General features: G+C 71.1%; 62 protein-coding genes (1 of these 62 running past the window's edge). 26 read left to right on the forward strand and 36 right to left on the reverse strand.

Going from position 1 to position 54665, the window contains the following annotated elements; all coding sequences use genetic code 11:
• Window positions 1-1172 (forward strand): HNH endonuclease signature motif containing protein (locus tag ABD256_RS12730; RefSeq protein ID WP_344417149.1); only part of this gene is annotated, 1172 nt, incomplete at its 5' end.
• A gap of 356 nt (window positions 1173-1528) precedes the next feature.
• Here the strand turns inward: ABD256_RS12730 and ABD256_RS12735 are convergent.
• The 10 genes from ABD256_RS12735 to ABD256_RS12780 form a co-directional block, all read right to left on the reverse strand.
• A complete protein-coding gene (locus ABD256_RS12735; RefSeq protein WP_344417151.1) occupies window positions 1529-2401 on the reverse strand; it encodes an AAA family ATPase in 873 nt (290 codons plus the stop codon).
• 34 nt (window positions 2402-2435) lie between these two features.
• On the reverse strand, window positions 2436-3008 hold the full coding sequence (locus tag ABD256_RS12740; RefSeq protein ID WP_344417153.1) for a nucleotidyltransferase family protein: 573 nt from the start codon (window positions 3006-3008) through the stop codon (window positions 2436-2438).
• Window positions 3001-3804 carry an IclR family transcriptional regulator gene (locus ABD256_RS12745; protein ID WP_344417155.1) on the reverse strand — a complete coding sequence of 268 codons (804 nt, stop codon included), beginning with the start codon at window positions 3802-3804 and terminating at the stop codon, window positions 3001-3003. The genes ABD256_RS12740 and ABD256_RS12745 overlap by 8 nt, the downstream gene beginning before the upstream one ends.
• Before the next feature lie 9 nt (window positions 3805-3813).
• Window positions 3814-4200 (reverse strand): 4-carboxymuconolactone decarboxylase, encoded by a 387-nt coding sequence (gene pcaC / locus ABD256_RS12750; protein ID WP_344417157.1) that lies wholly within the window; start codon window positions 4198-4200, stop codon window positions 3814-3816.
• Complete coding sequence (gene pcaD, locus ABD256_RS12755) at window positions 4200-4961, reverse strand: 3-oxoadipate enol-lactonase (protein WP_344417158.1); 762 nt, start codon at window positions 4959-4961, stop codon at window positions 4200-4202. The genes pcaC and pcaD overlap by 1 nt, the downstream gene beginning before the upstream one ends.
• A gap of 13 nt (window positions 4962-4974) precedes the next feature.
• Window positions 4975-5502, reverse strand: coding sequence for a protocatechuate 3,4-dioxygenase subunit alpha (gene pcaG / locus ABD256_RS12760; protein WP_344417161.1), 528 nt, complete (start codon window positions 5500-5502; stop codon window positions 4975-4977).
• Window positions 5499-6242: a protocatechuate 3,4-dioxygenase subunit beta gene (pcaH, locus tag ABD256_RS12765; RefSeq protein ID WP_344417164.1), complete on the reverse strand. Its 744-nt coding sequence runs from the start codon at window positions 6240-6242 to the stop codon at window positions 5499-5501. The genes pcaG and pcaH overlap by 4 nt, the downstream gene beginning before the upstream one ends.
• Window positions 6243-6355: 113 nt before the next feature.
• Window positions 6356-7531 (reverse strand): thiolase family protein, encoded by a 1176-nt coding sequence (locus ABD256_RS12770; protein WP_344417167.1) that lies wholly within the window; start codon window positions 7529-7531, stop codon window positions 6356-6358.
• The gene (locus tag ABD256_RS12775) at window positions 7528-8289 is read right to left on the reverse strand and encodes a CoA-transferase subunit beta (protein ID WP_344417169.1); all 762 of its coding nucleotides are present in this window, start codon (window positions 8287-8289) and stop codon (window positions 7528-7530) included. Before ABD256_RS12775 ends, ABD256_RS12770 begins: the two co-directional genes overlap by 4 nt.
• Window positions 8286-9086, reverse strand: coding sequence for a CoA transferase subunit A (locus tag ABD256_RS12780; RefSeq protein ID WP_344417171.1), 801 nt, complete (start codon window positions 9084-9086; stop codon window positions 8286-8288). The genes ABD256_RS12775 and ABD256_RS12780 overlap by 4 nt, the downstream gene beginning before the upstream one ends.
• 181 nt (window positions 9087-9267) lie before the next feature.
• On the opposite strand from ABD256_RS12780, the gene ABD256_RS12785 reads away from it, so the two are divergent.
• Window positions 9268-10245, forward strand: a complete 978-nt coding sequence (locus ABD256_RS12785; RefSeq protein ID WP_344417173.1) for a 2-hydroxyacid dehydrogenase — start codon at window positions 9268-9270, stop codon at window positions 10243-10245.
• A 41-nt stretch (window positions 10246-10286) separates the two neighbouring features.
• Here ABD256_RS12785 and ABD256_RS12790 read toward each other — a convergent pair whose 3' ends face one another.
• On the reverse strand, window positions 10287-10604 hold the full coding sequence (locus ABD256_RS12790) for a HesB/IscA family protein (RefSeq protein ID WP_344417175.1): 318 nt from the start codon (window positions 10602-10604) through the stop codon (window positions 10287-10289).
• Between the two features lie 231 nt (window positions 10605-10835).
• On the opposite strand from ABD256_RS12790, the gene ABD256_RS12795 reads away from it, so the two are divergent.
• Complete coding sequence (locus tag ABD256_RS12795; RefSeq protein WP_344417177.1) at window positions 10836-11603, forward strand: ANTAR domain-containing protein; 768 nt, start codon at window positions 10836-10838, stop codon at window positions 11601-11603.
• 12 nt (window positions 11604-11615) lie between these two features.
• On the opposite strand, the gene ABD256_RS12800 is transcribed toward ABD256_RS12795, so the two are convergent.
• Entirely contained in the window at window positions 11616-12020 is a 405-nt protein-coding gene (locus tag ABD256_RS12800) for a hypothetical protein (protein WP_344417180.1), read from the reverse strand.
• A 182-nt stretch (window positions 12021-12202) separates the two neighbouring features.
• Between ABD256_RS12800 and ABD256_RS12805 the strand changes: the two genes are divergently transcribed.
• The 3 genes from ABD256_RS12805 to ABD256_RS12815 all read left to right on the forward strand — a co-directional run bounded on the left by ABD256_RS12805 (window position 12203) and on the right by ABD256_RS12815 (window position 14334).
• Complete coding sequence (locus tag ABD256_RS12805; protein WP_344417183.1) at window positions 12203-12673, forward strand: GtrA family protein; 471 nt, start codon at window positions 12203-12205, stop codon at window positions 12671-12673.
• A gap of 262 nt (window positions 12674-12935) precedes the next feature.
• A complete protein-coding gene (gene shbA / locus ABD256_RS12810) occupies window positions 12936-13616 on the forward strand; it encodes an RNA polymerase sigma factor ShbA (RefSeq protein WP_344417185.1) in 681 nt (226 codons plus the stop codon).
• Between the two features lie 217 nt (window positions 13617-13833).
• Window positions 13834-14334 carry an ANTAR domain-containing protein gene (locus ABD256_RS12815; protein ID WP_344417188.1) on the forward strand — a complete coding sequence of 167 codons (501 nt, stop codon included), beginning with the start codon at window positions 13834-13836 and terminating at the stop codon, window positions 14332-14334.
• Here the strand turns inward: ABD256_RS12815 and ABD256_RS12820 are convergent, their stop codons facing one another.
• The 4 genes from ABD256_RS12820 to ABD256_RS12835 all read right to left on the reverse strand — a co-directional run bounded on the left by ABD256_RS12820 (window position 14335) and on the right by ABD256_RS12835 (window position 16886).
• Window positions 14335-14631, reverse strand: a complete 297-nt coding sequence (locus ABD256_RS12820; RefSeq protein ID WP_344417191.1) for a WhiB family transcriptional regulator — start codon at window positions 14629-14631, stop codon at window positions 14335-14337.
• Between the two features lie 148 nt (window positions 14632-14779).
• Complete coding sequence (locus tag ABD256_RS12825; RefSeq protein WP_344417194.1) at window positions 14780-15613, reverse strand: amidohydrolase family protein; 834 nt, start codon at window positions 15611-15613, stop codon at window positions 14780-14782.
• Window positions 15610-16575, reverse strand: a complete 966-nt coding sequence (locus tag ABD256_RS12830) for an aldo/keto reductase (RefSeq protein WP_344417197.1) — start codon at window positions 16573-16575, stop codon at window positions 15610-15612. The genes ABD256_RS12825 and ABD256_RS12830 overlap by 4 nt, the downstream gene beginning before the upstream one ends.
• Complete coding sequence (locus ABD256_RS12835) at window positions 16572-16886, reverse strand: L-rhamnose mutarotase (RefSeq protein WP_344417200.1); 315 nt, start codon at window positions 16884-16886, stop codon at window positions 16572-16574. The genes ABD256_RS12830 and ABD256_RS12835 overlap by 4 nt, the downstream gene beginning before the upstream one ends.
• A 72-nt stretch (window positions 16887-16958) precedes the next feature.
• On the opposite strand from ABD256_RS12835, the gene ABD256_RS12840 reads away from it, so the two are divergent.
• A complete protein-coding gene (locus ABD256_RS12840; protein ID WP_344417203.1) occupies window positions 16959-17657 on the forward strand; it encodes a FadR/GntR family transcriptional regulator in 699 nt (232 codons plus the stop codon).
• Window positions 17658-17661: 4 nt separating this feature from the next.
• Here the strand turns inward: ABD256_RS12840 and ABD256_RS12845 are convergent, their stop codons facing one another.
• The 9 genes from ABD256_RS12845 to ABD256_RS12885 all read right to left on the reverse strand — a co-directional run bounded on the left by ABD256_RS12845 (window position 17662) and on the right by ABD256_RS12885 (window position 26157).
• A complete protein-coding gene (locus ABD256_RS12845; RefSeq protein WP_425546447.1) occupies window positions 17662-18663 on the reverse strand; it encodes an ABC transporter permease in 1002 nt (333 codons plus the stop codon).
• Window positions 18664-18676: 13 nt separating this feature from the next.
• A complete protein-coding gene (locus ABD256_RS12850) occupies window positions 18677-20179 on the reverse strand; it encodes a sugar ABC transporter ATP-binding protein (protein ID WP_344417209.1) in 1503 nt (500 codons plus the stop codon).
• Window positions 20176-21201: a sugar ABC transporter substrate-binding protein gene (locus tag ABD256_RS12855; RefSeq protein ID WP_344417651.1), complete on the reverse strand. Its 1026-nt coding sequence runs from the start codon at window positions 21199-21201 to the stop codon at window positions 20176-20178. The genes ABD256_RS12850 and ABD256_RS12855 overlap by 4 nt, the downstream gene beginning before the upstream one ends.
• A 36-nt stretch (window positions 21202-21237) precedes the next feature.
• Window positions 21238-21996 (reverse strand): SDR family NAD(P)-dependent oxidoreductase, encoded by a 759-nt coding sequence (locus ABD256_RS12860; RefSeq protein WP_344417212.1) that lies wholly within the window; start codon window positions 21994-21996, stop codon window positions 21238-21240.
• Window positions 21993-23303 (reverse strand): enolase C-terminal domain-like protein, encoded by a 1311-nt coding sequence (locus ABD256_RS12865; protein ID WP_344417215.1) that lies wholly within the window; start codon window positions 23301-23303, stop codon window positions 21993-21995. Before ABD256_RS12865 ends, ABD256_RS12860 begins: the two co-directional genes overlap by 4 nt.
• Entirely contained in the window at window positions 23303-24145 is an 843-nt protein-coding gene (locus tag ABD256_RS12870) for a fumarylacetoacetate hydrolase family protein (RefSeq protein ID WP_344417219.1), read from the reverse strand. Before ABD256_RS12870 ends, ABD256_RS12865 begins: the two co-directional genes overlap by 1 nt.
• Window positions 24146-24259: 114 nt before the next feature.
• Window positions 24260-24751 carry a GNAT family N-acetyltransferase gene (locus ABD256_RS12875; RefSeq protein ID WP_344417221.1) on the reverse strand — a complete coding sequence of 164 codons (492 nt, stop codon included), beginning with the start codon at window positions 24749-24751 and terminating at the stop codon, window positions 24260-24262.
• Window positions 24752-24790: 39 nt separating this feature from the next.
• Window positions 24791-25249 carry a hypothetical protein gene (locus tag ABD256_RS12880; protein WP_344417223.1) on the reverse strand — a complete coding sequence of 153 codons (459 nt, stop codon included), beginning with the start codon at window positions 25247-25249 and terminating at the stop codon, window positions 24791-24793.
• 92 nt (window positions 25250-25341) lie between these two features.
• Window positions 25342-26157 (reverse strand): SDR family NAD(P)-dependent oxidoreductase, encoded by an 816-nt coding sequence (locus ABD256_RS12885; protein WP_344417225.1) that lies wholly within the window; start codon window positions 26155-26157, stop codon window positions 25342-25344.
• A 170-nt stretch (window positions 26158-26327) separates the two neighbouring features.
• On the opposite strand from ABD256_RS12885, the gene ABD256_RS12890 reads away from it, so the two are divergent.
• On the forward strand, window positions 26328-26915 hold the full coding sequence (locus tag ABD256_RS12890; RefSeq protein WP_344417227.1) for a TetR/AcrR family transcriptional regulator: 588 nt from the start codon (window positions 26328-26330) through the stop codon (window positions 26913-26915).
• A gap of 105 nt (window positions 26916-27020) precedes the next feature.
• Window positions 27021-27884, forward strand: coding sequence for a chitosanase (locus ABD256_RS12895; RefSeq protein ID WP_344417229.1), 864 nt, complete (start codon window positions 27021-27023; stop codon window positions 27882-27884).
• 25 nt (window positions 27885-27909) lie between these two features.
• Here the strand turns inward: ABD256_RS12895 and ABD256_RS12900 are convergent, their stop codons facing one another.
• Together ABD256_RS12900 and ABD256_RS12905 are read right to left on the reverse strand one after the other, a co-directional pair.
• Complete coding sequence (locus ABD256_RS12900) at window positions 27910-28428, reverse strand: metallophosphoesterase family protein (protein WP_344417231.1); 519 nt, start codon at window positions 28426-28428, stop codon at window positions 27910-27912.
• Window position 28429: 1 nt separating this feature from the next.
• Complete coding sequence (locus tag ABD256_RS12905; RefSeq protein WP_344417233.1) at window positions 28430-29101, reverse strand: GntR family transcriptional regulator; 672 nt, start codon at window positions 29099-29101, stop codon at window positions 28430-28432.
• A 285-nt stretch (window positions 29102-29386) separates the two neighbouring features.
• Between ABD256_RS12905 and ABD256_RS12910 the strand changes: the two genes are divergently transcribed.
• Window positions 29387-31207: a VanW family protein gene (locus tag ABD256_RS12910; protein WP_344417235.1), complete on the forward strand. Its 1821-nt coding sequence runs from the start codon at window positions 29387-29389 to the stop codon at window positions 31205-31207.
• 312 nt (window positions 31208-31519) lie between these two features.
• Here the strand turns inward: ABD256_RS12910 and ABD256_RS12915 are convergent, their stop codons facing one another.
• Complete coding sequence (locus ABD256_RS12915; RefSeq protein ID WP_344417237.1) at window positions 31520-32260, reverse strand: TetR/AcrR family transcriptional regulator; 741 nt, start codon at window positions 32258-32260, stop codon at window positions 31520-31522.
• A gap of 160 nt (window positions 32261-32420) precedes the next feature.
• On the opposite strand from ABD256_RS12915, the gene ABD256_RS12920 reads away from it, so the two are divergent.
• Complete coding sequence (locus tag ABD256_RS12920; RefSeq protein ID WP_344417239.1) at window positions 32421-32813, forward strand: hypothetical protein; 393 nt, start codon at window positions 32421-32423, stop codon at window positions 32811-32813.
• A gap of 81 nt (window positions 32814-32894) precedes the next feature.
• Window positions 32895-33083: a DUF5302 domain-containing protein gene (locus ABD256_RS12925; RefSeq protein WP_344417241.1), complete on the forward strand. Its 189-nt coding sequence runs from the start codon at window positions 32895-32897 to the stop codon at window positions 33081-33083.
• Window positions 33084-33137: 54 nt separating this feature from the next.
• Here the strand turns inward: ABD256_RS12925 and ABD256_RS12930 are convergent, their stop codons facing one another.
• The 4 genes from ABD256_RS12930 to ABD256_RS12945 form a co-directional block, all read right to left on the reverse strand.
• Window positions 33138-34211: a Glu/Leu/Phe/Val family dehydrogenase gene (locus ABD256_RS12930; RefSeq protein ID WP_344417243.1), complete on the reverse strand. Its 1074-nt coding sequence runs from the start codon at window positions 34209-34211 to the stop codon at window positions 33138-33140.
• A gap of 172 nt (window positions 34212-34383) precedes the next feature.
• On the reverse strand, window positions 34384-35547 hold the full coding sequence (locus tag ABD256_RS12935; protein ID WP_344417245.1) for a kynureninase/PvdN C-terminal domain-containing protein: 1164 nt from the start codon (window positions 35545-35547) through the stop codon (window positions 34384-34386).
• Window positions 35544-36329, reverse strand: coding sequence for a tryptophan 2,3-dioxygenase (locus ABD256_RS12940; protein WP_344417247.1), 786 nt, complete (start codon window positions 36327-36329; stop codon window positions 35544-35546). Before ABD256_RS12940 ends, ABD256_RS12935 begins: the two co-directional genes overlap by 4 nt.
• Window positions 36326-37096 carry a PaaX family transcriptional regulator gene (locus ABD256_RS12945; RefSeq protein ID WP_344417653.1) on the reverse strand — a complete coding sequence of 257 codons (771 nt, stop codon included), beginning with the start codon at window positions 37094-37096 and terminating at the stop codon, window positions 36326-36328. The genes ABD256_RS12940 and ABD256_RS12945 overlap by 4 nt, the downstream gene beginning before the upstream one ends.
• An 81-nt stretch (window positions 37097-37177) precedes the next feature.
• Between ABD256_RS12945 and ABD256_RS12950 the strand changes: the two genes are divergently transcribed.
• From ABD256_RS12950 to ABD256_RS12985, 8 genes are all read left to right on the forward strand, one after another.
• The gene (locus ABD256_RS12950; protein WP_344417249.1) at window positions 37178-37981 is read left to right on the forward strand and encodes an LLM class flavin-dependent oxidoreductase; all 804 of its coding nucleotides are present in this window, start codon (window positions 37178-37180) and stop codon (window positions 37979-37981) included.
• Window positions 37978-39993, forward strand: coding sequence for an oxidoreductase (locus ABD256_RS12955; protein WP_344417251.1), 2016 nt, complete (start codon window positions 37978-37980; stop codon window positions 39991-39993). The genes ABD256_RS12950 and ABD256_RS12955 overlap by 4 nt, the downstream gene beginning before the upstream one ends.
• Before the next feature lie 144 nt (window positions 39994-40137).
• Window positions 40138-40893, forward strand: a complete 756-nt coding sequence (locus ABD256_RS12960; protein ID WP_344417253.1) for a creatininase family protein — start codon at window positions 40138-40140, stop codon at window positions 40891-40893.
• Window positions 40890-42413: a benzoate-CoA ligase family protein gene (locus ABD256_RS12965; RefSeq protein WP_344417255.1), complete on the forward strand. Its 1524-nt coding sequence runs from the start codon at window positions 40890-40892 to the stop codon at window positions 42411-42413. The genes ABD256_RS12960 and ABD256_RS12965 overlap by 4 nt, the downstream gene beginning before the upstream one ends.
• Window positions 42410-43102 carry an SDR family NAD(P)-dependent oxidoreductase gene (locus ABD256_RS12970; protein WP_344417257.1) on the forward strand — a complete coding sequence of 231 codons (693 nt, stop codon included), beginning with the start codon at window positions 42410-42412 and terminating at the stop codon, window positions 43100-43102. Before ABD256_RS12965 ends, ABD256_RS12970 begins: the two co-directional genes overlap by 4 nt.
• A gap of 76 nt (window positions 43103-43178) precedes the next feature.
• A complete protein-coding gene (locus ABD256_RS12975; RefSeq protein WP_344417259.1) occupies window positions 43179-44006 on the forward strand; it encodes an enoyl-CoA hydratase family protein in 828 nt (275 codons plus the stop codon).
• The gene (locus ABD256_RS12980) at window positions 43991-44410 is read left to right on the forward strand and encodes a RidA family protein (protein ID WP_344417261.1); all 420 of its coding nucleotides are present in this window, start codon (window positions 43991-43993) and stop codon (window positions 44408-44410) included. Before ABD256_RS12975 ends, ABD256_RS12980 begins: the two co-directional genes overlap by 16 nt.
• Window positions 44407-45477, forward strand: a complete 1071-nt coding sequence (locus ABD256_RS12985; RefSeq protein WP_344417263.1) for an acyl-CoA dehydrogenase family protein — start codon at window positions 44407-44409, stop codon at window positions 45475-45477. Before ABD256_RS12980 ends, ABD256_RS12985 begins: the two co-directional genes overlap by 4 nt.
• On the opposite strand, the gene ABD256_RS12990 is transcribed toward ABD256_RS12985, so the two are convergent.
• The gene (locus ABD256_RS12990; protein ID WP_344417265.1) at window positions 45420-46307 is read right to left on the reverse strand and encodes a helix-turn-helix domain-containing protein; all 888 of its coding nucleotides are present in this window, start codon (window positions 46305-46307) and stop codon (window positions 45420-45422) included. The genes ABD256_RS12985 and ABD256_RS12990 overlap by 58 nt on opposite strands.
• Before the next feature lie 127 nt (window positions 46308-46434).
• Between ABD256_RS12990 and ABD256_RS12995 the strand changes: the two genes are divergently transcribed.
• Both ABD256_RS12995 and ABD256_RS13000 read left to right on the forward strand, forming a co-directional pair.
• Window positions 46435-47832: an MFS transporter gene (locus ABD256_RS12995; RefSeq protein WP_344417267.1), complete on the forward strand. Its 1398-nt coding sequence runs from the start codon at window positions 46435-46437 to the stop codon at window positions 47830-47832.
• A gap of 153 nt (window positions 47833-47985) precedes the next feature.
• Window positions 47986-49527 (forward strand): AMP-binding protein, encoded by a 1542-nt coding sequence (locus tag ABD256_RS13000; RefSeq protein WP_344417268.1) that lies wholly within the window; start codon window positions 47986-47988, stop codon window positions 49525-49527.
• Window positions 49528-49539: 12 nt separating this feature from the next.
• Here ABD256_RS13000 and ABD256_RS13005 read toward each other — a convergent pair whose 3' ends face one another.
• A complete protein-coding gene (locus ABD256_RS13005) occupies window positions 49540-49884 on the reverse strand; it encodes an MmcQ/YjbR family DNA-binding protein (RefSeq protein ID WP_344417269.1) in 345 nt (114 codons plus the stop codon).
• Between the two features lie 46 nt (window positions 49885-49930).
• A complete protein-coding gene (locus tag ABD256_RS13010; RefSeq protein WP_344417270.1) occupies window positions 49931-50332 on the reverse strand; it encodes a hypothetical protein in 402 nt (133 codons plus the stop codon).
• Window positions 50333-50489: 157 nt separating this feature from the next.
• Here ABD256_RS13010 and ABD256_RS13015 point away from each other — a divergent pair, with 157 nt between their 5' ends.
• From ABD256_RS13015 to mtnA, 4 genes are read left to right on the forward strand one after another with little or no spacing between them, the layout of a single operon-like run.
• A complete protein-coding gene (locus tag ABD256_RS13015) occupies window positions 50490-51263 on the forward strand; it encodes an ABC transporter ATP-binding protein (protein WP_344417272.1) in 774 nt (257 codons plus the stop codon).
• On the forward strand, window positions 51260-52828 hold the full coding sequence (locus ABD256_RS13020; RefSeq protein ID WP_344417274.1) for a hypothetical protein: 1569 nt from the start codon (window positions 51260-51262) through the stop codon (window positions 52826-52828). Before ABD256_RS13015 ends, ABD256_RS13020 begins: the two co-directional genes overlap by 4 nt.
• Before the next feature lie 36 nt (window positions 52829-52864).
• A complete protein-coding gene (locus tag ABD256_RS13025; protein WP_344417276.1) occupies window positions 52865-53644 on the forward strand; it encodes a PIG-L family deacetylase in 780 nt (259 codons plus the stop codon).
• A gap of 21 nt (window positions 53645-53665) precedes the next feature.
• Window positions 53666-54637 carry an S-methyl-5-thioribose-1-phosphate isomerase gene (gene mtnA, locus ABD256_RS13030; RefSeq protein ID WP_344417278.1) on the forward strand — a complete coding sequence of 324 codons (972 nt, stop codon included), beginning with the start codon at window positions 53666-53668 and terminating at the stop codon, window positions 54635-54637.
• Here mtnA and ABD256_RS13035 read toward each other — a convergent pair.
• A protein-coding gene (locus tag ABD256_RS13035; protein ID WP_344417280.1) for an alpha/beta hydrolase crosses the window boundary here: on the reverse strand, window positions 54634-54665 show its end. Its footprint extends 1423 nt past the window's final position; the window shows 32 of its 1455 coding nt (coding positions 1424-1455); its start codon lies beyond the right edge, outside the window; its stop codon occupies window positions 54634-54636. The genes mtnA and ABD256_RS13035 overlap by 4 nt on opposite strands.

Genomic DNA, 54665 nt, shown 5'->3' on the forward strand with positions numbered 1-54665 from the left:
TGATGTCCTTGTGGCAGCAGGAATCCCGGGTCTACCGGATCATCGCCGACCTCGACAACGGCGGCTCCCGCGAACTGGGATACCCCTCGACTACCGCACTGGTGGCCGAGATCGCGCGGACCTCGTCGCCTGCCGTGCGGAAGATGGTCGCGCGGGCGATCACGCTCAACCCCAGCCACGGTGTCGGTGGCGTGGAGATTCCCGCCGCCGCACCACTGACCGGGCAGGCGGCGGCGGAGCGTGCGATCTCGCCACAGCACACGGACGCGATCGTGGCAGCCCTGCGATCCATCCCGGCCACCGTGTCGGTGCAGGAGCGGGAGAGGACCGAGAAGACCCTGGTCGACCTCGCCCGCAACGCCGGTATGTCCGAGCTCGCCCAAGGATGCCAACGGCTCCGCGACACCCTCGACCCCGACGGCGCCGAACCCCGCGACACCCCTGAACCGGCACGGTCGATGCGGTGGCACACCCGCAAAGACGGCTCCGTCAAATTCGACGGCTACCTCGACCCGATCTCCGGGGCGAAGACCCTTGCCTTGCTGGAGCCGCTCGCGAAGTCCCGCAAGGATGATCCGAGTGATAATCCTTTGGTGCGCGGGCAGGCTGAGCGCAACGGGGACGCGTTCATGGAAATGGTCACCCTCGCCGCCAGCCACCCCGACTCCCCCAACCGCAGCGGCACCCGCGCGGACCTCATCGTCACCATCACCCTGAACGACCTCAAAGCGAAGCTCGGCAAGGCTTGCCTGGACATGGTCACCGACATCACCGCCAGCGAAGCCCGCATCCTCGCCTGCGACTGCAAAATCATCCCCGCCATCCTCGACGGTGAGGGACAGCCCCTGGAAATGGGACGAGCCAAACGCCTGGTCACCGAAGCGATCCGATACATGCTCGCCATCCGTGACTGCGGATGCGCCTTCCCCGGATGTACCCGCAAGCCGAGACACTGCGAAGCGCACCACGTGCTGCCGTGGCACGCCGGTGGCAAGACAGACCTGGGTAACCTCGTGCTGCTATGCGGCTACCACCACCGCCTGCTGCACAACAGCGACTGGACACTCCGCATGGTCAACGGCATGCCCGAGTTCACCCCACCAGCATTCCTCGACCCCTGGCGAAAACCCAGAACCAACACCATCCACACCGCCCAACCCCGCGCCGCCTAACCGGAACCCCGCCACACCAGCGGGGCACCCCGGCAGCACCAGCGGACGGTCGTCCCGACAGGGGGCGCCCCTGCGGGAACACTCGCTCGCCCAATACCCCGCCACCACTGTATTCGCGGCCCGGCGATCGATCCATTGTGTCCACAATGGACCAGCAACTCCCTGCCACCACACTTCCCGCCTCGCCCTCGACTCCCCAGCACCGGAGGGCTACGGGACGCTGCCCGCCTACCGATGCCAGCCGGGTACGGCAACCACGGCGACCACCTTGTCCGGTCCGTGGGGAACCCTCACCGCGCCCACCGAACACGCGAGCCGAGACTCGCGGGAGCACCGCCATCCCCGGAACAGTCCATTCAGGACAGCAAGGTGTCCAGTTTCGCGCGGACCCGGTCGAGGTCCTCGCTGTACTTCAGGACCGCGCCCAGGGTGCGGGCGGCCGTTTCGGCGTCCAGTTCGTCGCGGCCGAGGGCCAGCAGGGCTTCGGCCCAGTCCAGTGATTCGGCCACTCCGGGCGGCTTGAGCAGTTCCAGCTCCCGCAGGCGGCGGACCGCGCCGGCCACCTGCGACGCGAGCCGGTCGCCGATGCCGGGCAGGCGCCGCCGCAGGATCGCGATCTCGCGCGCGAGGCCGGGGTGTTCGAGCCAGTGGTAGAGGCACCGGCGCTTCAGCGCGTCGTGCACCTCGCGCGTGCGGTTGGAGGTGAGCAGCACCAGCGGCGGCACCTCGGCGCGGACCTCCCCGAACTCGGGGATGGTCACCGCGTACTCGTCGAGCAGTTGCAGCAGGAGCGCTTCGAACTCGTCGTCGGCGCGGTCGATCTCGTCGACGAGCAGCACGCACGGCGCGGTCTTGAGCGCCCTCAGGAGCGGGCGTGCCAGCAGGAACCGTTCGGTGTAGAGCGACTGCTCCGCGACGTCGGCGTCCAGTGCGCCATCGGCCGCCTCCAGCGCGCGCAGGTGCAGGAGCTGGCGCGGGAAGTCCCATTCGTACAGCGCCTGCGCGGCATCGATCCCCTCGTGGCACTGCAACCGGATCAACGGCAGTCCCAAGCCTTCGGACAGCGCGAGCGCGAGCGAGGTCTTTCCGGTACCCGGTTCGCCTTCGCAGAACAGCGGGCGCCGCATGCGCAGGGCGAGGAACGCGGCCGTGGCCACGCCGTCGTCGGCGAGGTAACCGGTGCCGTCGAGCACGGCCGCCAGCTCTTCGGGAGAACCCAGGTCAGTCACAGCATCGAGCGTAGGCGTTCTCGGGGTGCGGCGCTCACAGGTCCGACGGGCGGTCCACGTCCCGGCCGCCGCCGATGTCGGCGCACTCCACCAGCCGCAGGTCGTCCCGGGTGGCGAGCCAGTCGCGGGCGCCGCGGTCCCCGACGGCGGCCGCCGCGATCGACGGCCACCACCGCCTGCCGAACAGCACGGGATGCCCGGGCACACCGTCGAACGCGGCACGGGCGACCACGTCCACAGCGGACAGCCCGGCGAGCCTCGCCACGACCTCGGACCCGACACCGGGCAGGTCGACGAGGTGCACCAGCACCGCGTCGGGCACCGGGTCGAGCTCGGCCAGCGCGGCCAGCCCCGCCCGCAACGACGCGCCCATACCCGATGCCCAGTCCGGCGAGTCCACGACCAGTGCCGGGTCCGGCAGCAGCGCCACCGCGGCCTCGGCTCGCGCGCCGAGCACCACCCGGATCGGATCGCACCCGCCATCGGACAACGCGCGCAGCGAGCGGGTGAGGAACGTTTCACCCTCGAAGTCCACGAGTGCCTTCGGCTTGCCGAACCGGCGGCCCGCACCAGCCGCCAGTAGAAGTCCCGCCGTCCGGTCAGCCATGGTGCGCCCGCACCGGCGACAGCGCGAGATCGGCCTCGATCCGCTGCGCGGCGGCGAGCAGCGGCGGCACCATCTGCTCCCGCGCCACCTCCGGCGAAGTGCGGCTCGCGTGCGTCGACACGTTGACCGCGGCCACCACGGGCCCGCCGCGGTCCCGGATCGGCGCGGCGACCGAGCGCAGCCCTTCCTCCAGTTCCTGGTCGACGATCGCCCAGCCCTGCTCCCGCACCTTCGCCAGCTCGGCGCGCAGCGCGGGCGGCGAGGTCAGGGTGTGCGAGGTCAGCCGGTCGAACTTCGCGGCGTCGAGGTAGGCGTCGAACTCGGCGTCGTCCAGCCCGGCGAGCAGCACATGCCCCATCGAGGTGGCGTACGCGGGAAAGCGGGTGCCCACGTTGATCGTGACGGTCATGATGCGCGACACCGCCACGCGCGCGACGTAGACGATTTCGGTGCCGTCGAGCACGGACATCGAACTCGATTCGCCCACCTCGGACGAGAGCCGTTCGAGATGCGGCTGCGCCACCTCGGGCAGGGTCATGCTGGACAGGAACGAGTACCCCAGCTCCAGTACGCGGGCGGTGAGCGAGAAGTACTTGCCGTCGGTGCGCACGTACCCGAGGTCGACCAGGGTGAGCAGGAACCGGCGCGCGGCCGCCCTGGTCAGCCCGGTCGAGCGGGCCACGTCGCTGAGCGTCAGGTGCGGGGCCTCGGCGTCGAACGCCCTGATCACCGCTAGACCGCGTTCGAGCGACTGCACGTGGTGCGCACCCCGCACCGACTGGCCAGGCTCGTCCATTCGTCGACCTTAACCGGCTGGTTCGTCCTCCCCCAGCTCGGCGAGGGTGTGTTGCGCCACGGCGAACGCCTTGTTCGCGGCGGGGACGCCCGCGTAGACACCGGTGTGCAGCAGCACCTCGCCGATCTCGGCCGGGGTGAGTCCATTGTGGATCGCCGCGCGCACGTGCATGGCCAGCTCGTCGTGGCAGTGCAGCGCGGTGAGCAGCGCGAGCGTGAGACAGCTCCTGGTGCGCCGGTCGAGGCCGTCGCGCGTCCACACCGAGCCCCACGCGGCGGTGGTGATGTAGTCCTGGAACGGCGCGGTGAACTCGGTCGTCTTCGCCATCGCCGCGTCGACGTGCTCGTCGCCGAGCACCTCGCGGCGCACCCGCATCCCGTCTTCGTAGCTGCCCATCACGCTCCCACCCGGTCCAGGATCAGTGCCGTGAACCGCTCGTGCTGCTCGTAACTGCCCAGGTGCGCGGCCCCTTCGACGATTTCGAAGCGCGCGCCGGGAATCCCGTCGGCGATCAGCTCGCCGTGCTCCGGCGGCGTTGCCGGATCCTCCGCGCCGGAGATCACCAGCGTCGGCACCCCGATCCGCGGCAGGTCGCCGACGAGGTCCATGTGCTCGATCGCCGCGCAGCACGCGGCGTAGCCGGCGGCGGAGGTGCCGACGACCATCGCGCGCAGTGCCGCCACCGTGCCCGGGTTCTCCGCCGCGCAGGACGGTGTGAGCCAGCGCCCGACGGCGGCGTCCGCGATCGCACCGGTGCCCTCGGCGAGAACGGTCGCCGCGCGTTCGGCCCATCGCTCCGGCGGCCCCAGCTTCGCCGAGGTGCAGCACAGCGTCAGGCTCGCGATCCGGTCCGGCCGGTGGGCGCCGAGCCACATGCCCGCCATTCCGCCGAGCGACAACCCGACCAGGTGCGCCTTCGCCACCCCGAGCTCGTCGAACAGGCCGAGCAGGCTCTCCGCGACGTCGGCGACCGAACACGGCCCCGGTGGCACCGGCGACTTCCCGTGCCCGGGATGATCGGGCCGGATCACCCGGAAACCGCGCTCCGCCAACGGTTTCACCTGCGGGTCCCACATCCGGTGGTCGCTGCCGATCGACCCGCTCAGCACCACCGGGACACCGTCGGACGGCCCGTCCTCGACGTAGTGAAGGCTCACACGCCCACCTCTCTCACAGGTCGAAGAAGACCGTCTCGCCGTCACCCTGCAACCGCACGTCGAAGCGGTACCCGTCCTCGGTCCGCTTCGCGATCAGGGTGGCCCTCCGCTCGGCGGGCACCACGGCGAGCACGGGGTCGCCGTCATTGTCCAGATCCTCGAAGTAGACGCGCGTGACCACCCGGCTCAGCAGCCCGCGCGCCAGCACCGACACGTCGATATGCGGCGCCTGACCGGGCAGCGCGCCGGGCACGACCGTGCGGATGCCGTACGCGCCGTGCTCGTCGGTGGGGCACCGGCCGAAGCCGCGGAAGTCCCGCGACCGCGCGTCACGCGGATCGTCGGGGTGGTCGAACCGCCCTTCGGCGTCCGCCTGCCAGGTTTCCACGAGGGCGTCCGGCACCGGTTCACCCTCGCCGTCGAACACCGTGCCGCGGATCCAGACGGCGCCGGGCTCGTCGATCGCGACGACGTCCGGCCCGTCCTCCCACGGCAGCCCGATCGACAGGAACGGCCCCACGGTCTGCGAAGGAGTGCTCATTCGTCGTCGTCCTCTTCTTCTTCGAAGACCGAAGCCTCGCGCCCGCGCAGGACGATGTCGAACTGGAAGGCCAGCGCCCAGTGCTCCTCGGTGCGGTCGAGGTCGAACCGCGAGATCATCCGCTGCCGCGCCTTCTCGTCCGGTACCGAGTTGAAGATCGGGTCCTGCGCGAACAGCGGATCGTCGGGGAAGTACATCTGCGTCACCAGCCGCTGGGTGAACGCGGTGCCGAACACGGAGAAGTGGATGTGCGCCGGACGCCACGCGTTGTCGTGGTTCTTCCACGGGTAGGCGCCCGGCTTGATGGTGGTGAACTCGTAGCGGCCGTCGTCGTCGGTGAGCGTGCGGCCGACCCCGTCGAAGTTCGGGTCGAGCGGCGCGGGCCACCGGTCACCGATGTGCCGGTACCGGCCGCCCGCGTTCGCCTGCCAGATCTCGACCAGCGAGTTCCGCACCGGACGGCCGTCGCCGTCGAGCAGCCGCCCGGTGACGATGATCCGCTGCCCCTGCGGTTCGCCGTCGCGCCCGCGGGTCAGGTCGTTGTCGTGCTCGCCGAGCCTGCCCGGTCCCAGCAGCGGGCCGGTGACCTCGGTGAGCCGCTGCGGCATCAGCACGAGCGGCTGCTTCGGGTGCCGCAGCCGCGTGGAGCGGTAGTCCGGCGAATCGAGCGGCGGGTGGGTGCCGTCGGGATCGCGCCGGTACTTCGGCAGCGCGAGCCGCTGCGGCGCCGGTGTCACCATCGCTTGTCCTCCCTGCGCTTTCCGAGTGGCTTTTGTCTTCCGTAAGCGGCGGAGCCGCTAGCGTGGGTCGTCAGCCCGCACCGCCGAGCAAACCGGCCACTGGCGAACACTCCCTAGGCTTCCAGTACTACGGCCAGGCCCTGGCCGACGCCGATGCAGATCGCGGCGAGGCCCCAGCCGCCGCCTCGGCGGCGCAGTTCGTGGGCGAGCGTGCCGAGCACGCGCCCGCCGGAGGCGCCGAGCGGGTGGCCGATCGCGATCGCGCCGCCGTTGACGTTCACGATCGCGGGGTCCAGGTCCGGCCAGTCGGCGAGGCAGGCCAGCGACTGCGCGGCGAAGGCCTCGTTCAGCTCGACCGCGGCGAGGTCACCCCAGCCGATCCCGGCCCGCTTCAGGGCGATCTCGGCGGCCTTGACCGGTCCGATGCCGAAGACGTCGGGGTCGACGCCCGCTGCGCCGCGTCCGGCGATCCTCGCCAGCGGTTCCGCGCCGAGCCGCTTCGCCGCGGTTTCGCCGCCGAGCAGTACCGCGGAGGCGCCGTCGTTGAGCGGCGAGGAGTTCCCCGCCGTGACTGTCCCTTGTGGACGGAAGGCCGGTTTCAGCTTGCCGAGCTTGGCCAGGTCGGAATCGGGGCGGATGCCCTCGTCCCGCTGGAGGTCGACGCCGTCGACCGGGACCACGTGCGAGTCGTAGAACCCGTCGTCCCAGGCCTTCGCGGCGTTGAGGTGGCTGCGCAGCGCGAACGCGTCCTGGCTTTCCCTGCCGATGCCGTACGAGTCGGCGAGCATCTCGGTGGACTCGCCGAGCGAAACCGTCCAGCGCTCCGGCATGGCCGGGTTGACCATGCGCCAGCCCAGCGTCGTCGAGTGCATCGTCTCGTGGCCGTTCGGGAACGCGCGCTCCGGCTTGAGCAGCACCCACGGCGCCCTGCTCATCGACTCGACACCACCCGCGACGACCAGTGCCGCGTCGCCGACCTCGATGGCCCTGCTCGCCTGCACCGCGGCTTCCAGGCCGGACCCGCACAGCCGGTTCACCGTGGCGCCCGGCACCGATGTCGGCCAGCCTGCCAGCAACGCCGCCATCCTGGCCACGTTCCGGTTGTCCTCGCCGGCGGCGTTCGCGTCGCCGAGCAGCACTTCGTCCACTTCGGACGGATCGAACCCGGTCCGGGTGGCCAGCGCCCGCAGCACGCCCGCCGCGAGGTCGTCGGGACGCACCTTCGCCAGCGCGCCGCCGTACCGCCCGAACGGCGTGCGGACCGCGTCCAAAACGTAAGCAGTGCTCATTCGCCCGCCTTCTTCAGCTCGCGCAACAAGGTCAGTTCCTCCTCCGTCGGCGCCGGCGTGGCCTTGACGTCGTCGGCGACCTTCAGCCGCCATCCCGTCGCCCGCACGACGTCCTCGATCCCGACACCGGGGTGCACCTCGGTCAGCACCAGTTCACCGGTCTCCGGATCGGGGCGCAACAGGCCGAGGTCGGTGACCACGAGCGTGGGCCCGGCACCGGGAAGCCCGAGCCGCTCCCGGTCGCCCCTGCCCGAACCGTGGCCGAACGAGGTCACGAAGTCGACGCGCTCGACGAACGCGCGGGCGCTCTGCCGCAGCACCACGAACACCTCGCGGCACGAAGCGGCGATCTCCGGCGCGCCGCCGGCTCCCGGCAGCCGCACCTTGGGGTCGCGGTAGTCCGCGCCGATCACGGTGGTGTTGATGTTGCCGAACCGGTCGAGCTGCGCGGCGCCGAGGAAGCCGACATCGATCCGGCCCGGCTGCAGCCAGTAGTTGAACACCTCGGGCACGCTCACCACCGCGTCCGCGGTGTCCGCCAGCTCACCGTCCCCGATGGACAGTGGCAGCCGCGTTGGCTTCGCCCCGAGGCACCCCGACTCGTACACGAGCGTCAGGTTCGGCGCGTGCGTCCGGCGGGCGAGGTTCGCCGCGGTGCTGGGCAGGCCGATGCCGACGAAGCACGTCATGCCGTCCCCGAGCGCGCGCGCCGCGGCAACGCTCATCATCTCGTCGGCGCTGTAGTCAGTACCGTTCATGCCCGCACTCCCGCCAGCCACTTCGTGAACTCCTCGCGGTCACGGCCGATCGCGTCCCATGCCTGGTACGCCGCGTTGTCCCGCTCGTAGTAGCCGGCCGCGTACGAAGGGCGCGCGCCGGAGGGCACCTCGGCGACCGCGGTGACCGCCCACGACGGCAGCACCACCGCGCCGGGTTTCGGCTCCAGCTCGTCGACGATCTCCTCGACCGTCACGAGGCTGCGCTTCGCCGCGAGCACCGCTTCCTTCTGCACACCGGTGATACCCCACATCTGCACGGTGCCCGCCCGGTCCGCGCGCTGCGCGTGGACGATCGTGACGTCCGGGTTGAGCGCGGGCACCGCGGTCAACCGCTCACCGGTGAACGGGCAGGTGATCGGCTTGATGGTCTCGGTCTGCGCGGGCAGGTCGGTGCCGGTGTAGCCGCGCAGCACGGCGAACGGCAGACCGGATGCCCCCGCCACGTACCGGTTCGCCATCCCGGCGTGGCTGTGCTCCTCGATCTCCAGCGGCACCGGCCACGCGTGCTGCACCGCGTCGCGGAACCGGTGCAGCGAGCCGACCCCGGGGTTGCCGCCCCACGAGAACACCAGCTTCCGCGCGCAGCCGGCGCCGATGAGCTGGTCGTAGACGATGTCGGGGGTCATCCGGACCAGGGTCAGGTCCCGGCGGCGCTGCCGGATGATCTCCTGCCCCGCCGCCACCGGGATGAGATGCGTGAACCCCTCCAGCGCGACGGCGTCCCCGTCGTGCACCAGCTCGCCGATCGCGTCGGCGAGGGACAGGACCTTGGCCATCCGCCGCTCCGTTCAGATCCCCGTGCGCTTTTAGTGCCTGGGTGTTTTTTGCTCGCCACCAAGCGTTCGCATGACGCACACTAGTTACACATCCGAACTTACCACGGGCACGCGAAAACAGGGACCCGCACACCGTTCGCCGCACTGGCCCGCGCGGCACCGCCGCGGTTACGGTTGCCGGGTGCACGATTCCCCGATCATCGCGGTGACCAGGCGAGTTCCCGAAGCGGCACTGGAGGTCCTGCGGACGGCGGGCGCGGTCTCGCTCTCCGAGGCCGACCGGCCGCTCACCCCGGACGAACTCCGGGAACAGGCGGCGGGCGCGACGGCGATCGTGAGCATGCTCCACGACCGCATCGACGGCGCGGTGGCCGACGCGGCGGGCCCCTCGCTCCGGGTGGTGGCGAACGTCGCCGTCGGCTACGACAACATCGACGTGGCCGCGCTCGCCGAACGCGGCGTCACGGTGACGAACACCCCAGGCGTGCTCACCGAAGCGACCGCCGACCTCACCTTCGCACTGCTGCTCGCGGTGACGCGGCGCATCGGGGAGGGCGAGCGGCTGCTGCGCGCGAAGCGGCCGTGGTCGTTCCACCTCGGCTTCATGCTCGGCGCCGGGCTGCAGGGCAGGACGCTCGGCATCGTCGGCCTCGGCCAGATCGGGCAGGCGGTGGCACGGCGCGCCAAGGCGTTCGGCATGGAGATCGTCTACTCGGGACGGTCCAAAGCGGACGATCGCGTCGAGGCGGAACTCGGCGCGCGCCGGGCCGGGTTCGACGAGCTGCTGGCGATCTCGGACGTGGTGTCCCTGCACTGCCCGCTGACGCCGGAGACGCGGCACCTGATCGACGCGGACGCGTTGCGCGCGATGAAGCCCTCCGCCTATCTCGTCAACACGACCAGGGGCCCGGTCGTCCACGAGGCGGCGCTCGCGGAAGCGTTGGCGCACAAGCAGATCGCGGGTGCGGCGCTCGACGTGTTCGAGCACGAGCCCGAGGTCGAACCGGGCCTGCTCGATCTCGACACGGTCGTGCTCGCACCGCACCTGGGTTCGGCCACCGTCGAGACGCGCACCGAAATGGCCGTGCTGGCGGCGGAGAACGTCGCCGCCGTGCTGCGGGGCGACCCGGCGCGCACACCGGTCGCCCCGCGCTCCTGACGGCTATGACGGCGCGGCTGCCGCCATAGCCGTCAGGGAAGTCACGCCTGGACGGGTGGCTCCTGCTCCGGCTGCGGCATCACCGCGAAGTTCAGCTGCCCCTGGTCGTCCTGCTGGACGTCGAGCACCTTGTCGTCGAGGAATGCCGCGGCCTGCGGCTCGAGGAACACCTTGGCACCGGCCTCGGTGCCCAGTACCTGGTCACCGTCCTCGGGTTGCGGTGCCATGGACAGCGCGAGCTGGGCGCCCGCTTCTTCCTGGCTCTGCACGGCGAAGCGCAAACCAGCGGCGTCGTCCCCGCCTTGCTGGGCGGTCAACGCACTGATCGCCTCCGCGGCGGCGTCAGTCATGGCGAGCATGGTGGGCCTTCCCTTCGTTCGCGATTCTGCGCTTCCGAGCCACCGTAGGGGCTCCGCGCGCGGCGTGCGCGCTGGGCGGCGACCGCACGGGTCCGCACGGTGGGACGCGACATGGTCGCGGCACTGGGCACAGCTCCGCGAGGGACAGCGCCGACTCGGAGAATGGCCTGGGTCACACCGGCGCCGACGTGGTTAAGCTGACCGAGGGCCGGGGAGAGTGAGAGGGACGCCGTGACCGTCAACAACCGCGAAGAGCGCGCCGAGATCGGGCCCGCCCTGCTGGAGCGGCTGCTTCGGCAGGTGGAGCGCACCGTGCCCGGCTTCCTCGGCGCATCGCTCAACGCCACCGCGCCCGATGGCCGCAGGCTCGCCGCCATCGGGCTCGGCGCGGAACTCGACGCGCTGCAAAAGGAAACCGGCGAGGGGCCCACCCTGTACGCCGCGGCCGAACAGGAGGCCGTCACCTCCGACGACGTCACGGCGGACGACCGCTGGCCGACGCTGGCCGGAAAGGTGGCCGGCCGCGAAGGCACGCTCGCGGTCGTCTCGGTGGCCGGGAGCTGGGACGACGAGGGGCCCATCGTGCTCACCCTCTACCTCGACCACCCGCCGGCCCCGGACGACCTCCGCCGCGTCGAAGAGATCGAGCCGGTGCTCGCGATGTCCGCCGCGCTCGTCGACTACTGCGCCGACGAAACGCTGCGCGGCGACCAGCTGCTGAAGATGGTGGAGAACCGCCGCGTCATCGAACAGGCCAAGGGCATGATCATGGCGGTCCGCCAGTGTGACGCGGGCACCGCGTTCAGCTCGCTCATCGCCGCGAGCCAGCACTTCAACGTCAAGCTCCGCGATCTCGCGGTCGCCGCCGTGGAGCACGTCGGGCAGGCACCGGCCGAGGCCGAGCCGGAAGAGGTCCTCGGCTACGGCCACGACCACGCGCCCGCGAGCGACGCCGCACGGCGCGCCGCCGAACTCATGTGGGCCGCACTGCGCTCCTGAGGCGCCGGACGCCTAGCGTGCCGTCCTGATGTAGTCGGCTATCGAACCGCCCGCCACGTCGGCGTTCTCGCCGTGGTAGCCGTCGGCAGAGCGGCGCGCGGGCCGCTCGTCCGGCGCCACCGGCTCGTCATCGGCCGGAGCGTCCTCAATGGACTGATCGAGCCGGTCGGCGGGCGTGGCCGCGATCGGCCGCTCCGGCACCGGGTCCGGCTGGACGTCCGCGCGCTCCTCGGCGAGCCGCTCTTCGATCGGTTCGCCTTCCCGCTGCTCGCGGGAGGTCATGCCGTGGCGGTCCACCGCGCTCCAGTGCTCCGGGGGCTCCACGCCCTCTTCGAGCGGATCGACGCGCAAGCTGTCCTCGTCGAGGCCTTCGCTGCTGCTCAGCGCCGCCGGATCGGTCTCGGGGTTCTCGGTCATCGGATCCTCCGTTTCGCCGGGCTCTGGGGTCCGGTGGTACCCCGGGCGCCGCCGTCCGAAACGCGGCGCGAGGCGTACGCTGGAGGCGGCTCGGTGCCCCCTCTCCAGGGGAGACGCAGATCACCTCACCTGCGAAGACACTGTTCTTCACAAATTTGTGAAAAGTATGTAGCGTTAGTGGCATGACCACCGTCAGGTGGGTGGGCGACCACCTTCCGCACCGGCAGGAGCCGGGACCCCGGCGCCGCCACCACCGGCTCGGCGAGCACCTGGTGCTCTACGTCGTCGCCGGCGGCGTGACCACGGCGATGCAGGCCGGCCTCTTCCTGCTCCTGCGGCCGTGGCTCGATTCGGTGCTCGCCAACCTCGCCGCGATCGCGGTGACCACCGTGGTGAACACCGAGTTCCACCGCAGGGTCACCTTCGCCGACAGCGAGAGCACCGCGAGCAGGCGCCGCGTCCAGTCAGTGCTGACCTTCGCCTTCTACGCCGGGTACGGGTCGGTGGTGCTCGCGATCCTGGAGGCGCTCGTCGACGCACCGTCGGCGAATCTCGAAGCTGTCGTACTCGCCGTCGCGAGCACGCTCGGCGGGCTCGCCCGGTTCGTGTTGCTCCGCTGGTGGGTGTTCACCCGCCACACTCCGCGCACCTGAGCGCGGACACTCGGTCACTTCCCGGCCAGTCGAGCGCGGGAACACCTCGGTTATGTGTCGTCTTCATCGCGATCTGGCGGGTTCCAGCGCCCGAATGGGCTATCTCTAGTTGAAATCTGGACTGCCTCTCCGTCTCGCCTTACGATTACGCAGCGTCGCTACGGCGCCGGGTTATTCCCGCACCTTCGGAGTAATCGCTGACCGTACGTTACCGATTGTCCACCTTCGACAGCGACCAGTCGGGGAGTCGCGGGAGCCGACCATGACAGCAGTCCGAGCGCGGACCAGTTCCGCCGAACCCACCGAAGCCGGCAGCGTCGACCTCCCGCTGCCGGGTTTCACCCAGCCCGCCACCCACCCCCGCGCGGGCCAGCGGCTGACCAAGGAACAACTGGACCCGCTCGTCGAGGACGCCGCCGCCGAGAACCCCGGTGCCGTCCAGGCCCTGCTGGCGCTCATCCGCCCCATGGTGGCCAGGTACTGCCGCGCCAGGATGGGCGGCCGGGACCTGTCGTACCTCTCCGCCGACGACGTCGCGCAGGAGGTGTGCCTCGCCGTGCTGAAGGCGCTGCCGACCTACCAGGACCGCGGCGGCTCCTTCCTCTACCTGGTGCACGCGATCGCGGCGAACAAGGTCGCCGACGCCTACCGCCTCGTTTCGCGGGACCGGTCCGATCCCGTCCCCGAACTGCCCGAGCACCCGCTCGCGGACAACGAGCCGGAAACGCGCGCGCTGCGCACCGATCTCGGCGCGCGGCTCAACCGGCTGCTCGGCCAGCTTCCCCAGACCCAGCAAGAAATCCTCGCGCTGCGCATCGCCGTCGGGCTTTCCGCCGTCGAGACCGCCGAGGCGCTCGGCATCTCCCCCGGCAATGTCAGGGTCACCCAGCACCGCGCACTCGCCAGGCTGCGGACGATGGTCCACGGCAACGAAGACTTCTGACCCGCTAGAGTTGTCCCGAACGCGGTTGAGCAACCAGCCGCAGCGCGCCAGTGCCACCACAGCCGCCACACGGCTCACCGGCACTGGCGTTCGCGCGAAGCGAGACGCTGCGTGCTGCGCCCCGCGGCCCCTCCCCACGGCCGATCATCCCGGTCGCCGCTCCCCGCGCTCTCGCCGCGCGCTGTGGCCGTTGACGACGCGACCGAGGGAGCAGGAGTTGGGGTCTTACGCCCGGACCGAGCACGACGAGATCGAGCTGCGGCTCACCGATCTCCAGGACGAGCTCGATGGGCTACGGCGCGCGCTGCGCACGCGCGCGACGATCGAACAGGCGATGGGCGTGCTCATCGTCGCGCAGCACTGCACGCCGCAGCAGGCGTTCCGTTCACTGGTGCGGCTTTCCCAGCAGCACAACATCAAGCTCCACCGGGTCGCCCAGGTGCTGGTGCGGCTGGCGGCCAGGGTGGAGACCGGGCAGCTCGAACCGTTGCTGAGCCGCGCGGCGGCGAATTCGGCGGTGCTGGAGCCGGAAAGCGCCGCCGGGGCCGAAACCGAGTTCGAGTGGCCGGACGACGAACTGATCGAGATCGCGAAGGCACTGGTCCAGGCCACCGAGCCGGGTGCGGCCGGGCGGGCGCAGGCCGCACTGCACCGCCTGCTCGTCGGCCGCGGCTGGATCCCGCCCTACGAGGTCCTCGCCGAACTGAACGAGGACTAGCTACACGGCTTCGGGTAAGTGGCGCCTGCGGGTTATGGCGTCCTTGCGCTCGGTTTCGTCGAGGCCGCCCCACACGCCGAACGGCTCTTCGACGGTCAACGCGTGGTGGCGGCATTCCACGATCACCGGGCAGGACCGGCAGATCTGCTTCGCCCTGGCGACCCGGTCGGACCTGGCGAACCCGCGTTCCCCGTCGGGATGGAAGAACACCGCGCTGTCGAGATTGCGGCAGTTGCCGTGCCGCTGCCACTCCCAGGTCTCCGCCACCGGGGTCGGCAGTCGTGACGTGTCCGCCATGGCCTGATCACCTCCGCAAACTGTGCTGGTAGATACCGAACCGACCAAAAGCAAGCGCCTACGCGCGTCAAGCCGTGTTCTCCGTCAGCTTGCTTCCGGTCTCCTCGGTATGCGCTCAGGTGCAGGGAGTACCCCGTTCAAACCCCGGCTACACGCCCAAGCCGTACACCCGTTCGGCCGAATGGCGGAACACCTCGGCGCGTTCGGCGCCGGACAGCGGGCCGGTCAGCGACAGGGCCGCGTCGAGGACGACGGGATAGGCCGCGGCCAGTTCGCACACCGGCCAGTCCGATCCGAACAGCAGCCTGCGCGGGCCGAACGCGTCGAGGATGTGCTCGGCGTGGCGGCGGAGGTGCCCGGCGCGCCACTGCGACCAGTCGGCCTCGGTGACGAGCCCGGAGAGCTTGCACGACACGTTCTCCCGTTCGGCGAGCGCGGCCAGCGCGCCCGCCCACGGTTCCCACGGGCCGTCCGCGATCGGCGGTTTCGCGGCGTGGTCGAGCACGAAACGCAGGCCGGGCAAGGCATCCGCGGCCGCCGCGGCGGCGGGTAGCTGGTCGATCCGCACCAGCAGGTCGTAGGCGAGACCGGCGTCGGCGAGCGCGGAAAGGCCACGGCGCACGTCGTCGCGGCCGAGCCAGTCCGCGTCCGGTTCGCCCTCGACCTGGTGGCGGACGCCGACCAGCGGGCCCGCCCCGGTCAGTTCCGCGAGCCGGTCGGCCACCGAAGGCGAGGTGAGGTCGACCCAGCCGACGACCCCCGCGATCAGGGGTTCGCCCGCCGCGATCGCGAGGAACTCGTCGGTCTCGGCGTCGGAGGGGACCGTCTGCACGAGCACGGTCGAGGTGATCCCGTCGGCCGCGGCCAGCGCTTTCAGGTCGTCCACTGTGTACGCGCGGCGGATCGGGTCCATCGCCTCGCCGGTCATCCACGGGTACTCCCGCCGCGCCGGGTCCCACAGGTGGTGGTGCGCGTCGATCATGCGGCCGTCCTCACCGGGGTGTCCGGGCGCAGGAGCCCGGCGTCGATCAGTTCGTACCACAGCCCGGGCGGCACCGGCCGCCGCGCGCGGGCCACGTTCGCGGCCACCTGCGCCGGCGACTGCGAGCCGACCACGACGCTCGCCACGGCCGGGTGCGCCGCGGGCAGCGCCATCGCGACCTGCGGCAGCTCCGCGCCGTGCCGTCGGCAGACCGCCGCGATCCGCGCCGCCTTCTCGGCCAGTTCCGGTGGCGCGTCGGCGTAGTCGTACTTGGTGCCGGGCTCCGGCGTCGCGAGGATGCCGCCGTTGAACACGCCAGCCGCCATCACCGCCACCCCGCGCTCCGCGCACAGCGGCAGCAGTTCGTCGAGCGCGGGCTGGTTCAGGAGCGTGTAGCGGCCGGCGACCATCACGGCGTCGACGTCACCGCGGCGGACGAACTCCGCCAGCATCGGGGCCTGGTTCATGCCGATCCCGACCGCGCCGATCACCCCCTGCTCGCGCAGGGCGACCAGCGCGGGCACGGCACCGGTGACGGCGTCGTCGAAGTGGTCGTCGGGATCGTGCACGTAGACGAGGTCGACGCGGTCGAGGCCGAGCCTGGCCAAGCTCTCGTCGAGGGATCGCCGCACGCCGTCGGCGCTGAAGTCCCATCGGCGCCGCGAGGTCGCCGGGACGTCGAACCCGGCTTCGTCGCGCCGGGAAGCGCCGCCGGGATTCGGTTCGAGCAGCCTGCCGACCTTCGTCGACAGCGCGTATTCGGCGCGGGGACGCCCGGCCAGCGCGGCGCCGAGCCGCCGTTCGGACAGCCCGAGCCCGTAGTGGGGTGCGGTGTCGAAGTACCGGATCCCGTCGTCCCACGCTCGTGCCACGGTCGCGGCCGCGTTCTCGCCGGACATCGCGCGGTAGAGGTTGCCGAGCTGCGCGCAGCCCAGGCCCAACGGCGTGACGGCCACTTTCACGGCAGCTCCCACACGAGGGAAAGCCCGGAATCGGTGCCCGAGTAGTCGTCCTCGACGTCGAGCAGCTCCGCCATCCGCGCCTGCCACGGCACGTTCGCCGGATGCCCGGCCAGCGCGCGCCGCATCGCGGGGTAGTCGTCCACTTCGAGGACGTGGAACAGATCGAGCCCGTCGCGCCAGATCCGCCACGACCGCACGCCCGACTCGCGCAGAGCCGCGTCGAGCTCACCGGGGATGACGGCGTGCACGCGTTCGTATTCCGCCTCTTTGCCGGGTTTCACCCGGGTATGCAGGGCCACTCGGTGGGTCATGACACCTCGACTTTCACATCCGTGGCAATCTGGACGAGCAAACATCGGAGGTCTGCCGGAGAGGAAGGTGCCATGCCGGTCACCGACGTCGCGATCGACAAGATCAAGGACATGATCATCTCGGGCGAGCTGGCACCGGGCGACCGGCTGCCGAAGGAGGCCGAGCTCGCCGAGCGCCTCGGCCTGTCCCGCAGCTCGCTGCGCGAGGCCGTCAAGGCGCTGTGCCTGATCAGGGTCCTCGACGTGCGCCAGGGCGACGGCACGTACGTCACCAGCCTCGAACCGAAGCTGCTGCTCGACGCGATGACGTTCGTGGTGGACTTCCACCGCGACGACACCGTGCTCGACTTCCTCTCGGTGCGCCGCATCTTGGAGCCCGCCGCCACCGCGCTCGCCGCGCTGCACATGGACTCCGACGGCATCGCCGAGCTGCGGACGCTCCTCGACGAGCTGGAGGACGCGCCGACGGTGGAAGCGCTGGTGGCCAACGACCTCGCCTTCCACCGCCGCATCGCGGACGGCTCCGGCAACCCGGTGCTGTGCTCGCTGCTCGACAGCCTGTCCGGCCCGACCACGCGCGCGCGGGTCTGGCGCGGCCTCACCCAGGAGGGCGCGGTGGCGAAGACCCGCGAGCAGCACACGGCCATCTACGAGGCGATCGCCGCGCGGGAGCCGGAGCTGGCCCGGTCGTGGGCCACCGTGCACGTCGCCGGGGTCGAGCAGTGGCTGCGCAACGCGCTGGGGACCGCCGACCCGGAAGAAGCGGACTGACCGGTCATGTCTGGGGCTTCCCGCCCGCGAACCGGGAGATCATCAGCGCGATGAGGATGATGCCGCCGTAGATCGCCTGGATCCAGAACGCGGGCACCTGCGCGAGGTTCAGCATGTTCTGCACGACACCGAGCAGCAGCACGCCGGTGAGCGCGCCGAACATGGTCCCCCGGCCGCCGTCGAGCGAGATGCCGCCGATCACCGCCGCCGCGAACACGGTGAAGATCATCCCGTTGCCCTGGTTGGCGTTGAGCGCGCCGACGTACCCGGTGAGCACCAGCCCGCCGAGCGCGGCGAGCACGCCGGCCACCACGAACACCAGCCAGGTGATCTTGTCGACCCTGATCCCGGCCGCGCGCGCCGCCTCGCGGTTGCCGCCGATCGCGTAGAGCGCGCGCCCGACGCGGTGGTAGCGCAGCACGAGCCCGGTGATCAGGTAGGCCAGCGCGGCGAGCCACACCGACATCGGCAGCCCGGCGAAGGTCGACGTGGCGAGCGCGAAGAACGCGTCCGGCATGTCGAACAGCGTCTTGCCGTTGGTCGCGCCGATCAGCACGCCGCGCAGCACGGTCAGCATCGCCAGCGTCACGATGAACGCGTTGAGCTGCAGCTTGACGATCAGGAACCCGTTGAACGCCCCGATCAGCGCGCCGACGACGAGGATGCCGAGCAGCCCGATGACGGTCGGGAACTCGGTGCCGAACCCCGCCGACGCCGCCGGGATCACCAGCAGCGCGCCGAGTGCGGGCGCGATGCCCACGGTGGACTCCAGCGACAGGTCGAACTTCCCGGTGATCAGCACCAGCGACTCGCCGAGCACGATCAGCGCCAGCGCCGCCGACGAGCCGAGGATGCTGACGATGTTGTCGACGCTGAGGAAGCTGTCGTTGACCAGCCCGCCGATGACCACCAGCACGACGAGCGCGGGCAGCAGCGCGACATCGCGGATCCAGCCCGCCCTGCTCTTCTTCGCGGGCGCCTTCGGGACCGCTTTCGGCGCGGCCATCGTCTCCGTGGTCTCAGACATCCAGTTCGACTCCTTCGATATCGGCCACGAGATCGCCGTCGGCCCAGCCCGCGTCGTGCTCGCCGACGACCCGGCCGCCGCGCAGTACCAGCACCCGGTCGGCGAGGCGGAGGTCGTCCAGCTCGTCGCTGACGATCAGCACCGCCTTGCCGTCGGCGCGCACCCTGTCCACCACCGCGAGCAGGGCCCCCTTCGACTTCACGTCAACGCCCGCGGTGGGGTTGATCAGCACCACCACCCCGGGATCGCGCGCGAGCGCCCGCGCCAGCACCACCTTCTGCTGGTTCCCGCCGGACAGATCGGACACCGCCTGGTCCGGCCCGGCGGCCACGATGTCGTATTCGGACAGTGCGGTGCGCGCGGTGCGGGTGCGCGCGCCCGGCGCGGCGATCCCGCCCGGCCCGAGCCGGTCGAGCACGGTCATCGTCGCGTTGTCCGCTATGGACAGTCCGAGCACGAGGCCCTGGTGGTGGCGATCCCTCGGCACGCAGCCGATCCCCGCCTCCAGCGCGGCGGGCACGTCACCGGTCTTCAACGGCCTTCCGGCCACGGTGATCCGCCCCGCGGCCGGGGCGCGCAGGCCGTACACGGTTTCGGCCACCTGGTGCTTGCCGCTGGCGTTGCTGCCCGCGAGCCCGAGGACTTCGCCGCGCCGCACCGAGAACGTCACGTCGTCGAACTCGTCGCCGGAGAGGCCGTCGACCACCAGTGCTTCGTCCACATCGGACGCCAGCGCCTCGCGCGCGGCCGCGTCGGCGACGGTCAGCCCGCCCCGCTCGCCGGTCATCGCGTCGATCAGCTCGGCGTGCGCGATCTCGGCGACCGGTGCGGTCAGCACGTGGCCGGCGTCGCGCAGCACGGTGACCGCCTGGCACACCTCGTACACCTCCCGCAGGTGGTGGGAGATGAACAGGAAGGTCACCCCCGCCGCTTGCATTTCGCGCATACGCGCGAAGAGCCGGTCGATCGCCTGGTGGTCGAGCTGCGCGGTGGGCTCGTCGAGCACGATGAACCGCGCGCCGTAGGACAGCGATCGCGCGATCTCGACGAACTGGCGGTCCTCGACGGACAGCTCACCGGCCGAGGTGTCCACGTCCACCTCGACGCCCCACGAGTCGAGCAACTCGCGCGCCTGCGCGCGCAGGCGCCGCCAGCTGATCGCGAACCGGCCGCCGGACTGGCGGTTGAGGAACAGGTTCTCCGCGACGCTCAGGTGCGGGATCACCGTGGAATGCTGGTAGACGCAGGCCACGTGCCGCCGCCACGCCTCGCGGTCGGCGACCGGCGGCGCCGGCTCGCCGCCGAACTCGATGGTCCCGGTGTCCGGTTTGGACAGTCCGGTGAGGATGGACACCAGGGTGGACTTTCCCGCCCCGTTCCGGCCGACGAGCGCGTGCGACTGGCCGGGCGTCACGGTCAGGCTCACGTCGCGCAGCGCCACCGTGGGGCCGTACCGCTTGCCGACCCGGCTGGCGCTGACCACGGGCGCGCTCATAGGTTGTTGCCCCACAACGCCTTGTCGTCCACATTGGCCCTGGTGATCACCGGCGCGGGGAGCTGGTCCTCCAGGATGCCCGGCCTGCTCTCCACCACGGTGCTGCCGTGGTCGGTGGGGCCGGCCTTGAAGGTCTCCCCCGCCATGGCTTTCTTGATCCAGTAGACGCCGTACTTCGCGTAGTCGTCGGCGGGCTGCGAGACCGTCGCGTCCAGCTCGCCCGCCCTGATCGCGGCCAGTTCCTGCGGGATGCCGTCGTTGCTGAGCAGCACGATGTGCTTCGGGTCGCCAGCAGGGAAGAAGAGGTTCTTGCGGCGCAACGTCTGCAGCGCCGGCGCCAGGTACACCCCGCCAGCCTGCAGGTACACGCCCTTGACGTCGGGGTTCGCGGTCAGCAGGCTTTCCAGGCCCGATGCGGCCTTGTCGGCCTTCCACTCGGCGGGGATCTCGAGCACCTGCACGCCGGGGTAGGACTTCATGCACTCCCGGAACGCCTCGGAGCGCTCGCGGCCGTTGACCGAGGCGAGATCGCCCATGACCTGCACGACCTTGCCCTGCTTGACCTTCTCGCCGATCGCGTCGCACGCCTTCGTGCCGTAGGCCTTGTTGTCGGCGCGCACGACCATCGCGACCTTGCCGCTCTCCGGTGCCACGTCGACCGCCACCACCGGCACGCCCTTGCGCTCGGCCTGGTTCAGCCCGGCCACCACCGCCGCGGAGTCCAGCGGGGTCACCACCATGCCCTTGACGCCCTGGTTGAGCAGCGTGTTCATATCCGTGATGAGCTTGGCGGGGTCGCTGTCCGCGTTCACCGTCGGCAGCGCCTCGATCCCGGCCTCCTGCGCCATCTTCGGCACGTAGCCGTTGTAGGCCTGCCAGAACGGGGAGGTCAGCAGCGGCACGGTGGCCCCGACCTTGCCCCCGCCGCCGCTGCCCGCCGCGGGCGCCGCTTTGTCCTTTGTGGACCCACACGCGCTCGCCGCCAGTGCGAGCGCCGCGACCGCCGCGGCGATCTTGATCACCTTCTGCACCGCATCCTCCTTGATGCCAAGCGTTTTCTAGTGCTGGACGGGTCCGCGCGGGCGCAGGCCGTACATTCCGCCGTCGACGGCGAGGGTGGTTCCGGTTGTCGAGCCGGACTGGGGGCTGGCGAGGTAGACGATCGCGTTGGCCACCTCGTCGGCGCTGACGAGCCTGCCCATCGGCTGGCGCGCTTCGAGCGCCGCGCGTTCGGCAGCCGGGTCCGCGGCGGAGTCGAGCAGCCTGCCCACCCACGGGGTGTCCGCGGTGCCGGGGCACACGCAGTTGACCCTGATCCGATCGGGCAGGTGATCGGTGGCCATCGCCAGGGTCAGCGCGAGCACCGCGCCCTTGCTGGCGGAGTACAGCGCCCGGCTGGGCAGCCCCGCCCAGGCGGCGATCGAGCAGGTGTTGACGATCGCGGCCGAGGAGGACTCGCGCAGGTGCGGCAGCGCGGCCCTGCTCACCCGCGCCATGCCGACCACGTTGACGTCGAGCACGCGGTGCCATTCGCCGTCGTCGTTGGCCGCCACGTCGCCCTGCGCGCCGATGCCCGCGTTGTTCACCAGCACGTCGATCCCGCCGAGCGCGGCGGCCGCGGCGGCGACCGCGGCCCGCACCTCCCCGTCGTCGGAGACGTCGCAGCGGAAGCCGGTCAGCTCGTCCGGCAGGTCGTCCGCGCGCAGGTCGAGCACGGCCACCGCGGCGCCGCGCGTCCTTAGCCGCCGCGCCGCCGCCAGCCCGATCCCGGACGCGCCGCCGGTCACCACGGCCTTGAGGCCCTCGAAGTCGGTCACTGGCCCTCTCCCGTTCCCTCTGTCCACTCCGGACCGTCCGGGAACCGGAAGCGGCGGAGCGTCGCGTCGTGCATCCTGGCGGAGAATCCGGGTGCGGCGGGCGCGAGGTAGTGCCCGTCGCGCACCACGGCCGGATCGGTGAAGTGCTCGTGCAGGTGATCGACCCATTCGATCGCCCTGCCCTCGGCCGAGCCGGACACCGCGACGAAGTCGAACATGGCGAGGTGGCGCACCATCTCGCACAGCCCGACCCCGCCGGCGTGCGGGCACACCGGTACCCCGGACTTGGCCGCCAGCAACAGGATCGCCACGTTCTCGTTGACACCGCCGACGCGGCAGGCGTCGAGCTGCAGCACGGAGAGCCCGCCCGCCTGCAGCAACTGCTTGAACACCACCCGGTTCTGCACGTGTTCGCCGGTGGCCACCTTGATCGGCGCCAGCGCCTTCGCGATGGCCGCGTGCCCGAGCACGTCGTCCGGTGAGGTCGGTTCCTCGATCCAGTACGGGTCGTAGGGCGCCAGCTCCTTCATCCACGCCACCGCCGCGTCGACGTCCCAGCGCTGGTTCGCGTCGACCGCGATCCGGACGTCGGGGCCGACGGTCTCGCGCGCGATCCGCAGGCGCCGCACGTCGTCTTCGACGCGGCCGCCGACCTTGAGCTTGATCATGTCGAATCCGTCGGCGAGCGCCTGTTTCGCCAGCCGCACCAGCTTTTCGTCGGAGTAGCCGAGCCAGCCGGGAGACGTCGTGTAGGCGCGGTAGCCGCGGTCGAGCAGCTCGGCGGTCCGCGCCCCTCGGCCGGGTTCGGCGGCGCGGAGGATGTCGAGCGCGTCCTGTTCGGTCAGCGCGTCGGACAGGTAGCGGTAGTCGACGAGCCCGGCGATCTCCTCCGGCCGCATCTCCGCCATGAACCTCCACAGTGGACGATCCGCGCGGCGGGCCGCGAGGTCCCACACCGCGTTCACCACGGCGCCGACGGCCATGTGCGCCACGCCCTTTTCCGGGCCGAGCCAACGCAGTTGCGAATCGCCGACGAGCCGGGCGGACAGCCCCGCGAGCGCGGCCGCGTCCTCGGGCACCTCGCGCCCGATCACGTGCCCGCCGAGCGCCTCGATCGCGGCGGCCTGCACGTCGTTGCCGCGACCGATGGTGAACGTGAGGCCGTAGCCGTCGGGCCCGCCGTCGGTGTGCAGGACGACGTAAGCCGCCGAATAGTCCGGATCCGGGTTCATCGCGTCGGATCCGTCGAGCTCCCTCGACGTCGGGAACCGGACGTCGAGCACCTCCATCCCGGTGATGCGCGCCATCACGCCTGCCCGATGCGCTGGCGCTGCCTGCCGAGCCCGTCGATCTCCAGCTCCACGACGTCGCCCTCGACGAGGTACGGCTTCGGCTCCGGCTGCCCGAGCGCGACCCCGGCCGGGGTGCCGGTGTTGATCAGATCGCCTGGCCGCAGCACCATGAACTGGCTCAGGTAGTGCACGATCTCGGCGACTCCGAAGATCATGTCCGCGGTGGTCGAGTCCTGCTTCTTCGCCCCGTTCACCCACAGCCGGAGGCCGAGCGCCTGCGGGTCGGGCACCTCGGCCGCGGGCAGCAGGTGCGGGCCGATCGGGTTGAACGTCTCGCACGACTTGCCCTTGTCCCACTGACCGCCGCGGTGGAACTGGAAGTCGCGTTCGGACACGTCGTGCGACAGCACGTACCCCGCGACGTGCGCGAGCGCGTCCTCGACCCGGTCGAGGTACCGGGCGGTGCGGCCGATCACGACGCCGAGTTCGACTTCCCAGTCGGTGGCGGTCGAGCCGCGCGGGACGAGCACGGTGTCGTCCGGGCCGACGACGGCGTCGGGTGCCTTCATGAACACCACCGGCTCGGCCGGGATCGCGGCACCGGTTTCCTCGGCGTGCCCGCGGTAGTTCAGGCCGATGCAGACGACCTTGCCCGGCCGCGCGATCGGTGCGCCGACGCGAAGGCCCGCCACGTCCGCCACCGGCAGTGCGCCGTCCGCGACACGTGCCGCCCAGTCCGAGGCCAGGAACGCGCCGTCGATCTCGGCGGTCAGCGGGCTCAGGTCGCGAACCGCGCCGTCATCATCGCGAACGTAAGGGCGTTCGCTTCCCGGTTCACCGAGGCGCAGCAGCCGCACGGATGTTCCTCTCAGCGCAAGACGAGCAGACATCCGATGTATATCGCATCGTTGCGCCAGAATCCAGGGTGCGAGTTGCTGAAACTGAAAATGGACCCAGAATGATCCGATGGATCAGCCGGTCACGAGCTCCTTGGCGAACCAGTGCTCGGCGTACGGCTCACTGTTGAACGCCTCGACCTCGGCGTAGCCCAGTTTCGCGTACAGCGCACGAGCTTCCACCAGATCGTCGCGGGTGTCGAGGCGGATCAGCTTGATCCCGCGCAGCCGCGCGGCCTCCTCGGCGGCGGCGACCAGCAGCGGCGCGCCGCCGGTGCCGCGCGCGGACGGATCGACGAACACCCTCGTCAGCTCGGCGGTCTCCCCGTCCACGAACCGCAGCCCCGCGCAGCCCGCCGGACGGCCGTCGAGCGTGCCGACGAAGAACAGCCCGGCGGGCTCGGTGATGTCGTCGTCGGGGAACTCGGCCACCACCTCGTCGACTTCTGCCGCACTGAGCGGGCGGTTCCAGTACCGGCTCGCCACTTCGTCGTAGTAACGGCGCAGCAGTGCCGCCGAATCGGCAGCGCCTGCCGGCCGCCCGCTGATTACCCAAGTGCTCCTCACGCGGCCATCATCACCGCGCCGTAAAGCGATTTTCGCCCGTCAGCCCGCCGCGCCGACCAACCGTGCGCCGACCAGCCGCGCGGCGACCTCGGCGCCGGCCTGGCACTCGCGGCGCACCCGGTCGCGCGACAGCCCGGTGCGCGCCGCGATCGCCGCCCAGGACAGCCCCGTCGCGCGATCGCAGGCGATGGCGACCGCCTGCACCTGGAACGCGAGGTCGACGAGTTCGGTCGCGGTCGGAGTGAACCCGTACGGGCCCTTCTCGACCGCCGCACTGCCGCGCACCCGTTCCGCGAGTTCGGACAAGGCCAGCCGGAAGTCCCGGACATCGGCCTCGGAACGGACGACGTCGCACCGCTGGCGCTCCCGGTGCGCGGCCTGGCGGCACGCCGACGAACAGTACTTCGCGGGACGTCCCACCCGGCCACTGCGAACACGGCCGAGCGGGCTCCCGCAGCGGGCGCAGCAGCCGCTGCCATCGGTGCGCACGGTGTCCATCCGGTCCTCCCCCGAGTCGCGTCAAACGATACACCTGAGGACAAGATGTCACATTCAGGCCGGGGGTGGGACCGGGTTCGCCCGAACGGCGGTCAGCTGAGCAGGCGCTTCGAGACGAGCCCGACCAGCCGCTGGTACCGCGCGCCCAGCACCTTCGGCAACAGGTCGATGAGGTAGGCGTCCGGGCCGATCAGGATCTTCGGGCTCTTCCGCTGGACGCCGCGCAGGATCGTGCGCGCCGCCTCCTCCGGCGTGGTCCTGGCGACCTTGTCGAACATGCCCGCCATCCGGTCCCGGTCCTTGCCGCCGGCGGCCTGCGCGTCCCGCGCGATGTTCGTCTTGATGCCGCCGGGGTGCACGCAGCTGACGCCGACCCGCCTGTCCCCGAGCAGTTCTTGGCGCAGCGCCTCGGTGAACCCGCGCACGGCGAACTTCGTGGCGTTGTACGCGCTCTGCGTCGGCACCCCGATCAGCCCGAACACGCTGGAGATGTTGACCAGGTGGCCGTCGCCGGATTCCTTCAGGTGCGGCAGGAACGCCTTCGAGCCGTTCACCACGCCCCAGAAGTTGATGCCGACGATCCAGTCGAACTGCTCCCAGGTCAGCTCCTCGACCGTGCCCACCACCGCGACACCCGCGTTGTTGACCACGAGGTTCACCCGGCCGAAGTCCGCGCGGACCTGCTCGGCGTGCGCCGTCACGGCGGCGCGGTCGGCCACGTCGAGCTGATAGTGCCGTGCGGTGGCGCCGATTTTTTCGCACTGCGCGGCGGTTTCCGCCACCCTGACTTCGTCCACATCGGACAGTGCGAGCTCGCTCCCCCGCGCGGCGAGGTTCAGCGCGAGCGCCCTGCCGATCCCCGAACCCGCCCCGGTGATGACGGCGACCTTGCCACCGAACTCCTTCATCGACGCGCCTCCCGTGCTCTTGGATACCGTCGGTATCTGTTACCGACGGTACAACTATCGTGTGCCGCACCAGGGGTGTCAACCGCGGCCGGTTTCGGGGTACCCGCGGTCTTCGTAACAGTGTTCAACCGTGATGGGACGCCTGGACCGGAGGGCTTAAGGTGGCCGTCATGGCACGACTCACTCGCGCGGAGAGCCAGGCTCGCACCCGCGAACAGCTCGTCTCGACGGCCAAGCGGCAGTTCCTGCGCGCGGGCTACGCGGCGACCTCGCTGGAGAAGGTCGCCGAGGAGGCCGGCTACTCCAAAGGGGCGGTCTACTCGAACTTCCGCAACAAGAACGAACTGTGCCTCGCCGTGCTCGACGACATCCACGAGCAGCAGACCACGATGCTGACCGAGGCCATCACCGGCGCGGCCGATCTGGAGAGCATGCTCACCGCGTTCCAGGCCTGGTCCGAGCGGAGCATCGGCGACGAGGCGTGGACCGCGCTCGAAGTCGAGTTCGCGACCAACGCGCGCCACGACGCGGAGGTCCGCCACCAGCTCGCGCTGCGCAGCAAGGCCATCCGGGACACCATCGCCGGGATACTGACCGCGCACGCGGGGCACCTCGGGCTGACGCTCCCGATGTCCGCGGAGGACACCGCGACCGCGCTGCTGAGCCTCGGCATCGGCCTCGGCGTGCAGCGGGCCGTCGATCCCGGGGTTTCCGCCGTCGTGCTCACGGATGTGATCAGGCTCTTCGCGGGTCGATGACCTGCCGCATACGTGAACATTGTCGGCACTCTTGAACAAGAGTGTCACGGGTGGTTATCGTGTCGCTACGCCGCCAGGTTCGCCTTTCCGAAAGGACGACCCTGCATGACCACCCCCAGGAACTCCCGCCCGATCCGCCGCGCGGTCGGGGCCGCCTCGATCCTCGCCGTGACGGTCGCGGTGCCCGCGCTGTCGGCACCGGCCTTCGCCGCGGCCCCCTCTTCGGTTGTTTCGCTTTCGGCGATTTCGCTGAAGGGCGACGGTGACCTCGCGTCACCGGAGAAGAAGGAAATCGCGATGAAACTGGTTTCCAGCGCGGAAAACTCCTCGCTGGACTGGAAGGCCCAGTACCCCTACATCGAGGACATCGGCGACGGCCGCGGCTACACCGCGGGCATCGTCGGGTTCTGCTCCGGCACCGGCGACATGCTCGACCTCGTCGAGGCCTACACCAGGTCCACGCCGGGCAACCCGCTCGCGAAGTTCCTTCCCGCGCTGCGCAAGGTGAACGGCACCGACTCGCACGACGGCCTCGGCAGCGCGTTCGAATCCGCGTGGAAGCAGGCCGCTAAGACCTCGGCGTTCCAGCAGGCCCAGAACAGCGAACGCGACCGCGTCTACTTCACTCCCTCGGTCAGCCAAGGGAAAACCGACGGCCTCGGCGCGCTCGGCCAGTTCGCCTACTACGACGCGATCGTGATGCACGGCCCCGGTGACAGCGACGACAGCTTCGGCGGGATCCGCAAGACCGCGATGAAGAAGGCGAAGCCGCCGTCACAGGGCGGCAACGAGACGACCTACCTCAAGGCGTTCCTCGACGCCCGCAAGGTGATCATGAAGCAGGAGGAAGCGCACGCCGACACCTCCCGCGTCGACACCGAGCAGCTGGTCTTCCTCAACGCGGGCAACCTCGACCTGCACACCCCGCTGAAGTGGAAGGTCTACGGCGACCCCTACGAGATCAACTAGCGGCGGGACCGGGATGCCCCGAAGATCACCTACGGGGCATCCCGGTTCGCGGCGGCAGGGAGTGCAGTTCCAGGTCCGCGATGGCGCCGTTTTCGACCCGGGCGGTCTGGTAGGTGCAGAAGGGCTGTCGCCGCCGGTCCGTCGGCGAGCCGGGGTTGAGCAGCCGCAGCCCGGTGGAAGCCGTGCTGTCCCAAGGGATGTGACTGTGCCCGAACACCAGTACGTCGGTGTCCGGGTAGTCGCGGGCGCACCGCTGCTCGCGGCCCTTCGCGGCACCGGTTTCGTGCACCACGGCGAACCGCACGCCGCCGAGATCCGCGCGCGCCACCTCGGGCAGGCGCGCCCTCAGCTCGGCTCCGTCGTTGTTGCCGTACACGCCGATCACCCGCGCCGCACGGGTTTCCAGCTCGTCGAGCAGGTCGACGCTCACCCAGTCCCCCGCGTGCAGCACGACGTCCGCCTCGTCGACACGTCGCCACACTTCGTCCGGCAGCGCGCGGGCGCGCTTCGGCAGGTGCGTGTCCGCGATGATCAGCAACCGCACGTCAGTCCCCGATCACGCCGAGGATCCGCTCGAGGAAGTCGCCGATATGCGCGCGGACCAGCTCGGCCGCGCCGTCGGCGTCCCCCTTCTTCGCCGCCGCGAGTATCGCCTTGTGCTCGTTCCACTCCTTGCGCCAGCCGGGATTCGCTTCCCAGCCGGCGACGCTGATCAGCGCGGCGCGGTCCTTCAGGTCGTCCAGGATGTCGATCAGCAGCGGGTTGCCGCAGCCGAGGTAGAGCGCGCGGTGGAAGCGCCGGTTGGCGAGGCTCAGCTCGGCGTTGTCGCGCGCGGTGATCGCCGCGGACGCCTCCTTCAGCGCGGCCGCCGCCTCGTCGAGCGACGACGACTTGCCCTGCGACGCGGCCGCGGTGCCGACGGACCGGCGCACGGCTTCGGGTTCGAGCACGAGCCGGACGTCGTAGACGGCCGTGGCGAGTTCGGCGTCCACCACCCGGACCGACGCGCCCTTGTACGGGCTGAACGTGACCAGCCCCGAGTTGGACAGCACCTTCAGCGCTTCGCGGACCGGCGTCTTCGACACCCCGAGGCGTTGTGCCAGCTCGGCTTCCACCAGCGGCTGCCCCGGTCGCAGCTCCCCGGTGAGGATGCCGCGCCGGATCTCCTCCAGCACCACCTCGGTGCGGGAAGCTGGCAGGCTGAACGTCGGCGGCATCGGCGTCTCCGGATCGCGGTACTGGTGCGGTGGCCACGAATCTACCCGCCTGCTCCACGATACGTAGCATGACTTGCATCGTATATGAGATGTCATACCCGACTTTGCGGCGAAGCCGGGGGAACTCCGCGGCCACCGGCGGCGAGCCGCGCGACTTCGGCCACCGCTCGCGGAGCCGTCAGCCCGGCCGGGTGGATCCGGGCGGACACCAACCCCGGACCCGACCCGTGATGAAGGCGCCCGTAACCTTTGAGCTGAATGTCGGAAAACGCGGAGGGTCGAATCTTGCCGCAGGAGCCCGCCTGGCCGGAGTCGCACGGCGAACAGACCGACGTACTCCCGGTCGTCCGGCCGTACCAGCACAGCTCGCCTGACCAGGCGACCACCGATCTGGCGCTGCCCGATCGCGAGGAACCCGGCCCGCCACGACGGCGGGGCAAGCGGGCCGCGATCATCGGCGGCGCCGCCTTCGGCGTGCTCGCGGTGCTGTACGGGATCGACCTGATCGCCACCAAGGACAGCGTGCCGCGCGGGGTCACGGTCGCGGGCGTCGACGTCGGCGGGCTGGACCGGTCGTTCGCGGAGACGCGGCTGCGCACCCAGATCGAACCGCGGCTCACCCAGGCCGTGCACCTGCGCGCCGGCGACGCCGAGACGACGCTGAACCCGAACCAGGCGGGGCTGAAGCTCGACTGGGGCCAGACCCTCGACCAGGCGGGCAGCCAGCCGCTCAACCCGTTCACCAGGATCGCGTCGTTCTTCTCCACCCGCGAGGTCGGTGTCGTCACCAGCGGTGACCAGGCGAAACTGGGCACCGCGATGGACAAGGTCGGCGAGGACGTGGACCGCGCGCCGGTCGAGGGCACCGTCAAGTTCGACGGCACCAAGCCGGTCGCGGTCGACCCCAAGCAGGGCCAGAAGCTCGACCGCGCCGCGGCGACGACCAAGGTGCTCGCCGACTGGGCCACCGGCAGGCCGCTCGAACTCTCGGTGGCGCTGACCCCGGTGCGCACGTCGCCGGAGGCGGTGCGCGCCGCGCTCGACGGGATCGCGAAGCCCGCGATGGCCGGGCCGGTGCTCGTCAAGGGCGAGGGCAAGGACGCGACCGTGGGGCCCGAAACCATCGCGACCGCGCTGACCTTCGAGCCTGCCGACGGTGGCGTGCTGGCGCCGAAGCTCGACCCGGCGAAGATCGTCGCCGCGGCGGGCCCGCAGCTGAAGTCCACCGAAAAAGAGGGCAAGGACGCCGAGATCGTGTTCACCGGCGGCAAGCCCGGCGTGGAACCGTCGGAGGACGGCAAGGCGATCAACTGGGACCCGACGCTGGCGCCGATGCTCGACGTGCTCAAACGAGCCGACGCGCGCGAGGTCAAGGCCGTCTACGAGACGAAGCCGGCGAAGGTGACCACGGACCAGGCGAACCAGCTCGGCGTCAAGGAGGTCATCGGCGAGTTCACCACCGGCGGGTTCGCCGCGGACTCCGGCACCAACATCCGCGTGGTCGCGAACAAGGTCGACGGTGCGATCGTCAAACCGGGCGAAACGTTCAGCCTCAACGGGTTCACCGGGCCGCGCGGCACGCCGCAGGGCTATGTCGAGGCAGGGGTGATCGAGAACGGCGCGCCGGCGCGCGAGGTCGGCGGCGGCATCTCCCAGTTCGCGACGACGCTGTACAACGCCTCGTACTTCTCCGGCATGAAGGACGCCGGGCACAAGGAGCACAGCTACTACATCAGCCGCTACCCCGCGGCCCGCGAGGCGACCGTCTTCCAGAGCCCCGGTGGCGCGAGCGTGATCGACCTGAAGTTCACCAACGACTCGGACACCGGTGTCGCGATCCAGACGGTGTGGTCGCCGTCGTCGATCACGGTGAAGCTGTGGGGCACCAAGCGCTACACGGTGGAATCGGTGCCGGGTTCCCGGTCGAACCCGTCCGACCCGCCGACGAAGCCGGGGCCTGCCGAGAACTGTCACGCGAGCAACGGCGCGCCGGGGTTCACCACCTCGGACACCAGGGTGCTGCGGGACGTCGCCAGCGGCAGGGAGGTCCGACGGGACACGCGGACCGTGCACTACAACCCCCAGCCCAAGATCACCTGCGGGTGACCGGCGGGTGAGCACGGCGGCCACCCCAGACCCGCCGTTCCCACCCGCCGTCACGCCCGGCGGGTGTGCGCCGCGGTGTTGCCGGGACCCGGAACACCGATTCCCGTGTGGACGGCGCAGGACCGTCCACCGTGGACATCCACAGGACATCATCCGGTCATGACAATCCGATGTCGCCGCCCGAGCCGGGCAGACAGCGAACTCCGGAGACAGCAAGGTGCCCCCGGCGCTCGCAGTAGGGGAGGAGAGCGCCGGGGGCGTATGCCGGCTGAGGGGGAGTGCCGACTTGCGAGACGGTACTAGCGCGGGCTGTCAGACCTCTGTCACGTCGGTCCGGACCGGACCGGCGCTCCGGGTGAGCACGTCGAGCCGCGCTTCGACACCGTCGAGGCAGCGCTCCACGGTGTAGTCGTACATCTCCGAGAGGTAGTCGCGACCGGACTCCAGGATGTCGTGGACCGCCTGCCCCATCGCGGCGAGCCCCGCCAGCTCGGTGTTGCCGCGCTCGGCCTGCCAGTCCCGGCCGTAGCGCTGGCGCGTCCGCTCGTCGCCCATCCGGTCGTCCTCGACCGCCACGAGCTGGAACGCGGTGCCGATGAGCAGGCCGTAGACCATCATGCTGTCCTTGCCGAACCCGGCGTCGAGCAGCAGCCGCATCCCCCGGTCCACGGTCCGGCCCGCGACCGCCGTGGTCGGGCCGAACAGCGACAGCCTGCGCGCCACGCCGGGGTACTGCCGCAGCACCTCGCGCAGCCCCGGGAGCAGCGACTCCCACCACCGCCGCCACGTGAGGTCACCGGACGGGAGCGGGAACATCGCGGTCACCCTGTCCACGACGGCGCGCGCGACGGTCTCGCGGTCGCCGACGTGGTGGTAGATCACCGCGGGGTAGGCGTCCACGGCCGCGGCGAGCTGGCGCAGCGTCCAGCTCTCCAGCCCGTTGTCCGCGGTGAGCCGCAGCGCCGCGTCGATGACGCGGTCCGGTGTCACCGCGGGAAGACCGGCCGCGCTCCGCGATCGTGGCCGGGAAGGACCCGGCGCCGTGCTAGGCATGCTGGGCACAGTAGTTGCTCGTGCCGTCCCGGCGCCAAGCTTCGGGTTTACCGTCGCTTGACCAAGGCGAGGTCAACGCGGTGTCAAGAAAGCGCCCCGGCCCGTACGGAAACCGTCGCGGCACCTGGACCGGCGGCGCTCCCCCGCGTGCACTGGGCGCATGCGAAGCGGCTTCGGGTTCCCGGTCGGGTTCGTCGCCACCACGGCGGTGACCGCGGCGGCGATCGCCGCCGGCGCGACCGGCCATCCGCTGCTCGCGCTGGTGCCGCTGACCGCGGTCGTCATCGTGGTCGCCGCGCTGGCCACGGCGCGCGCCGCGCTCGGCACCGCGGCGTTCGCCTGGGCGGCCCACTCGGGGTTCGTCCTCGGCCGCGCGGGCGAGCTGGTGTTCGGCCCCCCTGCGCTGATCGCCGCGGCCGTGCTGGTCGCGGCGGCCGCCCTCGCCGCCGCGGCCGCCACGGCGGCGCGCCGCGGCCGGGCGGGGCACGTCGTCTTCCCGGAGGTGACGGAAGACGAGCGGGACCTCGCGGCGCTTCGTGCGCGGTTCGTCTGATCGGGTGCGGTAATTGACTCGCCAAGCAACCGCTCACCTGGGAGGCTGGCTGGCGAGACACGTCGTCACAGGGAGGCGGATATGGCCGATTCGACATCGTCACCGGAGGGTGCCGAGCAGGACGACGTCAAGCAGAGGTTCCGTGAGGCACTCGAGCGCAAGCAGGCCAAGAACAAGACCCGCGAAGCGCACGAGGACCACGGTTCGAAGGTGCACAACGCGCACGGCCCCGCCGGGGGCAAGCGCGAGTTCCGCCGCAAGAGCGGCTGACGGCCGATGACGAAGGGGGCGGGCCCGCGGGCTCGCCCCCTTCGTCGTTTCAGGTCACGGGGTCATGATCGAGCGCAGCCGCGAGACCTCGGCCATCCGCCGCTCGGCGAGCCGGTCGGCCGCGGTGGCCGGGGGCACGCCGTCGGACTTCGCCAGCGCGAACACGGCCTTGGTGGTGTCGAAGATGGCGCTGGTCTTGCGGTGGGCGCGCGCGAAGTCGAACCCGTGCAGCTCGTCGCTGACCTGGATCACGCCGCCCGCGTTGACCAGGTAGTCGGGCGCGAACAGCACGCCGCGCTCGTCGAGCACCTTGTCGATGCCGGGGTGCGCGAGCTGGTTGTTCGCCGCGCCGCAGACGATCTTGGCGCGCAGCACGTCGACGGTGTCGTCGTTCAGCGCGCCCCCCAGCGCGCACGGCGCGAACACGTCGATGTCCGCGCGCACCAGCTCGTCGAGGGTGTCGACGACCTGGACACCGGGGTGGGCCGCCCTGGTCCGCTCGACCGCGGCCGCCGACACGTCGGTGAGCACGACCTGCGCGCCGGCCTCGACGAGGTGGCCGACGAGAATGTGCCCGACCTTGCCGACCCCGGCGACGCCGACCTTGCGGCCCGCGAGCTCGGGGGTGCCCCACAGGTGGTCGGCGGAGGCGCGCATGCCCTGGAAGACGCCGAAGGCGGTGAGCACGGACGAGTCGCCGGCGCCGCCGTCCTCCGGGGAGCGGCCGGTGACGAACCGGGACTCGCGGGCGACGACGTCCATGTCGGCGACGTAGGTGCCGACATCGCAGGCGGTGATGTAGCGGCCACCGAGCGACTGCACGAACCGGCCGTACGCCCGCAGCAGCGCCTCGGACTTCAGGGTCGCGGGGTCGCCGATGATGACGGCCTTGCCGCCGCCGAGGTCGAGCCCGGCGAGCGCGTTCTTGTAGGCCATGCCCTTCGAGAGGGCCAGCACGTCGTCGATCGCGTCGCTCTCCGACGCGTAGGGGTAGAAGCGCGTGCCGCCGAGCGCGGGGCCGAGTGCGGTGGAGTAGATGCCGATGACGGCCTTCAGGCCGGTGGCCTGGTCCTGGCAGAAGACGACCTGCTCATGGCCGGTCTCCCGGCCGAACACACCTTCGGTCACGGTGGTGACTCCTTTGTCTCCACCGGCCCACGGCTTGTGGCGCGAGCCGGTGCGGGCGATTTTCGGTTGACGAACCCTGGCGCGCGGCGAGGTTGTCACCGCGCACGGGTCACCGAGAATCTAGAGCCAACGCCCGATCGGGCGCTACAGCGCGTTCCCAACTCGCGGGAACTCACTGGCGAGCGACCTCCCCGAGACGTGCCATCGCTTCGTCGAGCTGCTCGTCGGAGAGGTAGGGCGCGGGGCCGAACCGCAGGTGCTCCCCGCGGCTGTCGGTGTGCACACCGCGTTCGGCGAGCGCGCGCTGCAACGCCCCGGCGTGCGGCGACCGCAGCGACAGGAAGCCGGCGAACTCCTCGCGCGGGGTGTCTCGGTCCCGTGTGACCAGGGCGTCCGGCAGGGTGAGCGCGTCGAACCGCTCGGCGAGCAAGCCGTTCTGGTGCAAGGAGATCCGGCGCAGCTCGGGCGCGGTCAGCCCCTGCCCGGCGAAGAACCGCAGCACACGTGACGCTCGGTAGTGGCTGGTGACGTCGTAGGTGGCGCCGGCGAACCGGTCGCCGCCCGCCGCGTAGGCCACCCTGTCCGGGCGCCGCTCGTCGGCGAGCGCGCCGAACTCCGCGTACCAGCCGGTGATCACCGGCCGCAGTGCGGCGGCGTGCGCGGGCAGCCGCAGGAAGCAGTTGCCCTCCCCGAGCTGCAGGTACTTGTACCCGCCGCCGAGCACCCACGCGCCTGCCAGGCCGAGTGCGTGGATCGGCGTCTCGACCACGCCGAGCGCGTGGTAGGCGTCCACGACCAGTTCCGTCCCGCCAGCACGGCAGGCGGCGGCGAGCAAGCCGAGATCCGGCACGATGCGCGCGGTTTCGAACAGCACGCGCGAGACGAACACGGCGCTCGTCCGGCCGTCGACCTCCGCCGCGAGCCGCGTGGCCAGCGTGTCTGCCGGGAACGCGGGCACCCGCACGAGTTCGACGCCTTCCTCGGCGAGCCTGGCGAGCTGGCGGCGCAGCGTGTGGAACTCGCCGTCGGTGGTCACGATCCTCGGCCGCGCGCGAAGGTCCACAGCGGACAGCAGGCGCAGCACCAGGTCGTGGGTGCTGGCGCCGAGCGCGATCTCGCCGCCGGGATCGTCCAGCAGGATCCGCACCGCGGCGCGCAGTTCGTCCGCCTTCGCGAACGCCGCGTCCCATTTTGTGTCCACAAAGGACGCCGCGTCGGCGAAGGCGTCGAGCAGGCCCTGTTCGGCGACGTCCGGCCACGCCTGGTGCGAGTGCCCGGTGAGCAGGAGCCGCTCGGCGACCCGGAACCGGGAGTAGTGCGCGGCGAGCGGGTTCACAGCTCGCTCCGTACGGCCCACAGATCGGGGAAGGCCGGGGCGAACAATGTGGTGCGCAGGTACGCCGCGCCGGGTGAGCCGCCGGTGCCGATCTTCGCGCCGATCGTCCGCTCGACCATCTTCACGTGCCGGTACCGCCATTCCTGCAGGCCCTCGTCGAGGTCGACGAGGTGCTCGGCGACGGTCGCCTCCCCGCCGTCGTCGGCGTAGACGTCGAGCAGGACCCGTTGCAGCGCGGGCGAAGGCTCGGTGGGCTTGCACACATCGCGGCCGATGTCGACGGGGTATCCGTGCGCGGCGAGGTACCGGGTGAACGAGTCGTACAGGGACGGGCGCTTCATCGCCGCTTCGATCCTGGCGCGGTACGGGCTTTCTTCGGGGTAGTGCTCGAACACCTTTTCGTCGCGGCGGCCGAGCACCGCTTCGAGCTCGCGGAACTGTCCTGACTGGAAGCCGCTGGAGGCGTCGAGGCGCGCCCGGAACCCGGTGAACTGGCGCGGTGTCATGGTTTCGAGCACGTCGATCTGCGCGACCACCACCTTGAACACGGTCAGGATCCGGCGCAGCGTCCGGGTCGCGAGCGCGGTGTCGCCCGCCTCCAGCCGTTCCTGGAGGTACGCGAGTTCGTGCAGGATCTGCTTGAACCACAGCTCGTAGACCTGGTGGATGACGATGAAGAGCATCTCGTCGTGCTCGTCGGATCGGGGCCGCTGCGCCTCGAGCACTTCGTCGAGGGCGAGGTAGGACGTGTAGGTGAGCGCGGCGTGCGGGGATGGGCTCATGGTCGGGTCACCTCGTCGAAATGACGCTGGGCGGGTTCGGCCAGCGTGGCGTACAGGTCGTCGAACAACGCGACCGCGCGCGAGCGGTGCGGCGGCGGTGGTACGAGCGCGGGCGGCAGCTCCGGGTCGAGCGAGGGGAACTGGCGGAACAGGTGCACCATGCGGGTCCGCACGCGGAACGCGGTTTCGTCGGTGGTCGCGGAGCTGTGCCTGCCGAACTCCGCGACGAAGGCCTCGTACCTGGCGGCGAGCGCGTCGAGATCCCATGCCCGGCCCGCGAACGCGCGCACGTCGAGCGATTCGGCAGGCCTGCCCAGCATCATGCCCGCGAACGCGGTCACGTCGAGTTCGGCGAGCAGGGCGGCGACCTCGTGCTCGCGGTCGTGCGGGGCGAGCCAGGTGCCGTCCTGCACCGAGCCGAACCCGAGGAAGCGCAGGCGCCGCACCAGCCGTTCGCGGGCGCTCCGGTGCGTTTCGGGGATGGTGTGCCACAGCACCGTCCACTCCCCCGCCGGCCGGTCGTGCCTGCCGAGCGAGAAGATCCGCCGGTCGCCGTCGGCCAGCAGGGAAACCGTGCGCGACGTCAGCGTGTAGTGCACGAGCCTGCCGTCCTTCACGCGCGCGAGCAGATCGCGGTTGACCAGCCTGGTCAGCGCGATCCGCGCGGCCCCTTCGGAAAAGCCCTGCCCGACGAGCAGGTCCACGAGCCCGCCCGACCACACTGCGCTGCCTTCGCGCGGCGACACGTACGCGCCGAGAAGCGTCATCACCAGTTCCTGCGGCGCGGGTTCTTCGAGCACGGGTCCAACTCTATACACCACACCCCGCTGCGGTGTAACTTAAATTTCGTGAAGGTTGGAATCGGGTTGCCGAACACCACCCCTGGCACCACCGGCGAGTTGCTCGCCGGGTGGGCCCGCCGCGCCGACGAGGGCCCGTTCTCCACGCTCGCGGTGCTCGACAGGCTGGTCTACGACGCGCTGGACCCGTTCCTCTCCCTGGCTTCGGCGGCATCGGTGACGAGCCGGATCGGGCTGGCGACGATGATCGCGATCGGGCCGCTGCGCAGCCCCGCCGTGCTGGCGCAGCAGGCGCGGTCGCTGCACACGCTCTCCGGCGGCCGGTTCACGCTCGGCCTCGGCGTCGGCGCGCGCGAGGACGACTACGAGGCCGCGAACGCCGACGTCCGCACGCGCGGTGCGCGGCTTTCCGAGCAGCTCGCGCATCTTCGCGTCCACGGCGAAGGCGGGGTCGAATTGCTCGTCGGCGGTGGCAGCGGCGCCGCGTACGCACGGATGGCGCGCTACGCCCACGGATACGCCCACGGCGGCGGCCCGCCCCGCGCGTTCGCTTCGGCCGCCGCACGGGCGCGCGCCGCGTGGCACGACCTCGAACGCCCAGGGGCGCCGAAACTGTGGGGCCAGGGGTACTTCGCGCTCGGCGACCCGGACCGCGGCAGCGCCTACCTGCGCGACTACTACGCGTTCACCGGCCCGTTCGCGGAGAACATCGCGGCGGCGAACCTCACCTCGGCGCGCGCCGTGAAGGACTTCGTCCGCGGGTACGAGGCCGAGGGCTGCGACGAGCTGGTCCTGCTGCCCACCGTCGCCGATCCGGCCGAGGTGGAGCGGCTCGCCGAGGTCCTGTCGTGAAGGCGACCGTGCTCGGCGCGGGCCCGGCCGGCCTGTACTTCGCGATCCTGCTGAAGAAGGCCGATCCCACGCACGAGGTCACGGTCATCGAGCGCAACGCGCCGGACGCGACCTTCGGCTGGGGCGTGGTGTTCTCCGAGGAAACGCTCGGCGCGCTCCGGGACGCCGACTACGAGAGCTACGTCGAGATCACCGACACCTTCGCCCGCTGGGACGCCATCGACATCACCTATCGCGGCAGGCTCATCCGTTCGCGGGGCCACGCATTCTCCGCGATCGCCCGCAAACAACTGCTGAGAATCCTGCAGGAGCGGTGCACCCGGCTCGGCGTCGAACTGCGCTTCGGCGAAGAGGTCAGCGATTTCGAGAGCCTCGACGGCGATCTGCTCGTCGCCGCGGACGGCGTCAACAGCGCGGTCCGGCGGAGCAGGCCCGAGGTTTTCGGCAGCTCGGTGCGCCCGCAGGGCTGCAAGTACATCTGGTTCGGCACCGACCTGGTCTTCGACGCGTTCCGGTTCATCTTCGCGCAGACCGAGCACGGCATGCTGCAGGTGCACGGGTACCCGTTCGACGAGAACCTGAGCACCTTCATCGTCGAATGCCCGGAGGAAACCTGGCGGAAGGCCGGGCTGGATACCGCGTCGGAAGCCGAAAGCATCGCCTTCTGCGAGGAACTCTTCGCCGAGCAACTGCACGGGCACCGGCTCTTCTCGAACCGCTCGCAGTGGCTCGACTTTTCCCGCGTGCGCAACCGGAGCTGGCACGACGGCCGCATCGTCCTGCTCGGCGACGCGGCGCACACCGCGCACTTCACCATCGGTTCCGGCACGAAGCTGGCGATGGAGGACTCGATCGCGCTCGCCACGGCGTTCAGCAGGCACGGTGACACCGAGAGCGCGCTCGTCGAGTACGAACGGGCGCGCCAGCCGATCGTGGACAAGTTCCAGCAGGCCGCCGCCGACAGCGCCGACTACTTCACCCGCGTCGGCCACCACGCGCATCTCGAACCGCTGCAGTTCGCCGTCAACCTGCTCACCAGGAGCGGGCGGATCGGGTACACCAAGCTCGGCGTGCGCGATCCCGATCTCACCAGGGTGGTGGACGCGCGGTTCGCGGGCGGGCCCGGCGCGCGGTTCGGCCCGCCGCCGATGCTGGCCCCGCTGACACTCGGGAAAACCGTGCTGCCCAACCGAATCGTGGACGCCGATGGCGCCGGGCTGGTGCTGAGCGAGTTCGTCGCGGTGTCGCCGTCGGGCAGGATCACGCCGGGCACTCCCGTCGGCATCGAGAAGCCTCCGACGGACGCACTGGCGGGAATCCGCTTAGGACACTCGGGCCCGCGCGGCGCCACGCGATCCCCGGAGCACGGTGTCGACATAGCGCTTCCGCCAGGTGAGCAATGGCCGCTGCTCGCCGCTTCCTCCGTCCCTTATGGACCGATGAGCCCGGCGCCGAAGGCGATGGACGCCGACGATTTCGCGCGCGTGCGCGAGGAATTCGCCGCCGCCGCGGCGCGGGCCGCCGAAGCCGGGTTCGATCTGCTCGAACTCGACTGCGCGCACGGCAGGCTGCTGGCGAGCTTCCTGTCCCCGCTGACGAACCGCCGCGAGGACCCCTACGGGGACGACCGGCTCCGGTTCCCGCTCGAAGTCGTGCGGGCGGTGCGGGCACAGTGGCCGGGCGAGCGCCCCCTGGCGGTGCGGCTGACCGTCACCGACTGGGCGCGCCGCGGGCTCACCCTCGACGACGGAATCGTTGCCGCGAAAGCGATGCACGAGGCCGGTGTCGATCTGATCCACGTCGCGGCGGGGCAGGGCGTGGCCGAAACGCGGCCCGAGTACCGGCGCGGGTTCCTCACCGCGATCAGCGACCGCGTCCGCAACGAAGCACGCGTGCCGACCCTGGTCGGCGGCCACCTCACCACGCTCGACGAGGTGAACACCGTGCTCGCCGCCGGGCGCGCGGATCTGTGCCTGCCCGTGCTCGCGTCGAGTCCCCTGGAGGCGGTGTGAACGACACTGGCGAAGCCCCGTTCACGACCGCCGACCGGGTGCGGGTGTCCCGCAAATCACTGGAGGCGGCGTGAACGATACTGGCGAAGCCCCGTTCACGACCGCCGACCGGGTGCGGGTGTCCCGCAAATCACTGGAGGCGGCGTGAACTTCGCCGATCTGACCTCGCCCGCGATCGCCGCGCTCGGCTCCGACGGGCGCGTGCCGGTCCTGCTGCTGCCCTTGGGTGCGGTCGAGCCGCACGGCCCGCACGCGCCGGTGGGCACCGACCCGCTCATCTCCGCCGGGATGTGCGTCCGCGCGGCCGACCGGCTCCGGGACGATCCCGCCGTGCGGGTGCTGATCCTGCCCGCGCTCCCCTACGGCGTCACGCGGTACGCGGCGGCGTTCCCCGGCGGCATCAGCGTCGGCGAGGAAACGCTGCACGCACTCGTCACCGACGTGTGCGCGAGCCTGATCGGCCAGGGCCTTCCCCGGATCGTGCTGGTGAACAACCACTTCGAGCCGGAGCACGTGGCGACGCTGCGGCGCGCGGTCGAAACCGTGCGGTGCCGGCACGAGGTCGAGATCGGGCACCTGGAGCTGACCCGGCGCCGCGCGGCCGCACGGCTCACCGAGGAGTTCCGGTCGGGCTCGTGCCACGCCGGGCAGTACGAAACCTCGCTCGTGCTCGCCGACGAACCGGACCTCGTCGATGTCGAAACCATGCGCGAACTCCCGAACCTTCCCGTCGACATGCCCTCCTCGATGGCGGCGGGGCAACGCGATTTCGTGGCGATGGGCATGACCGACGCCTACTGCGGCTCCCCCGCCGAAGCGACCGCCGAGGAAGGGGAAGCGGTGTTCGAGACGCTGACCGGCATGCTGGTCGAGACGATCAGGGAAACGGCGGCCCGATGAACCTCGCGACGAGATTCGTCGACCGGAACGTCGACGAGGGACGCGGCGACCGGGTCGCGCTCATCCACGACTATCGCGAAACGACTGGTGAAACGACTGGCGAAACGACCTACGCCGAACTCGCCGCGCTGGTGAACCGGATCGGGCACGTGCTGCGGGATCTCGGTGTCCGCAAAGGAGACCGGGTGCTGCTCGCGCTGAGCGACGGCATCGAGTTCGTCGCCTCGTGGTACGCCGCGCAGAAGATCGGCGCGGTCACCGCGGAGGTGTACACGTTCCTGAAGCCGAAGGACTACGCGTACTACCTCGGTTACGTCGCGCCTGCCGTCGTCCTCGTCGACGAGGTGACCGCCGGCGCGGTGCGCGAAGCGGGTGGGCGGAACCTGCTGGTGGTGGGCGAAATCGAACTCCGGGACGGTGAACGTCCATTCGGGACGCTCGTGGCGGAGGCGCCGGACCGCCTCGACGCCGAACCGATGCGGGAGGACGACGAAGCGATCTGGAAGTTCACCACCGGCAGCACCGGCTCGCCCAAGGCGTGCGTGCACCCGGTGCGGAGTCCACTCGCGAGCTTCGAGAACTACGCGCGCGGTGTGCTGGGAATGTCCGGAAGCGACCGCGTGCTCTCGGTGCCGAAGCTCTTCTTCGGCTACGCGCGCGATCTCGCCGCGCTCTTCCCGTTCGGCGTCGGCGGCACCGGGATCGCGTTCGCCGCCCGCAGCACGCCGGACGTGCTGTTCGAGCTGATCGCCCGGCACCGGCCGACGGTGCTGGTGAACGTGCCGACCATGATGGGCGCGATGGCCGCGCATCCGTCGGCGCCGGACCAGGATCTGAGCTGCCTGCGGCTCTGCACCTCCGCGGGCGAGGCGCTGCCGCCCGAGCTGCACCGGCGCTGGGACGCCGCGTTCGGCGTCGAGGTCGTTGACGGGATCGGCTCGTCCGAGGCGTACCACATCTACCTTTCGAACTCGCCCGGCTCGCCGGCGCACGGCACGCTGGGGCGGCTGGTGCCGGGGTACTCGGCGCGCGTGCTCGACGAGGACGGGAACCGCCTGCCGGACGGGGAAATCGGCGTCCTCGAAGTCACCGGCCCGACGATCGCCAGGGAGTACCGCGGCGATCCGGTGAAGTCGGCGGCCACCTTCCACGGCGACACCGTGCGCACCGGCGACCTCTTCAGCCGCGACGACGGGCTGTTCCGCCACCACGGCCGCGCCGACGCGCTGCTCAAGATCGGCGGGATCTTCGTGGCACCGGGCGAGATCGAGAACGTGCTGACCGCGCATCCCGAGGTCGTGGACTGCGCCGTCGTCGGCTACTCCGACGGCGGCCTGACGCGGGCGCGGGCGTTCGTCGTCCTCCGCGACGACTCGACGACGGACGCGGCCGAGCTGATCGCGTTCGCGAAGGTACGGCTGGCCGGGCACAAGTACCCGAGGGAGATCCGCTTCGCCGAAGCGCTTCCCCGTACCGCCAACGGAAAGCTCGACCGACGCGCGCTGGAGGACCTGCCGTGACGAGACTGGTGGTGGTCACCGGCGGGACCAGGGGCATCGGGGCCGCGATCGCCGAGCGGTTCCGCGATCGAGGCGACGAGGTGCACGCGCCGGGGCGCGCCGAATGCGACGTCACCGACGAGGATTCGGTGACCGGGTTCTTCGCCGCACTGGGCCCGGTCGACGTGCTGGTGAACAACGCGGGCGTCTCGTCGAGCGCGCCCACCGCGAAGACCACTTTGGACAGCTGGGCGGCGCAGTGGTCGGTCAACGCGACCGGCGCGTTCCTGTGCACGCGCGCGGTACTGCCCTCGATGCGGGAGCGGAGCACCGGGCGGATCGTGACCGTCGCGTCCACCGCGGCGCGGGCCGGGTACCGGTACACCGCCGCGTACACGGCGTCGAAGCACGCCGCGGTCGGGCTGATGCGCGCGGTGGCCGCCGAGGTCGCGGGTACCGGGGTCACCGCCAACGCGGTGTGCCCCGCCTTCGTGCGCACGGAGATGACCGAGCGCTCGGTGCGCCGGATCGCCGAAACCACCGGGCGTTCCGAGGAAGAAGCCGAAGCGGCGCTCGCGAGCGCGGCTCCGCTGGGGCGTTTGATCGAGCCCGCGGAAGTGGCGTTCGCCGTCAGTTTCCTCGCCGCGGCCGAAGCCGCGGCGATCAACGGCCAGACTTTGGTCCTCGACGGAGGTGGCATCCAGGCATGAACGACGCTTGCGAGCGAATCGAAGACACCCCGCGCCCAACGGGGTCGGACTGTGTCTCGCGGAGCGAGGCGATCGCATGAGCCCGTTCCGCGCGTCCGCCGCGCTCACCGATCACTGGGAGCATTTCGACTTCGCGGTGGAAGACGGCGTGGCGACGGTGACGCTGAACCGGCCGGAGAAGCTCAACGCGCTCACGTTCGAGTCCTACGCCGATCTCCGCGACCTGCTCGCCGAACTGCCCTCGCGCGGTGACGCGCGGGTTCTGGTGCTCACCGGCACCGGCCGCGGGTTCTGCTCCGGTGGCGACGTCGAAGAGATCATCGGTGAGCTGCAGCGCAAGGAAACCGCGGAGCTGCTGGAGTTCACCAGGATGACCGGCGCGGTGGTGAAGGCGATGCGGGAGTGCCCGCTGCCGATCGTCGCCGCGGTCAACGGGATCGCCGCGGGCGCCGGTTCGGTGCTCGCGCTGGCCAGCGACTTCCGGCTGCTCGCCGAATCGGCCGCCTTCGCGTTCCTGTTCACCAAGGTCGGGCTGGCCGGCGCGGACATGGGCTCGGCGTACCTGCTGCCCCGGCTCGTCGGGCTCGGGCGGGCGACCGAGCTGCTCATGCTCGGCGACAAGGTGAAGGCCGAACGCGCCGAACGCATCGGGCTCGCGACCGAGGTCGTGCCCGACACCGAACTCCCCGCCGCGGCGGCGGCGCTCGCGCGCAGGCTCGCCGACGGCCCGGCGCACGCGTACTCCGCGACGAAGGTGCTGCTGACCAGGGAACAGGACATGGACCTCGGCAGTTCCGTCGAACTCGAGGCGATGACACAGGCACTGTTGATGACCTGCCAGGACTACCGGGAGTTCTACGCCGCATGGTCGGCCGGAAGGAGTCCGCAGTGGACGGGACGATGAACACGCCGCACCGCGTGGTCACCGCGCCGGGGCTGGCGCCGCCGTCGGGGTTCGCGCACGCCGTCGTGGCCGCGCCGGGCACCACGGTGTACCTGGGCGGGCAGACCGCGCAGGGGCCGGACGGCGCGATCGTGGGATCGACCGTGCCCGAGCAGTTCGACGTGGCGGCCGGGAACGTGGTCACCGCGCTCGCCGCCGCGGGCGGTTCGCCGGAGCACCTCGTCTCGCTGCTGTTCTACGTCACCGACCTCGCCGCGTACCGCGCGTCCCTGGCCGAGCTGGGTCCCTTGTACCGCAAGCACTTCGGGCGGCACTACCCGGCGATCGCGCTGCTGGGCGTCGCCGAGCTGTTCGACCCAGAGGCGAAGCTCGAACTCGTCGGCACGGCGGTGGTCCCGGGATGAACCTGTCCGAAGTGGAGGAAGTCGCCCGCGCACTGGTGCCGCTGGCGGCCGAGTCCGGCGCGGTCAACCGGCCGATGGTGCGCGCGCTCGCGTCGCACGGGCTGCTGGGCAGGCTGTTCCCGGTCGTCTCCGCGCGCGAACTGTGCACGCTGCGGGAAGGGCTCGCGCGGTACTGCACGGAAGCCGAGACCGCGCTGGCGTTGCAGGGCCTCGGCGCGCACCCGATCGCCGCCGCCGGGCAGGAATCCGTGGTGTCGGAGTGGATCCCCCGCGTCGCCGACGGAAGCGCGGTGGCCGGGTTCGCGCTGACCGAGCCCGACGCCGGTTCCGACGTGGCGTCGCTGTCGCTGGCCGCCACCCCCGACGGTGACGGCTTCCGCCTGACCGGCGAGAAGGCGTACATCTCCAACGCGCCCGACGCCGACGTCTACTCGGTGTTCGCGAAGACCTCCCCGGATGCGGGCTCGCGGGGCATCACGGCGTTCTGCGTCCCCGGTGACGCACCGGGGCTGAGCGGGTCGCGCCTGTCGATGCTCGCCCCGCACGCACTGGGACGGCTGTTCTTCGACGGTGTCCGCGTCGAACGGTCGCACGTGCTCGGCGAGGTCGACGCCGGGATGCGGGTGGCGATGACGACGCTGAACCTGTTCCGGCCCAGCGTCGGCGCGTTCGCCGTCGGAATGGCGCAGGCCGCGCTCGATGCCGCCGTCGAGCACGCGTCGGCGCGCGAAGCGTTCGGCAAGCGGCTGCGGGACTTCCAGGGCGTCAGCCACCAGCTCGCCGACATCGCGACCTCGGTGCAGGCGGCCCGGCTGCTCGTGCACTCCGCCGCCGACGCCTACGACGCGGGATCTCCGGACGTGGCAAGGGAAGCCGCGATGGCGAAGCTGTTCGCCACCGAGACCGCGCAGCGCGCCGTCGACGTCGCCATCCAGGTGCACGGCGCCCGCGCGCTGGAACGGGGCCACCTGCTGGAAGCGCTGTACCGCGAAGTGCGGGCACCCCGGATCTACGAAGGCGCCTCCGAGGTGCAGCGCGAAATCATCGCGCGGTCGCTGTTCGCCTGACCGGCCAACAGCGTGAGCGCGTGGTGCGAGGCCGACCCGGTGGGCACGGTCAGCGCGACCAGCATCTGGTCCGGGCTGCGGGCGACGTCGAACGCCTGCTGCGTGAAGGTGAGCCCGCCGACGAGCGGATGCCGCAGTTCGTAAGCCGCGGCGTCGCAGGGCCGGATCCGGTGATCGGCCCATATGGTGGCGAATTCCGGGCTCTTCACGGACAGTTCGCCGACCAGGGCGGACAGCGCCGCGTCATCGGGGTACCGCCCGACGGCGAGGCGCAGGTTCCCGACCACGGCGCGTGCCTTGCGGGGCCAGTCCGCGTACAGCTCGCGGCTGTGCGCGTCGAGGAAGATCATCCTGGCCGTGTTCGGCCGGTCGCCTGGCCGGCCAGGCGCACCGAAGTCGAGGTGCCCGGCCAGCAACGCGTGCCCGAGCGCGTTCCAAGCCAGGATGTCGGTGCGGCGCCCCTGCACGAGCGCGGGCACGTCGCCCATCAGATCCAGCAGTTCGAGCGTGGCGGGATGCACCCGCTCCGGTACGGGTTTCACGGCTGCCGTGCGCTTCGCCGTCGCCGTGGCGAGGCGGCGGAGGTGCTCGCGTTCGTCCCGGTCGAGCCGCAGCGCGCCGGCGATGGCGTCCAGCACCGCGGGGGAAGCGCCGCGCGAATGTCCCTGTTCGAGACGGGTGTAGTAGGACGGGCTGATCCCCGCGAGGTGCGCGAGTTCCTCGCGCCGCAGACCGGGGACGCGACGACGTTCGCCGAAGGCGGTCATGCCCGCGTCCGCCGGGCGCAGCTGGGCCCGGCGGGCCTGGAGGAATTCGCCCAGCTCGGTCATGGCCCCGAGTATGCGCGGTCCCGGCGACCGTAGCCACTCCCGCCGAAGGATAGGAAAAACCCGGGACTGGTGCCCGCGCGGTCGCCGGAGTCTGCTTCGGACACACCGAACGGACGGGAGCAGCGCAGTGATCACCGGAACCGGCCGGAAGTGGTGGGTGCTGACCGGCGTCGGCATCCTCAGCTTCCTCGGCTGCATCGACCTGACGATCGTCAACACCGCGGCGCCGGAGATCAGCAGGGAGCTGGGCGCCACGATGGTGCAGACCCAACTGGTCGTCAACGTCTTCGTGGTCGCGCTGTCGATGTTCATGGTGACCGCGGGCAGGCTCTCCGATCTGCTCGGCCGCCGCCGCGTTCTCTACACCGGCGCGATCCTTTTCGGACTGTTCTCACTCGGTGCCGGGCTGGTGACCGACGTGCCCGCGCTCATCGCGTTCCGGTTCCTGCAGGGTGCCGCCTGCGCGGTGCTGTACACCGGCACGAGCACCATCGTCGCCGAAGCCTTCCCCGAATCCCGACGGGGCAGGGCGATCGGGTCGCTCTTCGCGATCAACGGCATCGGCCTCGCGATCGGCCCGATGCTCGGCGGGCTGCTCGTCGGCGTGCTCGGCTGGCACTGGGTGTTCCTGGTCAACGTGCCGCTGGTGCTGGTCGCGCTGCTGATCTGCGCGGTGAGCGTGCACGAGTCGCGCGGTGCGGACGGCACCGGTGTCGACTGGCCCGGTCTGGCGCTGCTCGCCATCGGCTTGGCCGGGGTGCTCTTCGCCGTCACCTTCGGCGACACCTTCGGCTGGGGCTCGTGGCCGGTGCTCGGCGCCCTGGCGGCCGGGTCGCTCGCGCTGGCCGCGTTCGTGCTCGTCGACCGCGGGGCGGCACACCCGCTGGTCCCCTTCCCGCTGCTGGCGAACCGGCGGTTCCTCAGCGCGGTCGTCGCCGAGTTTTCCCTGGCCTTCTTCTACACCACCGCGTTGTTCCTGATGCCGCTGTACCTGAGCGTCGTGCGCCGGTTCGACGAGGTCGTGATCGGCCTGCTGATGCTGCCGACGACGGTCGTCGTCGCGCTGCTCTCCCCGGTGCTCGGCCGCGTGGTGGACCGGGTCGGTGCGTGCGTGGTGATGATGACGGGATTCGGCGCGTTCGCCGGATCGGCGCTGCTCCAGTCGCGATTGGACTCGGGTACCGGGCTCGGTTACGTCGTGGCCGCGTTCGTGCTGATGGGCATCGGATGGGCCGCGGTGCTCGGCCCGTCCGCGGTCACCGCGCTTTCGGCGGTACCGCCGGAAAGCGCCGGGCTCGCCGTCGGTGCCACCTGGACCTTCCACAACCTCGGCGGCGGTATCGGGCTCGCGGTGGGGATGACCCTGTTCCGCGCCTTCGCGGGCGACGGGGCGGTGCGGGCCGACACCTTCCCCGCCGGAAACCGGGCGGCGATGCTGCTGCTCGCCGGAACCTCACTGGCCGCCTTGGCCGGTATCGCCGTACTGGGCAGGCGTACCTGGCGAAAGCCCGGGAACCAGCGTTGAGATCGGTACCGCCCTGCGGCACCGGCCCGTATGGGCACAATGTTCTCCGTGCCGGATTCGGTGTGTCCAAAGCATCCTGAATCGGTGCTCGATGGGGACGCGGGACCGGCCGTCAACGGCCGGTCCGACGGCCGGTCGTGTACGCATGGACGTATGCGAAGCACAGCCATGCCGAATGCCGGGCGGCATCCGTATCTGGACCACGTCCTCGGCTTGTGGGCGGAGGACGGCGATACGGAGGCGCTGGTCCAGGGCGAGGTGCGGCTGAGCCGTGCCGAGGCTCGCGACAAGTTGTTCCGGCTCGGGCACGCGCTGCTCGGTGAGGGGCTGGCCCCCGGCGATTCGGTCGGCCTCTTCCTCGCCAACCGTCCCGAGGCCGTTCTCGTCCAGCTCGCCGTCCATCTGATCGGCTGCCGTGTGGTGTTCCTGCCCCCGGAGCCTGGCCAGGGCGAGCTCGTCGCGCTGGCCGAGCGGGCCCAAGTCCGGGCCGTCGTGTTCGACCCGCGGTTCGCCGACGACGCCATCGGGTTGGCCGAGCTCGCGGCCGGGGCGCCCCGGCTGCTCGGCCTCGGTGCCACGGGCCGCGCCACCGACCTGCTCGAAGCGGCCAGCGCCTGCCCCGCCGAGCCGCCCCCGGCGCCACCGCACGCCGAGCAGGACGCGATGACCGTCTTCTACACCGGCGGCACCCTGGGGCACCCCAAACTCGCCGCGCACGGCCGCGGTTTCTACGACTGGGTGCTGGGGTGGCGGTTGCCGTTACCGGGTGGGCGGGCGCTGGTCGCCACGCTGCTCACCCACGGCACCGGCCACCTCACGTCGCTGTTCGCCCTCATCAACGGCATCACCACCGTGCTGCTGCCCGAGTTCGAGCCGGGCGCCGCGCTCGCCGCCCTGCGCGAAGAAGAGATCACCACGACCGTGCTGGTGCCGCCGATGCTCTACCAGATGCTCGATCATCCCGACTGCCGTGCCGGCGACTACCCGAGCCTGCAGATGATGTCGCTCGGCGGTGCCCCCGCGTCCCCCACCCGGATGCGGGAGGCGGCCGACGTGTTCGGCCCCGTGATCGGCCAGGGGTACGGGCAGTCCGAAGCGCTCTGCATCACCTCGGTGCAGGGGCCCGAGCTGGCGGACGGCGACCTCTCCCGATGGAGTAGCTGCGGGCGCCCCGTCGAGGGCATAACGGTGCAGATCCGGGACGAAGACGGCACCGCGCTCCCCACCGGGGAGGCCGGTGAGGTCTGCGTACGCGGTGAGGTCGTGATGCTCGGCTACCTCGGCGACCCGGAACGCACCCGCGAGACCCTGCGGGACGGCTGGCTGCACACCGGCGACATCGGCTACCGGGACGAGGACGGCTACCTCTACCTCGTCGACCGGGCCAAGGACATCATCGTCACCGGTGACACCAGCGACAACGTCTACTCCAGGGTCCTCGAAGACTTCCTGCTGACGCTGAAGGGCGTGCGCAACTCGGCGGCGATCGCCGTCCCCGACGACCGGTACGGGGAAGCCGTCAAGGTGTTCCTCGCGACCGACGGCGACATCGAGATCGACACCGCTGAGGTGCGCGCGGCCGTCGTCGCCGAACTGGGCGCGCTCTACCAGCCCCGGGAGATCGTCCTGGTGCCCGCCTTGCCCTTGACCCACGTCGGAAAGGTCGACAAGAAGGCACTCCGCGCCCTCGGCTGAGCGCGCAGCGATTCATCCCGCGTACTGGTGCTCCTCGGCCAGTTCCTCCGGGGCGGACAGGCGCCACGCTTCGTACAGCAGTTCGTTCAGCTCGGTCGCGCCGATCTTGGGCAGGTGCACCACGACCCAGCCGAACCCGCCCATGGTGAACTGCTCCTCGAACACGTCCGGGCGCTCGGCGACCAGCGCGATCTGCTCGGACAGGGTCTGCTTCAGGCCCACCGTGCTGGTGCGCGGCCAGTGGTAGCCGAACCGCTTGCCGCGCACGCTGAACGAGAGGTAGTCCCTCGCCTTGGCGCGCTCCACCTCGGCGAGGGAGTCCACCATCCGCAGGAACCGGTCGCTCGAAACACCCATGGCGGACATTGTTCCGCACCGCACCGACAGTCCGGCGCCCAGCGCCTCAGCCGTGACTGGCCGCGAAGCCGACCGCGGTCCAGCCCGCGCCCCGCGCGCGAAGCTCGAAACCGTACGCGACGGCCCCAGGATCGTTGCCGTGCACCGCTTTCATCTGCTCCCACGAGAAGTCGCCCGGCTCGTCCGGGCGGTACGGCGCCGACCAGAACTCGGGGGTGCGGGTGGCACCGCAGCTTCGGTGGCCCCAGAACTTCACCGACCGGTCCCGCTCGGTGAACACCGTGCGGGCGGTGTCGTCGATGGTCCACCAGTCGCGGCAGTCGCCGCTGCCCGCGCTGTCGGCACTGTCGGCGCTGTCGGTGGCGGTGGCGGCGGCGGGGCCCGCCACCGCCACCCCGCAGGCGGCGATCAGCGTGGACACGGACAGCACGGCGCGAATCCCGGGCATCGGCGGCTCCTTCGATCCGATCGAGTCGTCCGAACCTTACCCGAAATGCCGGTTATGCGGCTTTCCTTCGCGGCACCTGAGCAATCGCGGGTCCCCGCGTCGAGCAGGGCCCGGCGGTAGGCTGACAGGCTCGGACCAGCCGAGTCGAGGGGGACCTTTGGCGGACAGCGAACCGGCGATGCGGCTGCGCGGGCTCCGGAAGATGTTCGGCCGGAACATCGCGGTGGACCAGGTGGACCTGGAGGTGCCGAAGGGCTCGTTCTTCGGGCTCGTGGGGCCGAACGGGGCCGGGAAGACGACGTCGCTGTCCATGGCCGTCGGGCTGCTGCGGCCCGACGCGGGCACGGCGCACCTGTTCGGCGTCGACGTGTGGGCCGAGCCCGAGCGGGCGAAAGCGCTGGTCGGCGTGCTGCCGGACGGGCTTTCGGTGCCCGAGCGGCTCACCGGGCGCGAACTGCTCAGCTACCTCGGCGAACTGCACGGAATCGACGAAGCCACCGTGTGCGAGCGGGTGCAGGAACTGCTCGGGGTGCTCGAACTGCTCGACGCGGAACGGACGCTCGTCATCGACTACTCCGCGGGCATGCGCAAGAAGATCGGGCTCGCGATGGCGCTGCTGCACGCGCCGCGGCTGCTCGTGCTGGACGAGCCGTTCGAAGCGGTGGACCCGGTCTCCGCCAGCACGATCCGCACCATCCTGCGGCGGTTCGTCGCCTCCGGCGGCGCGGTCGTGCTGTCCAGCCACGTGATGACGCTCGTCGAACAGCTCTGCACCGACGTCGCCGTGATCACGCGCGGCCGGGTCGTGGCGTCGGGACCGGTGGCGCAGGTCCGCGGCGAAGGCACCCTGGAGGAGGCGTTCGTCCACCTCGTCGGCGGGCGGACCGGTGGCGCGGAAGGACTGTCGTGGTTGGCGTCCTCGTCCGAATGAAGCTGCGCGTCCTGCGCAATTCCCTGCGCGGACACCAGCTCGTCGGGCTCGTGCTCGGCGGGCTGCTCGGGCTGGCACTCGCGATCACGAACCTGGTGACCGCCGCGGTCCCGTTCGAAAACCCGCGCACCACCGTCGACCTGCTCGCCGTGCTCTACGGCGTGTGGCTCCTCGGCTGGATCATCGCCCCAATCGCCACCGGCGGCGGCGACGAAACCCTGCGGCCGCAGCACTTCGCGCTGCTCCCGATCAGCAGGCGCAAGCTCGCGGCCGGGCTGCTGGCCGCCAGTTTCGTCGGGGTGCCCGCTCTGGTCAGCCTCATCGCCTTCGCCGGGCTGCTCGTCTACGGCGCGCGGCTCGGTGCCGCGCCCGCACTCGTCGGGCTCGTGTTCACCGTGCTGCAGCTCGTGCTCGTCGTCATCCTGTGCCGGGTCGTGACCGCCGCGCTCGGCTCGCTGCTCACTTCGCGCAAGGGCAAGGAACTCGGCATCCTGCTGGTCGCCCTCACCGGGCTGTCCGGCGTCGCGTTCAACTACGCCGTCAACAGCGTCGGGCCCGCGCTCGTCGCGGGGCGCGCGAGCGAACTCACCGCGGTGGCGCGGATCCTGCCGTCCGGCTGGGGCACCGATGCCGTCCGCATGGCCGCCGACGGCCGGTGGGGCATCGTCGCGCTGCTGCTGGCGAGCATCCTCGCGCTCATCGCGTTCCTCATCGCCTGCTGGGGCGCCTTGATGGCATCGACGGTCACCCGCGGCCAGTTCCGCGGCAGCGCGGGCAAACGCGCCACCGGCACCGCCAAGAAGGGAGGCCGCGCACTGCTCCCGAGGAACCCGGTCGCCGCGGTCGCCCGCAAGGAACTGCGCACCTGGGGCCGGGACGCGCGGCGGCGGATCTCGATCTTCTCCGGCATCGTGCTGGCCGTGGTGATCGCGGTCGTGCCGTTCGTTTCCGCCAGCAGCGAGGCCTTCACCGCGCCGTACCTGGCGGTCTACGTCGTGTTCGCCGGCGCCCTGCAGACCGGGAACCTGTACGGGTTCGACGGCAGCGCGCTGTGGCACACCCTGGTCGTGCCCGGTGCGATCAGGGCCGACGTGCGCGGGCGCCAGCTCGCCGGGGCGCTCATCGTGGGGCCGATCGCGCTCCTGTTCGCCGCCGTGATGCCCGCCGTCACCGGCACGCCCGGCGCCTACCCGTGGGTGTTCTCGCTCGTGCCGGTGCTCGTCGGCGCCGGCGCCGGGATCGTGCTGCTGCAGTCGGTGTTCGCCGCCTACCCGTTGCCGGACCCCCGCCGGAACTCCAGCCCGTTCGCCCAGGGCGGACGGCCGGGCTGCGCGAGGGGGCTCCTCGCGCTCGCGCTGCTGGGGCTGCTCGCACTCGGCGCGCTGCCGGTACTCGCCATCGAAGTGATCGCCGAGATCGCTGATTTTCCCGCGCTGGCCTGGGCCGGGATCCCGGCGGGGCTGGTGCTCGGCCCGGTGCTCGCGTGGTGGTGGGGCGGGATCGCGCAGCGCAGGCTCACCGAGCGCGGCCCCGAGACGCTGGCGCTGGTCAGCAAGGAACGCTGAGGCGTTCTGTCGGTCCCTTCGAGTAAATTCGACGACATGGCAACTCTCGTGACGTTCCACGCCCATCCCGACGACGAATGCATCGGGACCGGTGGCGTGATGCGCAAGGCACACGAAGAAGGGCATCGGGTCGTGCTCGTGGTGGCCACGCGCGGCGAGCTCGGTGAGATCCCGCCGGGCCTGCTGGCCGACGGCGAGACGCTGACCGAGCGCAGGGTGAAGGAAACGCAGGCTTCGGCGGACATCCTCGGCGTGGACAGGGTGGAGTTCCTGCCCTACACCGACTCCGGCATGGCCGGTGACTCCACCAACGACGACGAAGGCACCTTCTGGACCGCGGACGTGGAGAAGGCGGCGCGCCAGCTCGCGGACATCCTCGTCGAGGAGAACGCGGACGTCCTCACCTGCTACGACGACAACGGCGGCTACGGCCACCCCGACCACATCCAGGTGCACCGCGTCGGCATGCGCGCGGGTGAGCTGGCCGGCACGCCCCGGGTGTACCAGAACACGCAGAACCGGGACGAGTTCCGCAAGCGCGCCGAGGCGTTCGCCGACCGCGAAGGCGTCGACCTGCCGTCGCCGGACTTCGAGATCGGGAAGCCGGAGGAGGAGCTGACCGGCGCCGTCGACGTGCGCGACCACCTGACCCACAAGCGCAAGGCGATGCGGGCGCACGCGAGCCAGATCTCCGAGGAGTCGTTCTTCCTGAGCCTGCCGGACGAGGTCTTCGCCGAGGCGTTCGGCGTCGAGTGGTTCATCCGCGCCGGGCAGGGTCCTGGCATCACCGAGACCGACATCATGGCCGGGCTCTAGCGAACCGGAACGAGGGGCAGCGTGCGCAGGACCATCGACTGGAACGACGGCGCGGTACTGATCATCGACCAGTGCGCCCTCCCGGTGGAATACCGGACGCTGCGGCTGCGCACCGTCGGCGAGCTGATCGCGGCGATCCAGCGGCTCGCCGTGCGGGGCGCGCCCGCGCTCGGCGCGGCGGGCGCGCTCGGCGTGGCGCTCGCCGCGCGGGCGCACGGCGAGGACCTCGATTCCGTGCGGCGGGACGCCACCGCGCTCGCCGGGGCGAGGCCGACCGCGGTCAACCTGAGCTGGGGTGTCGAGCGCGCGCTCGGCAAGCTGGCCGGCGGGCCGGACGCCGTGCTCGCCGAGGCGCGCACGATCCTCGACGAGGACGAGCGGGTCAACCGCGCCGCCTCCCGGCTCGCCGCCGACGAGGTCCTGCGCCGGTGCGAACGACGGCCGCTGCGCCTGCTCACCCACTGCAACGCGGGCAGGCTGGCGACCGTGTCGTGGGGCACCGCGCTCGGCGTGGTGTGGCACCTGCACGAGGCAGGGCTGGTCGAGCAGGTGTTCGCCGACGAGACGCGCCCGCTGCTGCAGGGCGCCCGCCTGACCGCGTGGGAGCTGGCCGAAGCGGGTGTCCCCTACCGGGTGCTGCCCGATTCCGCGGCGGCGACCGCGATCGCCAGGGGCATGGTCGACTGCGTCGTCGTCGGTGCCGACCGGATCGCGGCCAACTCCGACACCGCCAACAAGATCGGCACCTACCCCCTCGCGCTCGCCGCCGCGCACCACGGAATCCCGTTCTTCGTGGTCGCGCCGGAGTCCACAGTGGACGAGTCCATTCCGGACGGTGCCGCGATCGTCGTCGAGGAGCGCGACAGCGCGGAGGTGACGTCGTTCGCGGGTACCCGGGTCGCACCGGAGAGCGCCCGCGCCTTCAACCCGGCCTTCGACGTCACCCCCGCCGCCCTGATCACCGCCGTGGTGACCGAAAAGGGGGTGCGCTAGCAGGCGACGTCATGTGCGGGCCGCTTGC

The sequence above is a fragment of the Amycolatopsis minnesotensis genome (assembly GCF_039529815.1).
GTDB lineage: Bacteria > Actinomycetota > Actinomycetes > Mycobacteriales > Pseudonocardiaceae > Amycolatopsis > Amycolatopsis minnesotensis.

What these genes read in the sequence shown, in the direction of transcription:
- ABD256_RS12895 (WP_344417229.1), top strand. Translation starts at nt 27,021, where the DNA reads ATGACCACCCCCAGGAACTCCCGCCCGATCCGCCGCGCGGTCGGGGCC.
- ABD256_RS12865 (WP_344417215.1), bottom strand. Translation starts at nt 23,303, where the DNA reads ATGGCGCGCATCACCGGGATGGAGGTGCTCGACGTCCGGTTCCCGACG.
- ABD256_RS12825 (WP_344417194.1), bottom strand. Translation starts at nt 15,613, where the DNA reads ATGATCGACGCGCACCACCACCTGTGGGACCCGGCGCGGCGGGAGTAC.
- ABD256_RS12820 (WP_344417191.1), bottom strand. Translation starts at nt 14,631, where the DNA reads ATGGCGGACACGTCACGACTGCCGACCCCGGTGGCGGAGACCTGGGAG.
- ABD256_RS13020 (WP_344417274.1), top strand. Translation starts at nt 51,260, where the DNA reads ATGAAGCTGCGCGTCCTGCGCAATTCCCTGCGCGGACACCAGCTCGTC.
- ABD256_RS12780 (WP_344417171.1), bottom strand. Translation starts at nt 9,086, where the DNA reads ATGGCCAAGGTCCTGTCCCTCGCCGACGCGATCGGCGAGCTGGTGCAC.
- ABD256_RS12990 (WP_344417265.1), bottom strand. Translation starts at nt 46,307, where the DNA reads ATGACCGAGCTGGGCGAATTCCTCCAGGCCCGCCGGGCCCAGCTGCGC.
- ABD256_RS12885 (WP_344417225.1), bottom strand. Translation starts at nt 26,157, where the DNA reads ATGAAGGAGTTCGGTGGCAAGGTCGCCGTCATCACCGGGGCGGGTTCG.
- ABD256_RS12925 (WP_344417241.1), top strand. Translation starts at nt 32,895, where the DNA reads ATGGCCGATTCGACATCGTCACCGGAGGGTGCCGAGCAGGACGACGTC.
- ABD256_RS13010 (WP_344417270.1), bottom strand. Translation starts at nt 50,332, where the DNA reads ATGCCCGGGATTCGCGCCGTGCTGTCCGTGTCCACGCTGATCGCCGCC.
- ABD256_RS12985 (WP_344417263.1), top strand. Translation starts at nt 44,407, where the DNA reads ATGAACCTGTCCGAAGTGGAGGAAGTCGCCCGCGCACTGGTGCCGCTG.
- ABD256_RS12800 (WP_344417180.1), bottom strand. Translation starts at nt 12,020, where the DNA reads ATGACCGAGAACCCCGAGACCGATCCGGCGGCGCTGAGCAGCAGCGAA.
- ABD256_RS12845 (WP_425546447.1), bottom strand. Translation starts at nt 18,663, where the DNA reads ATGGCCGCGCCGAAAGCGGTCCCGAAGGCGCCCGCGAAGAAGAGCAGG.
- ABD256_RS12880 (WP_344417223.1), bottom strand. Translation starts at nt 25,249, where the DNA reads ATGGACACCGTGCGCACCGATGGCAGCGGCTGCTGCGCCCGCTGCGGG.
- pcaH (WP_344417164.1), bottom strand. Translation starts at nt 6,242, where the DNA reads ATGGTGACACCGGCGCCGCAGCGGCTCGCGCTGCCGAAGTACCGGCGC.
- ABD256_RS13025 (WP_344417276.1), top strand. Translation starts at nt 52,865, where the DNA reads ATGGCAACTCTCGTGACGTTCCACGCCCATCCCGACGACGAATGCATC.
- ABD256_RS12770 (WP_344417167.1), bottom strand. Translation starts at nt 7,531, where the DNA reads ATGAGCACTGCTTACGTTTTGGACGCGGTCCGCACGCCGTTCGGGCGG.
- ABD256_RS12940 (WP_344417247.1), bottom strand. Translation starts at nt 36,329, where the DNA reads ATGAGCCCATCCCCGCACGCCGCGCTCACCTACACGTCCTACCTCGCC.
- ABD256_RS12920 (WP_344417239.1), top strand. Translation starts at nt 32,421, where the DNA reads ATGCGAAGCGGCTTCGGGTTCCCGGTCGGGTTCGTCGCCACCACGGCG.
- ABD256_RS13005 (WP_344417269.1), bottom strand. Translation starts at nt 49,884, where the DNA reads ATGGGTGTTTCGAGCGACCGGTTCCTGCGGATGGTGGACTCCCTCGCC.
- pcaC (WP_344417157.1), bottom strand. Translation starts at nt 4,200, where the DNA reads ATGGGCAGCTACGAAGACGGGATGCGGGTGCGCCGCGAGGTGCTCGGC.
- ABD256_RS12965 (WP_344417255.1), top strand. Translation starts at nt 40,890, where the DNA reads ATGAACCTCGCGACGAGATTCGTCGACCGGAACGTCGACGAGGGACGC.
- ABD256_RS12775 (WP_344417169.1), bottom strand. Translation starts at nt 8,289, where the DNA reads ATGAACGGTACTGACTACAGCGCCGACGAGATGATGAGCGTTGCCGCG.
- ABD256_RS13000 (WP_344417268.1), top strand. Translation starts at nt 47,986, where the DNA reads ATGCGAAGCACAGCCATGCCGAATGCCGGGCGGCATCCGTATCTGGAC.
- ABD256_RS12740 (WP_344417153.1), bottom strand. Translation starts at nt 3,008, where the DNA reads ATGGCTGACCGGACGGCGGGACTTCTACTGGCGGCTGGTGCGGGCCGC.
- pcaG (WP_344417161.1), bottom strand. Translation starts at nt 5,502, where the DNA reads ATGAGCACTCCTTCGCAGACCGTGGGGCCGTTCCTGTCGATCGGGCTG.
- ABD256_RS12745 (WP_344417155.1), bottom strand. Translation starts at nt 3,804, where the DNA reads ATGGACGAGCCTGGCCAGTCGGTGCGGGGTGCGCACCACGTGCAGTCG.
- ABD256_RS12805 (WP_344417183.1), top strand. Translation starts at nt 12,203, where the DNA reads ATGACCACCGTCAGGTGGGTGGGCGACCACCTTCCGCACCGGCAGGAG.
- ABD256_RS12975 (WP_344417259.1), top strand. Translation starts at nt 43,179, where the DNA reads ATGAGCCCGTTCCGCGCGTCCGCCGCGCTCACCGATCACTGGGAGCAT.
- ABD256_RS12850 (WP_344417209.1), bottom strand. Translation starts at nt 20,179, where the DNA reads ATGAGCGCGCCCGTGGTCAGCGCCAGCCGGGTCGGCAAGCGGTACGGC.
- ABD256_RS12790 (WP_344417175.1), bottom strand. Translation starts at nt 10,604, where the DNA reads ATGCTCGCCATGACTGACGCCGCCGCGGAGGCGATCAGTGCGTTGACC.
- ABD256_RS12835 (WP_344417200.1), bottom strand. Translation starts at nt 16,886, where the DNA reads ATGACCCACCGAGTGGCCCTGCATACCCGGGTGAAACCCGGCAAAGAG.
- ABD256_RS12945 (WP_344417653.1), bottom strand. Translation starts at nt 37,096, where the DNA reads ATGACGCTTCTCGGCGCGTACGTGTCGCCGCGCGAAGGCAGCGCAGTG.
- ABD256_RS12915 (WP_344417237.1), bottom strand. Translation starts at nt 32,260, where the DNA reads ATGCCTAGCACGGCGCCGGGTCCTTCCCGGCCACGATCGCGGAGCGCG.
- ABD256_RS12890 (WP_344417227.1), top strand. Translation starts at nt 26,328, where the DNA reads ATGGCACGACTCACTCGCGCGGAGAGCCAGGCTCGCACCCGCGAACAG.
- ABD256_RS12840 (WP_344417203.1), top strand. Translation starts at nt 16,959, where the DNA reads ATGCCGGTCACCGACGTCGCGATCGACAAGATCAAGGACATGATCATC.
- ABD256_RS12905 (WP_344417233.1), bottom strand. Translation starts at nt 29,101, where the DNA reads ATGCCGCCGACGTTCAGCCTGCCAGCTTCCCGCACCGAGGTGGTGCTG.
- shbA (WP_344417185.1), top strand. Translation starts at nt 12,936, where the DNA reads ATGACAGCAGTCCGAGCGCGGACCAGTTCCGCCGAACCCACCGAAGCC.